Source organism: Acidovorax sp. NCPPB 3576 (assembly GCF_028473605.1).
In the GTDB taxonomy this organism is placed as follows: domain Bacteria; phylum Pseudomonadota; class Gammaproteobacteria; order Burkholderiales; family Burkholderiaceae_C; genus Paracidovorax.
Genome location: NZ_CP097267.1, coordinates 3,299,647 through 3,355,446 on the forward strand (window position 1 = coordinate 3,299,647; position 55,800 = coordinate 3,355,446).

Below are 55,800 nucleotides of genomic sequence, written 5' to 3' on the forward strand. Positions count from 1 at the left end.
GCCTGGAATACGGTTTTTGCACCGTTTTGTATACAAAACTACGCCGCCATGAAGATCGGTGCACCGCTGTGGCGACTGAAGGCACCACAGATGTTATTTGCCCAATGGTTACGTGATTTTTATGCAAATAAAGTAAGAGTACGTTGCAAAGGGGCCATTGCGGAGGAGGAACTTTTAAGATGCGCCGCGCGGTTATGTGCATAGAAATGGCTACCGTGCCTTGCATAGATAAAAGGGAGGATTCATGACGAAAGATGTCAACGATGCCGCGCTTGCCGCGGCCCGGCTGATGGCGAAGCCGATCAGCCTCGCTTCGGATTACCCGGCCGCCGGTTGCTTCAAGAATATCCAGTTGACCGATATTCCTGCTGCCATGGAAAAGAACGGATTCCGCGTGGGCGCGGCCCTGATGCGCAAATGGTTCACGGGAGCACCCTTCGCCATGCCGAGTGCCTGGAAAACAGGCCTAGGGGTAGACCACAGGTCTTTGGCCATGCAGCACCTCGACACTTCGATTGTCAGCATGCCGTGGGCCCTGCGATTCGGAAGGACGCAGGAAACTTATTTGGAACTGAAAAATGCCGTAGCTGGCAAAGGTTCAGAAAGAAGTTGGGCCTTTTCACAAAAGGAGCTCTTCACCAACCTCCTAAAGACGGGGAAGCTGGGAGCCCATGCCGCACCGTTCGGCATCAGTCATTCCGTCGTCGATGTGCATGAGACGGCACATGTCAATGCTCGCTCCGTATCGGCGAACGGCTTCGAAAAACTGACGGACCCGCTTGATGACATGTATTGCGCACTGGGCGCTTTCACATTGCATGTCGCAGCAGAGGGCGTTGTCACGCCATTGCAGAGAAACACCATCGCACCCACGCACCGAGTAGACATTCACAGCTTGGCTTTCTACATAAGAGACTGCTACGACTTCTCAGGCGACCAGATCCTTGGAAACTGGAATGCCAGTGAAGTGCGCAAGGTGCCTTCCTCAAATCTCTATATGGTGGAAAACGCCAGTTTCCGCGAATGGCGCTCACGCCATCAAAAGGGTGGTGACTTCATTGTTTTCTCCGATCTTTATCGTGAAAAACTGAGGACACCTTTGACTTGGTATTTCAAGGTGACTTGAGATGCGCATGCACTTGCCAACTCCCGCGTCCACCACGAAGCGCAGAACATTTTGGCGCAGATGGCAATGGTGGGTTGGACTGATGTTCTGGCTCGTCGCCTTGCTATCCCTTGCAATCTGGCTGGTGTTCAACACCCCTATTCTTTTCGTACTTGCCAACTCCAGTTATTTTGGAAAGGCCGAGTTCTCTCACTCCTCGTACTGTGAAAACACCAACCATCGCTTGGATGTCTACCTGTACAGAAACGGAGACGGCTACGTTCAACTGGTAGATGGCGCTGGCCGCGCGCACGGCCAGTCGCTTTTTTCAGAAGGGACTGAACTAGGACCAATTTGGTCAAACGATTGCAAGCAGGTGAGTGTCAACACAGACAAAGATTCTGTCTCGTTGAGCGTAGCGCCATGAGGGCGACTCAGCACCCCAATGTCATGGTCCTCGCAGCGGTCGATGCTCCACACGTTCTCGCAGGGAACACCTCGGTCATTCCTATCAGGCACCTGACTGCCTCATCGTCAATGTCGGCACCGATGAAGAACGCACAGATTTAAAAGTGCGCCCTTCACTGGCACATCCATCGGCCCATCATCGCTGAGCCCGCCTTCGATACACCTTTCCATGAAATCCCACACCTCTTCCCTCTCCACCCACCGCGCGGCCTTCCGCCAGCCCCGCTTTTGGCAGACCTGGCCGCGATGGGCGTTGCTGTTGCTGGCCGGCATGCCGCTCGCCCTGCTGGCCGGCTCCCTGCTCTCCTCCCGCGCATTCAACACCGCCGAACTCATGCACACCGATGTCTGTGGCGGCGGCGATTACAGCCTGGAGTTCTACGACTACAGCGACGGCGCCGGGTACGTGAAGCTGGTGGACCAGGCCGGGCGGTCGTACGGCCGGGCGGAGCATTCGGACGCCGACGCGCTTCGTCCGGTGTGGTCCGACGATTGCCTGTCGGTCACGGTCAGCACGGACCGGCGTCGCGTGCGGCTGGAGGTCAAGCCCTGAGCGGTCAATTGCCGGCGCGGCGACGGCCCCTGCACGCCGGGGCCGGCAACCCCTCCGCTCATCCTCCCGTGGTGCGTGCAGCAGCAGGCAGAAGGTTGAATGCCAGGCGCCAGTTCGCGCGCCCGCCGCTCAGCCGCTGGGCCAGGGCGGCACATTCGGGATCGTAGGCGGCGGCCAGGACCAGCAGCGGCAGCGCGTCGCGTGGCTCGTACAGGCTGCCGACCACGTGGCCCCGTTCGCCGTTGTCCGATCGCGCCTTGTCGAAGCGCACGTCGCTGCGCACGAACTCGGCGTGCGTCTTCTCGCCCTTCAGATACGGCATCAGCCACGCCACGCTGTGGGCGATGGAGGCGCCGTTCGCCGCCTTCCAATGGTAGAAATCCTCGCCCTGCTCTGCGAAGGCCAGCGCCAGGGTGACCAGCGGGCGCAGGTCGTACACGTGGTACGACAGCGCATCGCGCTCCTGGAAATCGACGCTTTCGCCACTGGCAAGCAGGTTGTCGTTGATCTGCGCGCGCAGGCCGTCCCGGGCATAGGCGATCATCCGCGCATCGCCGAGCGCGAAGCCGATGAGCCCGACGATCTTCAGGCGATGGCTGTGCCAGTTGTTGGTGGCGGTTTTCTTCTTCATCTCCCGCGACCCCATCTCGGCCTCGGCGATGCGGCGCATCCAGCCATCGATCGATTCGCGCGTGGCGGCGCCCAAGTCGCCCCGCACCATCCGGTAGCCGAAGATGGCGGGCTCCAGGCCGGTTTCGTCGATGGGCTGGCCGCTCGGGTGGTTGGCCTGCGACCAGCGCAGCAGGTACTCGCCCGCCTTGGCGGCATGGCGCGGGTCGCGGTCCAGCCGGTAGGTGATGGCCAGCGCCTGGATCTTGGCCATGTCCTGCAGGCCCGCCTCGGTCTGCGCCTTGAGCGCATCGCCCCGCAGCCGGCCGCCGGTGGTCAGCACGGCCACGGGCCGGGGCTCGCTCTTCATCGCGTCTTCGGCGATGCGGCGCTGGGCGGTGACGGCACTGCGCCATGCGGGGACGGACGCCGATGGCTCTCTCGCCTGCGCCCATTGCCGCTCGGTGGGCCAAAGCGTTTGCGCGTGCGATAGCGCGGCGCAAGACAGCATCGCGAAGGCCAAAGCCGCCGACACGGCCTTGCGGCCACCATGGACAAAGGGCATCGCGTGCCGAGCTCCCGACCGAAACATTGCCATTGATCTTTCCTGGCGGACAACGCCGCACCGCGTTGCACGCAACCGCAAGATGGCCAGACAGACCACCCTCCGATGAACCGAGTGAACAAGGCCACCGCCAGATGACGCAGCGGCGGCCAATCCAGGCCGATAGAAAGGCAAGCCGCCTCGGGCCTGCCGCGAGCTGGCCAAACGACCGGCTGCCCAGCCCATGATTGGGGGGCCGGCGGGCCACCCTTGCTTCCAACGGTTTCAGCCGGCGCCGGCCGTGCCCATCCGCACACCGTTGCATTGCAAGCACAGGTGTATTTCCCTCGCGACGATTGAAACACCTATATACATTCATACGGGCGAGGCATAGGCTCCCGCCCGTTCCCTTTGCGCCTGTCTGAGCGCACGGCCATCCATCGGGCCCACCACCATCTATCCAGGGAATCCTTCGTGAACCATTCGATACAGACCCGCCCCTCCCTGCTGCATGCAGCCCTTGTGGCCGCGTGCCTGGGCAGCGCTGCCATGGCACAGGCCGCCGATGTGCGGATCACCGTGCCGCCGGGAGGCGGCTTCGTGGTTCGAAGCGCCAACGGAACGCAGGAGGGCCTGCGCGTCCAGGATGGCGGCGGCGTCTTCCTGCCCACCCTTTCCGCACAGACACCCGTGGCCACGGTGCTGTGTTTTGAAACCACCACAGGGGCCCTCGGGCCCTGTGCCGCAGGCGTGGCCGCGGGCCCGACCGGCGCCACGGGGGCCACGGGCCCGACAGGGGCCACCGGGCCTGCGGGCACGGCCGGCGTGGCCGGCGCCACGGGAGCGACGGGTGCCGCTGGGCCCGCAGGCGCCGCCGGTGCAACGGGCGCGGCCGGGACGGCAGGGGCCACCGGCGCGGGGTACGCCAACGGCACGGCCGGAGGGCAGATCACCTTGACGTCATCGTCCTCCCCCTTCAGCCCGCAGTCGCCCGTCACGCTGACGGGCGACGCCAGCCTGAGCAACACCGGCGTGCTCACCATCGTCGACGGCGCCATCACCAACAACAAGATCGCCAACCTCACCATCGCCAATGCCAACATTGCCGTGAATGCCATCACCACGAGCAAGGTGGCCAATGGCACCGTCACCACCAGCAAGATGGCCGACCAGGCGATTTCCACGCTCAAGCTGCTGGACTCGGCGGTGACCAACGTCAAGCTGGCCGACGACGCGGTGAGCGTGTCCAAATTGCAGGGAGGCGCTGCCGCCGCGAGCGGGACCTACCTGCGCTCGGACGGCGTCTGGGTGCAGCCCGGGCAGCTCGTGCAGGGCGGCACCCTGTCATCGGGCGCCACCGTGCCCAGCACCCCGACCGGCGGCGTGTACTACGCGGCCCAGGGCGGCAGCACGTTGACCCTGCCCCCCGCGAACGTGGCGGGGCAGACGCTCACCATCCTCACCCTCGATCCACAGAACGGCGCATCGGTCATCCTGCAGTCCTCGGGCGCCGACACCATCGTGAATGCGAGCTTCAGCGGCAGCGGCATCGGCAGCACCTTGCAAGGCGCCTTCAAGTATTTCCTGCTGAGCGACGGCAACGGGCAGTGGTTCGCGAACTGAAAGGCGCCTGCGGCGAGCCGGCGGCCGTCAGGCCTTGGCGGCGGGTCCCCGCGGCCGCGCGGCCGACAGTCCGACTCCCAGCACCGCCAGCGCACCCGTCAGCCCCACGATGGCCGGCCACCCGCCGTGCTGCCAGAACCAGCCGCCCACCGATCCGACCACGCTCGAACCCATGTAGTAGAACCAGAGGTAGAGCGATGCCGCATGCCCCTTGGTCAGCCCGGCCAGCGGGCCGATGGATGAACTGGCGATCGAGTGCCCGATGAAGAAGCCGGTGGTCACCAGCGCGATGCCTGCGAACACGCCCCACAGCGACGGAGACAGGGTGAGCAGCGTGCCGCCCAGCATGAACGCGAAGCCTGCCACCAGCAGCCCTCGCCGCCCCAGGCGGTCCGCCAGCCGGCCCGCCACGGAAGAGGAAACGATGCCGAAGCCGAACACCAGGAACATCAGGCTGATCTGCGTCTGGCTCAGGCCGTAAGGTGCGCCGGACAGGCGGAACGTGGCGTAGTTGAACAGGGTGACGAAGATGCTCGTCAGCAGAAAGCCGATGGCGAACAGCCGCAGCAGCCCGCGGTGGCGCAGGTGCCCGCCCCATGCCCGCAGGTGGTAGCGGATCTGCAGCCCGGGCTGGGGCGTGAAATGGCGCGACCGCGGCAGCAGCACGAGAAAGCCGACGGCCGACAGCAGGCACAGCGCGCCCAGGCAGCCCAGCGCGGCGCGCCAGCTCACCCATTCGGTGAGCACGCCCATGCCCACGCGCCCCATCATTCCGCCGAACGCGGTGCCCGCCACGTACAGGCCCATGGTGTGCGCCAGATGGCGCGGATCGATCTCCTCGGCCAGGTACGCCATGGCCACGGCCGGCACGCCGCCCAGCACCAGCCCTTCCAGCGCGCGGGCCACCAGCAGGCCGTGCCAGCTGGGCACGATGGCCGCGGCGATGTTCAGCAGCGAAGCCAGCGCCATCGACGCGAACATCAGCCCCCGCCGCCCCAGCGCCTGCGAGAACGCCTCCGCCAGCACGATCGCCACAGCCAGCAGGCCGGTGGTCAGCGACAGCGGCAAGGCGCTTTGCGCCGGGCTGATGCCGAACGAGCGGGCAAAGGCCGGCAGCAGCGGCTGCACGCAGTAGATGAGCGAAAAGCTCGCGAACCCCGCCAGGAACAGTGCCGCAGCGGCCCGCCGGTAATCCGCGGAGCCGCGCGCGATCCAGCCCGAAGCGGACGTGCCCGGCGACGTGGATCGGGCCGCAGGCTGCTCTGCCAAGGGCATGGCGGAAGGCGGGGCGAGGTCTGGAGAGGCGGTCAACGAAGGCATGGGTCGAACGATGGCGGCAGGGCAAAAGGCGGCGAGGGAAAGGCGCTGCGTTGAAGGCAGCCAGCGCTGGAATCTAGGCGCTTCCCTTACATATGTCCAATATATGATTCATCTCATTGCCATACCTATTTCAGATACCTGATGGAACTGCGCCACATCCGCTACTTCATCGCCGTGGCCGAGGAAGGCAACTTCACCCGGGCCGCGGCGCGCCTGGGCATGGCGCAGCCGCCGCTGAGCCTGCAGATCAAGGACCTGGAAGCCGAGGTGGGCGTGCCGCTGTTCCACCGCGTGCCGCACGGCGCGCGGCTCACCGACGCAGGCAGCGCTTTCCTGGAAGGCGTGGGTGGCCTGCCGGCGCGCACCTTCGACGCCGTGAGGGCGGCGCAGCGGGCGGCGCGCGGCGAGTCGGGCGTGCTGCACCTGGGGTTCACCGGCTCGTCCGCGCTCAATCCCGTGGTGGTGCAGGCCATCCGCTCGTACCGCCGCGGGTTCGCACAGGTCGAACTGAAGATCGACGAGGGCAACTCCCTCACCCTGGTGGAGCGGCTGCGCGACGGGCGGCTGGACATCGCCATCCTGCGCCCGGATGGCCTGGACGCCACGGGCCTGCACTTTCACCGCTACCCGGACGAGCCGCTGATCGTGGCGCTGCCGGCCAGCCACGCCGCCTCGCGCAAAGGCCCGCGAATCGATCTGCTCAAGCTGCGCGGCGAGCCCTTCATCCTCACGCCCCGCCCGCTCGGACCCAGCCTGTTCGATGCCGCAGTGGCGGCTTGCCGCGCGGCAGGCTTCGAGCCGCAACTGGGACCCACCGCTCCGCAGATCGTGTCGATCCTTGCGCTGGTCGCGGCCGAGCTGGGCGTGGCGCTGGTGCCCGCCTCCATGCGGCATCTGGCCTTCAAGGGCGTGGCCTACCGTTCGCTGACCAGCCAGTCGGCCCTGGTGAGCCTGGCCATCGCCCACCGCGAAGGCGACCGCTCGCCCTTCGTTCAGAACTTCGTTGCGCTGGCCCGGCCCGCGGCCCGATAGGTCCGGGCTTTTTACAGGACGAGCGCCGCCCGGGTCACACCTTGCCGGCGACCCCTGCCGACTCGAAGCTCGCCATCTCGCGCAGCACGGCACAGGCCGACATCAGCAGCGGCCAAGCCAGCGCGGCGCCCGATCCTTCGCCCAGGCGCAGGCCCATGTCCAGCAGCGGCTCGGCCTGCAGTTCGCCCAGCAGCAGCGTGTGGCCGCGCTCGCCCGAGCGGTGGGCGAACACGCAGCGCTCCAGCACGGCGGGCGCCAGGCGGCTGGCCACCAGCACGGCCGCGCTGGTAATGAAGCCGTCCACCACGATCACCCGGCGCTCGCTGGCGGCCTGCAACACCGCGCCCACCAGGGTGGCCACCTCCAGCCCGCCCAGCGCGGCCAGCGCCTGCAGCGGCTCGGTGGCACCGGCATTGGCCTGCAGCGCCTGCTGCAGCACCGCGCGCTTGCGTGCCACGCCCTCCACATCCAGGCCGGTGCCCGCGCCCGTGCAATCGCCGATCGGCAGGCCGCACAGACGCGACAGCAGCAGCGAGGCGACCGACGTGTTGCCGATGCCCATCTCGCCCAGCAGCAGGGCATTGCCCGGCAAACTGCGCACGATGGCGCCGCCATGGGCGATGGCCTGGGCGCATTGGTCCGCGGTCATCGCCGGGCCCACCGATGCATCGGCCGTGCCGGCAGCCACGCGGCAGTGGCTGAGCAGGCGCGGCTGCCCCGGTGCGCTGTCCCGCGGGGCGATGGTGCGCGCCACGCCGCAGTCGGCCACGGTCAGGTCCAGCCCGTGCTGGCGCGCCAGCACGCTCACCGCCGCGCCGCCGGCCAGGAAGTTCTCCACCATCTGCCAGGTCACATCGCTTGGAAAGGCCGACACGCCGCGCGCCGCCAGGCCATGGTCGGCCGCGCACACGAGCATCTGCGGCTGGCGCAGCACGGGCGCCTCGGTGCCCAGGATGCGGCCGATGCGCAGCGCCAGCGACTCCAGCCGGCCCAGAGCGCCCAGCGGCTTGGTCTTGTGGTCCAGCAAGTGCTGCAGGCGGGCCGCCAGGGCGTCGTCGGCCAGGGGAGCGACGGAGGGCAGCGGCAGGTCAACGGCAAGGGACATGGGTCATTCACTCCACGAAAACGGTCGGAAAAACAAAACTCAGAAGGCCGCGCCGAACGATGCGGTCCGCATCCCGCGCGAGATCGCGCACCAGTTCATGCACGCCCACGATGCGCCTGCAGCCACTGCGGGCTGAACCAGGTGTCGATGCCGCCGGCCAGCCGGTCGAACACCGCATCGAGCGTGGGCGCGTCGGCCCCGAAGAGTGCGCGCAGGATGCCCGCGTCCTCGAACAGGCCGTGCAGATACACACCGAGCACGTTGCCATGCGCGTTCTGCCATGCCAGGCCCGGAATCAATTCGTGCGCCACGTCGCCCGCAGCCGCCATCGCCGGGTGCTGCGCGGTCTGGCCGTGGTGGATCTCGTAGCCCTGCACGGCCGCGCCGGCCAGCGCCTGCCAGGCGCCCTGCGCGGCGCCGAACGCGGTGCGGGTGTGGCGCACGGTCTTGGCAGGCTCGAAGGCCGTCACCAGCGGCAGCAGGCCCAGGCCCGGCGCGTTGCCGTCCACGCCGTGCGTGTCGATGAGGGCCTCGCCCAGCATCTGTAGGCCCCCGCAGATGCCCAGCACCCGCCCGCCCCGCGCCGCATGCGCGGCCACGGCGGCGTCCAGCCCCTGCGCGCGCAGCCAGGCCAGGTCGGCCGCGGTGGCCTTGGAGCCGGGCAGCACGATCCAGTCGGCCCCCGCCACATCGGCCGGGCTGCGCGCCCACAGCAGCCGCACGCCGGGCACCGCCTTCAAGGGCTGGAACTCGTCGAGGTTGCTGATGCGCGGGTAGGCCACCACGGCAATGGTGGTGTGCACCACGCCGCTGGCGCGCGCGGCATCGTCGAACACGCCGTCTTCCTCGGGCAGGCCGTGGTGCCACTGCATGGGGATGGTGGCCACGGTGGGTACGCCGGTCAGCTGCTGCAGCATCTCGGGCGCCGGGGCCAGCAACGCCGCATCGCCCCGGAACTTGTTGAGCACGAAGCCCTGGATCAGCGCCCGCTCGTCCTCGGGCACCAGGGCCCAGGTGCCGTACAGGTGGGCGAAGGCGCCGCCCCGGTCGATGTCGGTGACGAGCAGGCAGCTCGCGCCCGCATGCCGCGCCACGCGCAGGTTGACCACGTCGCTCGCTTGCAGGTTGATCTCGGCAGGAGACCCCGCGCCTTCGATCACCACCACGTCGTTCTCGGCGCGCAGCGCATCGAGCGCAGCGGCGATCTGCGGCCACACGCGCGCACTGCGGCCGCGCCAGGGCAATGCGGACAGCTCCTCGCTCACCTGCCCCATCAGCACCACCTGGCTGCGCGTATCGGCCTCGGGCTTGAGCAGCAGCGGGTTCATGCGCACATCGGGCTCGGCCCGCGCCGCCAGGGCCTGGAAATACTGCGCGCTGCCGATCTCGCCGTAACCCCCGTCCGGCCCGGCGACGACGCGCGCGTTGTTGCTCATGTTCTGCGCCTTGAACGGCGCCACCTTCAGGCCCTGGTTGCTGTACCAGCGGCACAGGGCCGTGGCCAGCCAGCTCTTGCCGGCGCCGCTGGTCGTGCCCAGCACCATCACGCAACGGGCCGCCATGTCAGTGGCGCGCCCCGGACAGGGCTCGAAGGATGCCGCCCGCACGCAGGGGGGCGGCGAGACGAGGCAAGGCCATCGGAGAACGGACAGCGAAGGCGAATGGGGCGGAATGCACGGCGCAGATCGAAAGGGAAGGAGCCGTATTGTCCCCTGCCCGGCACAGGTCTTGAACGCTTGCAGGACTTCATTCGCCCCAGGTCAACCCCATGCCGATCATCCCCGCCGAGCAGCGCCGGTCGCGCGCGCACGCGACGAGGGCGTGCTACCCCAGCGGACGCACCATGCGGCCCATGATGTGCTCCAGCGCCGCCCCGGCATCGGTGCAGCGCCCGGTGTGCACCGGCGAGGTCTGGATGATCCCGCTGCGCCGGGCGGTCAGCCAGTGAAAGCGCGATCGATAAGGCATCTGCGCGATCGGCCCGCAGCCGGTGTCGCCCGCGCAGATGGCGACGATGGCCGCCAGGTGCCGGCGCACCGTGTCCAGGTCGGCCGCGGGGTCCAGGGCCAGCAGGCGCGCTTCGTCCAGTGCGATGGCGGCTTGCAGAAAGCCCGTGCGCTGGCACGACAGGATGGCGCCGGCATTGATGAATTCCTCGCGCTCCACCCGCGGCACCACGCGCACGATGGCGTAGTCGTACACATCAGCCGCGTGCATCGATCGCTCCTTTCAGCCAGGCGCTGCGCCCTGCCAGCCGCGCGGCGAAATAATCCGCGTAGGCCTGCCGGTGGGTGCCGGGCGCCGTCAACGGGCCTTCGGCGTGGTCGGCACCGGCCATTTGCAAGAATTCATCGGGCACCTCGGACAGCACGCCTTGCAGCACCTGCGGCGTGAGGAGCGCGGCCAGCTCTGCATCCACCTCGGCCAGCGCCGTGGCGCGGTGCAGCAGCACATGGTCGGCAATCGGCGCAAAGGGTTTGGCGGGCAGCGCCACCGAGCCGTTCCAGGCGTGGTGGAAGGTCAGCGCCGCGCCATGGTCGATCAGCCAGGGGTTGCGGTGCCACACCAGCAGGTTGGTGTTGCGCGCCGTGCGGTCCACGTTGCCCACCAGCGTGTCGAACCAGACCAGGCGCGAGGCGAAATCGTCCGAGACGGCGTCCACCGCCGGGTCGAAGTTGGCCGCGCCCGAGAGGTAATCCAGCCCCACGTTGAGGCCGCCGCTGGCACGGACCAGGTCCTGGATCTCGGGGTCGGGCTCGGTCTGCGCCAGGGCCACGTCGAGTTGCGCCAGAACGATTTCGGGAACGGGCAAGCCGAGCGCGCGGGCGATGCCGCCAGCGATCATCTCGGCGAGCAGGGCCCGCACGCCCTGCCCCGCACCGCGGAACTTGAGCACATACAGGCCCAGGTCGTCGCCCTCGACGACGGCGGGCATGGAGCCGCCCTCACGCAGGGGCGTGACGTAGCGGCTGACGGTGATGGTGCGCATGGCGGGGCGGCCTCCTGGGAGCGATCGCGGTGAGGCAGGGATGGTAGCCGTGGCGCCGAACCTATCAAGCAGGCTGAACGTCCAGGCCCGAGGAAATGCGCTCTGGCCCAATGGCATTGCTTTCCTGCGCAAAAAGGAAGGAAGCGAGCAGGCCGCGAGGCGTGCCTTTGCCCGTCGGATTGAAGATGACCATATCGCCAAACACCAGAAAATGGTCTTTGGCGCGCGACACGCCGACATTCAGCATGCTGGGGCTTCGATCCATGAACCCGCCATCCGCATCCCTTGAATAGGTCGGAGAAAAAATGATCAGGATGCGTTCCGCCCCTTGCAAGGAGTGAACGGTGCCGACAGTCATCTCACCGTCTTCCTTGCCTGCGCGAATTCCGCGCGAAGCGCACGCCTCGGTAATGGCGGCGACCTGCCCGCCAAAAGGCGTGACGACGCCGACGATCTCATGGATTTTCTTGCTGTACTGGGTTTCCAGCCGCGCTTGATTCTGAACGATCCATTCGGCAATGGTTTCGGCTTCCACGCGGTTGTCACGGCTGCCGCCCCGGCGCTCGCACTGCCCGTCGATGTGCAGGTACCCCAGGGCCGGCAATCCCGGCGCCGCCCCCCGAGGGCCCCGCTTAGGAATCAGCTTGCCGTGGTAGCAAAGTGCGTTGCAGTAGCTCACGATTTCGTCATAACAGCGCCGGTGCTCGTAAAGATACATGCCTCGCGCCAGGTCCTTGTCGTAGTGGTACCGGCTGGCCCGTTGCGCGATCTCCATGACGCTGCCGGAGGCAGCCGTCTTTCCCAGCTCGGCAATCCGGTTGTAGTCGGCTTGCACATGGGTCGAATCCATGACTCCCGCTTCCACCAGGTTGCCAATGTCCATCTGCGGCTTCACGCTCCAGATGGGCTCGATTTGCAGGGTGTCCCCGATCACCAGCGCCCTCTTGGCCAATGCAAAGGAGGCACCTGCGACTTCGGGCAGAACCTGCCCCGCCTCGTCGACGATCAGAAGATCGATGTGGTCGTAGAGGTAATCCGGCACGAAGCTTCCACGCTCGTATCGGCTGACAGCCATCTCTTTCGGAAGCATGAAGAACGTGGAGACGACGCAAGGCGTGAGCATCATCCGCCGATGCCAACGCTTCCTGAGCGTGGCAGCGCCCTTCTTTTTGCTCTCGTCGGCCAAACCCGGAAGCACCTGCTCCATCTCCAGCAGCCATCGTGCCTCCCAATAGTGGGTAGCGTAGAGAAATGCCGGAAACCGGATGCGCGTATCTGCCGCTTGGTCGCAGGCCTGCAGCGTTCTTGCATCAGGGGAAAGCGCCATTCCCAGGCAGCCAGTGGCAGCAGCCCATGGAATGAGCGCTTCGCGGTGCGCCTTGAATGCGCTCTCCCCACGCTCGAGCCTCATTCGCAGTGGTGCCAGTTCCTTTTCGATGCCCTCCACCATGGTTTGAATGGCATGGGTGAATTGATCGATGCGAGTCCATTGCCTTTCGGGAAAGGCGCCAGGCCATCTCTCTTTCAGAAAGCCCTTGGCACGCAAAAGACGCTTTTGATGAACGGGCGGCAGCCAGGACAGCAGCACATAGGCCCAGGACTCCTGACCGAGAAAACCCTCCCATTGATCCAGCAGTGCTTTGCATGCGGTCAGATCGCCTTCTCTGGCAGAGGCCGCCACCTGCCGTGCCGCAAGGGCTTCGGCAGGCGATTCGCCAAGCTCCTCACGCAGTGCTTCGGCGGCCCGATGCACGGGGGGCCACGCGCCTTCGATGGCTTTCAACTTTCCGGCACCCTCCTCGATCAGCCGGTGCAGCCGATCGCAAATGCCTTGGACAGAAGGCTCGCGGAGGTCTGGAAATGCCGATTGAGCGGCCTGCAAAAACCCACTCTTGGCCTGGGCAAAGTATTCAGGCTCTTCGACGGCGCTGAAAAAGGCCCGGGTCTGGTACTTTCCAGTGGACTGTTTTTCCTTTTTCGCCGAGGGGAAATAGGCCCCGAAACTCTTGATGCCGGGCAACCATCGCCCCGCGAACGGCCCGACCCCTGAAGAGAAATCCTTGGCGAAAGCGTCGATGATGTTGGTGACCGCCTGGTTGTTCGTGGATGCGGCGGCGATCACCGGGGGATCACCTCCCTGAAGTGCCGCACGAACCCAGTGCGACGCGACCACCGAAAGCAGCATGGTGGTCTTGCCAGTCCCGGGTGGGCCATTGACGCCCAATATTTCACCGTGCCTGGATACGAGCTGGTGCGTCAACGCATCTCGCTGTGCGTCCGCCAGTGGATGGGTATCCGAGGAATGCCCCAGCCGCAGGGAAAATCCTGCATGCGGTGGAAGACAGGGCTCGGGAGGATGCGTCTCTTCCGAGGCGTATTGCTCGAACAGCGGAGAAGAGGGAGCCTGAGACCGGATGTTGTCGTAGAGGGCCAGAATATGCTGGCTGGCCCCCACCACCGCGCCGTCTTTGTCGATGGCCCAGCGGTCGTCCAGCTGGAAAGGCTCCGTGTTGCTTACCCAGCCGGCCGCGACCTCTTCGAACATCGCTTCGCAGTAGCCCAGATACTTCTGCCAACGTTCGAGATGCCATGCATCAGGATCATGTTCGCCGATGGCTTGCTTTTCGAATCCGGGCGCCTCGTGTCCAGCCAGCCAGGTGTCCAGATCCGAGACGGCGCCCACCGCGAACGCGCCCTTGTCCAAGGGTTCCAGGATATCGCGAGGGACGAACGTGTTCACGTTCGGATAGATGCGGCCCTCCCGATCCAGCACGGCCTGGCCGACGATAGGAATGACGATTTCGGGAATACCGCTGGACCGGGCCCTCCCATGCGCAAGGCGCGAACGGTAAAGATAGGGACGGATGGTGACCGCCACCGCATCGACATCTTCGGCACATTGCCGAAAAAACTCTTGAACCACCTCTGCATCGACCCGCCCGCTCTCCCACTCGGCCCTGGGCCTCAGCTTCGGATTGTCGATATCCGAGCCCTGGAGCGCACCTTTGCCCAAATCGGCATCGGCCAGGCAGTTGCGCCAGTATTCCGCGTAGGAAAGGCTTTTTTTCCGCATTGAGCTTCCATCCCTTTTTTCAGTTTTTGCATCTGCCCGTGCATGTCTCAGGCTTCGTTGGCGGTGCTGAGACGCCGCATCACAGTTCCGCGACCCGCAGCCACGGGCTTTCCGGGCAACCCGTTATTTTGCCCGCCCCTCCAGCATGAGAATGGAGCCGATCTCCCCCTTGCCGCAGACGGGCAGCAGCCTGGTCAGAGTTGCCAGGCACGCCGCAGTGCCTGCCCAGCAGCCGGTTCCAGCACCCCCAGCCGCACCTGCCCCGGCAATCCGAAGGACGCACAGTCTCGCAGCTTGATGCCGTCCTCGCGCAACGACGCCAGCGCGGCTGGAAGGTCGTTTACTGCCGGCCGCGCCACGAAGTAGTTGGCCTGGCTTCCGGGCACGACGGCCCAGCCCATGGCCTCGCACAGCGCCTGCTGCTGCGCCTTCCAGGCGCGCAGCGTTTCCAGGCTGTCGCGCAGCCACTGCTGGGTGGACGGCAGGCTCCATGCTGTGAGCAACGCCACGCCATGGGCGCCGATGGGCCAGGAAGGCGCCAGCGACTGCAGCGCGGCAAGGTCTTGCGGCGGCTGCGCCTGCGGCGCAATGGCGTAGGCCGCGCGCACGCCGGTCAGGCCCAGGGCCTTGTTGGGCGTCCACAACTGCCAGGCGTTGGCGGGCATGGGGGAGGCGGCGCCCTCCAGGCGCAGGGGGGCGTAGGCACAGTCGAGCACGCGCAGTGCGCCGTCTTGCGCTCCGGGCCGGCCCCAGGCGGCCAGCGCGGGGTCGGGCGTGCCGAGCGGGCTGGAGGGCTCGCAGGCCCAGCACAGGCCGGTGCCTGCGGGGGCCGCACCGGGCGCGGCGCGCTGCACTTCCAGCCCCCAGGCCTGCGCCGCGCTCGCGTAGTCCCCATAGCCATGCACCGGCACGGCCACGGCCCGCGCGCCCTGCCGGGCGGCGAAGGCGGTGATGCGGTGGATGAATTCGCTGGCGCTGCCCGCGATCACGATGCGCGCCGGCGCCACGCCGTGGAAGGCGCCCAGGCGCTCGCGCAGGGCGGTGTAGGCCGGGTCGGGGTAATGCCGGGCATCGGCTTCGCGCAGCGCCTGGACCGCCTCGGGGCACGGGCCGCAGGCGTTGCTATTGGTGGAAAAGTCGTGCAGCGGCACGCCCAGGGCGTCCGGGCCGCCGTGCAGGGGGGCGTGCGCGGTCACGTCCATCGCAGTGCCCAAAATGCTATTGAAAAGTGAGCAATCATGGCAATCAATCCGCCGGCGATGACCACTTTCGATGCCCAGCGCGCCGCCTGCGGCGTATCGCTGGCGGCGGCGCCCCGCCCTTCGCCGTTGAGCGTGTACACGCCGGGCTTGGCCAGGCGCACGCCCAGGGCCAGCGCCATGGCAGCCATGGGCCAGCCGCTGTTGGGCGAGGGCGTGCGGCGGGCCTGGGCCGCCAGCACGCGCCAGCGCGGGCCGCCGGCGATGGCCCACAGCAGCAGCGCCGTGAGCCGCGCCGGCAGCCACGACAGCGCATCGTCCGCGCGCGCCGCCCATTTTCCGGCCCACTGCCAGTAGCGCCCGCCGCGCATGCCGGGGTAGCCCCACATGGCATCGGCCGTGTTGGCGAAGCGGTAGAGCGCGGCGCCGGGCAGGCCCAGCAGCGCGAACCAGAACAGCGGCGCGACCACGGAGTCGTTGAGGTTCTCGGCCAGCGATTCGATGGCGCTCTCGCGCACCTGCACCGCATCGAGCGCCTGCACGTCGCGGCTCACCAAGCGCGCCAGGCGCGCGCGCCCGGCCTCCAGCGATTCGGCCAGGGCGGCTTCCACCGCAAGCACCTCGTCGCGCAGCATGCGCCAGGCCAGCAGCGGCTTGAGCAGCAACGCCATCAGCACCGCGGCCAGCCACGGCGGCGCGTGGCGAAGCACGGCCCACTGCAGCACAGCGGACACGATCAAAACCATAGCTGCCACCGCACACCACAGTAGCGCTGCAAGCCAAAAAGACTTCCAATCCCGGGGCGTGGGCGCGCGGGGCGCCACCCGGTCGCCGCCGGCCTGCAGCGCGTGGCCCATCCAGACCACGGGGTGCACGGCCACGGGCGGCTCGCCAAAGCACCGGTCGATGGCCAGCGCGAGCGGCAATGCCGCGGCGGGCGCCAGGGCCAGGGCCCAGGCGGCGTCCATCAACGGGGGCCCTTTCCGTCAACGGCCGGCATCGGGTCCACGGCAGCGCCTTCCACCAGCCAGGGCGCCGGCTGGCCCCAGCCGTTGTCGAACACCACGGTGCGAAGCGGCGCGCGGCGCGCCCAGCGCTCCTGCTGCAGCATGGGTTCTTCGTAGAAGCCGTGCACCGGGCCGATGGACAGCAGCGCCACCGCCTCGGCACCGGGGGGCAGGCCCAGCAGCGCGCCCACCGCGGCGGGGTCGAACATGGACACCCAGCCCATGCCCAGCCCCTCGGCGCGCGCGGCCAACCACAGGTTCTGCAGCGCGCAGGCGACCGAGGCCAGATCCATCTGCGGCAGCGTGCGGCGGCCGAACACGTGCGCCTCGCGCCCATCGGCCAGCGCCACGGCGATGCATTCGGCCGCATCGCGCAGGCCCTCGACCTTCAGGCGCAAAAATTCCGCGCCCCGCTCGCCCAGCGCCTGGGCCGTGCGCAGGCGCTCGGCCTCCACACAGGCGTGCAGGCGCCCGCGCAGCGCCCCATCGGCCACACGGATGAAGCGCCAGGGCTGCATGAACCCCACGCTGGGGCCATGGTGCGCGGCCTCCAGCAGCCGCGCCAACACCTCGGGCGCGACCTGCCCACCCGCGAAGTGGCGCATGTCGCGGCGTTCGCGGATGGCGCGGTACACGGCGGCGCGCTCCTGTGCGGAGAAGGCGGCGCCCTGCGCACTGTCGTTGGGCGGCGTGGGGGATGGCATCGCGGCGCGGGGGCGGTCGGCGGGGCTCAATCCTCGATGCCGCGCTGCGCCGGCACGCCGGCCTGGAACGCGTGCTTGACCATGCCCATCTCGGTCACCGTGTCGGCCAGCTCGATCACCTCGGGCGGGCAGCGGCGGCCGGTGAGTACCACGTGCACATGGCGCGGGCGGTCGCGCAGCACCTGCAGCACCTCCTCGAGCGGCAGCCAGCCGTAGATGAGCGGGTAGGTGATCTCGTCCAGCACCACCAGGAAGAACTCGCCGCCCAGCACGGCGGCGCGCGCGCGCTCCCAGCCGGCACGGGCCAACTCGGCCGACTGGTCGATGTCGCGGCTCTTCCAGGTGAAGCCGTCGCCCAGGCCCTCGATGGGGATGCCCAGCTGCTCGAACATGCGGTGCTCGCCGAAGCGCGCGGTGGGCACCTTCATGAACTGGAAGATCTTGACCGGCTTGCCGCGCCCGTGGGCGCGCAGGGCGAGGCCGAACGCGGCGGTGCTCTTGCCCTTGCCGTTGCCGGTGTTGACCAGCACGATGCCGCGGCGCTCGCCGTCGGGTTTTTCGGAGCGCCGTTCGGCGGGAGGGGTTTCGATCTGCATGCGCAATGTCTCGGAAGTCGTTCGGAAAAAAGGGGGCGAAGTCGGTGGCCGGGATGGCGTCCGGGTCCTAGTCGATGCGGGGCAGCGACACCCACAGGCCCGCCACCTGCTGCACCTGGATGCGCTGGTCGAACACGGCCTGCAGCGCGGCGTGGGTGGCCGGGTCGGCGCAGGCGCCGTGGTGCACGATGCGGCCCCGGTCCATGATGGCCATGTCGTCGGCCTGCAGCGCGAGCGACACCTCGTGCAGCACGCTCACCACCGTGCCGCCGCGCGCCGCCAGCGCGCGCATGGCGTGCAGCCAGTCGGCCTGGTGCGGGGGGTCGAGGTTGGCCAGGGGTTCGTCCATCAGCAGCACCTCGGCCTGCACGGCGAGCGCGCGCGCCAGCAGCACCCGCTGGCGCTCGCCGCCCGACAGCTGCCCGAGCGGCCGGTGGCGCCAGTCCCAGGCCTGCGTGGTGCGCAGGGCCTGCTCCACCGCCGCATGGTCGGCGGCGCTGGCCGGCGCCATCCATCGCTGGTGCGGCAAGCGCCCGAGCATGGCAACGTCGTAGGCCGTGAGGTCGTCCGCCGAGGCTTCGTTCTGCCCCAGCCAGGCCAGCCGGCAGGCGCGCTCGCGGGCCGGCATGGCGGCCAGGGGCCGGCCCAGCAGCTCGACCCGGCCCGACACCGCCGCGCCGCGCAGCAGGCCCGCCAGCACCTTGAGCAAGGTGGACTTGCCGGCGCCGTTGGGGCCCACCACGCTGGTCCAGCGGCCGGCGGGCACGGCCAGGTCCACGCCGTTCAATACCGGGGCATTTCCGATGTGTGCCGCGATGTTGATTGCCTCGATTGCTATGTTTTTCATAGCGAATGGCCCTGCATGGAGCGCCGGTGCATGAGCCACAGCAGGTAGGTGCCGCCCAGCGCCGCGGTGAGCACGCCCACGGGCAGCTCCTGCGGCGCCAAAATCCAGCGCGCCAGGATGTCGGCCGCCAGCAGCAGCGTCGCGCCCATCAGGCTGGACAGCACGATGTGCCGCTGGTGCGTGACCTTGACAATGGAGCGCACCAGGTGCGGCGCGGCCAGCCCCACGAACGCGATCAGGCCGGTCTGCGCCACGGCCGTGCCGGTGGCCAGCGCCATGGCCGCCACCAGCCCCGCGCGCATGGGCGCCAGCGGCAGGCCCAGGCTGGCGGCCGTGGCCTCGCCCAGCGTCAGGCCGTCGAGCGCGCGCGACAGGGTCCACGCGGCGATGCCGCACAGCGCCCACGCCCCGGCCATGAGCGCGCAGGCCACCCAGCCGACGAAGCTGGTGCTGCCCAGCGTGAAGGCCTGCATGGCCTGCAGGATGTCCGGCGAGGCCAGCTCCACCAGGTCGCGCAGTGCGCCCAGCACCACGCCCACGATCACCCCGGCCAGCAGCAGCCGCAGCGTGTGCTGCACCCCGCGCGCCAGCACCAGGGTCAGGGCCACCGCGCCAGCCGCGCCGAGAAACGCCATGCCGGTGACGCCCAGCCGCGCCAGCCACTGCGCGGCCATGGGCGACACGCCGAACACCACCATCGCCAGCGCGCCGCCCAGCGCCGCGCCCGAGGCCGAGCCCAGCAGGTACGGATCGGCCAGCGGATTGCGGAAAAGGCCCTGCGCCACCGCGCCCGCCAGCCCCAGCAGCGCGCCGGCCAGCCAGGCGCCCAGCGTGCGCGGCAGGCGGATCTCCCACACGATCTGCCAGGCCACCGGGTCCTGCCCCATGCGCAGCAGGCTGTCGAATCCGGTGCTGCCCACGCAGGCGCCGACGACCAGCAGCAGCGCGCTGGCGGCCAGCAGGCAGGCGCCCAGCCACGCGGCGCGGCGCGGGCCGGGGCCGGGCCGCACGGGGTGCGAGGCCGGCACGGGCTGCGATGGCCGTGGCGATGGCATGGCGCGTGCGCCGTCCCGGGGCACGCTCATGGCGCCTTGTCCGCCAGGCAGCGCGCCATGATGCGCGCGGCCTCGGCCATGCGCGGGCCGGGGCGCACCACCACGTCGGCCTCGCCGGGGCCGAACAGGCACACGCGCTGCTCGCGCACGGCTTTCAGGCTGTTCCAGCCCGGGTACATCGCCATGGACTGCATGCTGCGGTTGCCCACCATCATCACGTCGGGCCGCGCCCGCACGACGAACTCGGGGTTCAGCCGCGGGAACGGGCCCAATTCGGGCGGCACCACGTTGCGCGCGCCCAGGCGCGCCAGCGTCTCGCCGATGAACGAGGCCGTGCCCGCCGCATACGGCCCCCGGCTCACCTCGAAATACACGCGGGCCCCGCGCGCGCGCGCCGGCAGCGACTGCGTGGCGGCCTGCACGCCGGCGTCGATCACGCGCCACAGCCGGTCGGCGCCCTGCTCCTGCGGCACGCCGAGCAGCTGGCCCAGCGTGGCGAGCACGCGGCGCACGTCGGCATGGGTCTTGGGCTCCAGCGCCACCACCTTCAGGCCCAGCGCCTCCAGCCGGTCGCTGGCGCGCGAGCTGGTGGCCAGCAGCACCACGTCGGGCTGCAGGGCGACGATGGCCTCGATGTTCGGATCGATGCCGCCGCCCACCTGGGGCAGGCGCTGCACGGCTTCGGGCCAGTTGGAATAGCGGTCCACGCCCACCAGGCGCTGGCATTGCTGCAGCTCGCACACGCTCTCCGTCAGCGAGGGCAGCAGGCTCACGATGCGCTGCGGCGGCTGGGCGAACGCCACGGTGCGCCCGCGCGCATCGGTCACCTCGAAGGCCTGCGCGGCCGTGGCGCCGGCCATCCAGGCAAGGGCTGCGAGCGCGAGCCCCACGGGCCAGCGGCGGGCGGCACGGCGGCGCAGGCGCTGCAAGAAATGCGTCATGGCGTGTCCTTCAGCAGCAGCGGCAGGCCCGCCGCGACCAGGGTGACGCGCTGGCAGGCCTCGGCCACGCGCTGATTCAGCCCCCCCAGCGCATCGACGAAGGCGCGCACCTCGCGGCCCATGGGGATCACGCCCAGGCCGATCTCGTTGCCCACGAGCACCACCGGGCCGGGGGCCTGGCGGATTGCTCCCAAAAACATAGCACACTGCCCTAGCCAATCATGCGCTGGAGGCCGATTTGGCTCCAACTCATCCAAGGCCGGCGCCGAGGCCGGCATGAGCCAGTTGGTGAGCCAGAGCGTGAGGCAGTCCACCACGATCAGCGTGTCGGCGCTGCCGTGGCGGGCGATGGCGCCGCCCAAGTCGAGCGGCTCTTCCAGCGTGCGCAGTCCGGGCACGCGCTCGGCGCGGTCGCGCTGGTGGCGCGCGATGCGTTCGCGCATCTCGTCGTCCCAGGGCTGCCCGGTGGCGATCAGCAGCGCGCGGTGCGTGGGCGAATCGGCCAGCCACTGGCGCGCCAGCAGTTCGGCGCGGCGCGACTTGCCGCTTTTCTGGCCGCCCAGGATCAGCTCGCTCGCGGCGATGGGGCCGGGGCCGCTCATGCCGCCTCCCGTGGCGCATCCGGGCTGGCGCCCAGCAGGGCCGCCACCGCGCGCGGGCTCGACGGAAACCAGGCGTGGAAGTAGCTCGCGTGGATGCTGCCGTGGCGGTACAGCGCCTCGCCCGGGCCGGGCGGCCCCGCGTGCGCGGGCCGCGCGGTGCGCGCCCGCACCGGGGCCGGGCTGTCGCAGGTGGAGTAGTGGAAGGTGTGGCCGCGCAGCACGTGGCCGTCCACGTCCAGCTGCTGCGGCCCCAGGGCCGCCAGCCGCTTTTGCATGGCCACGCGGCCCGGCAGCAGCCCCCACAGGGGCCGGTGCTGGCCGTCGGCCAGGGTGATCGATTCGAACAGCGCCATCATGCCGCCGCATTCTGCCCACACCGCGCGGCCGGCCCGCACGTGCGCCCGCAGGCTGGCCTGCATGCCGGTGTGGCCCGCGAGGCGTTCGGTATGCAGCTCGGGGTAGCCGCCGGGCAGCCAGACCGCATCGCACGGCGGCAGCGCCGCATCGGCCAGCGGAGAAAACCGCACCACCCGCGCGCCCAGCGCCTCCAGGGTGTCCAGGTTGGCGCGGTAGATGAAGCAGAACGCCGCATCGTCCGCCACCGCCACCGTGCGGCCCTGCAGCAGCGGCGGCACGGGCTCGGGCCGCTCGGGCGGGGCAAAGCGCACGGCCCAGCGCTGCAGTTCGTGCGGCGGCAGGCGGCCGAGCGGCGTGGCCGCCAGCGCATCGGCCGCGGCGTCCAGCCGCGCCAGGCCATCGGCCAGCTCGTGCGCGGCCACCAGGCCCAGGTGGCGCTCGGGCAGCAGGCCGGCCCGCGATCGCGCGGGGGCAGCGGGGGCCGCCGTGGCAGCGTCCTGCGCCTGCGCCTGCAGCTGCACGCGCGGCAGCGCGCCCAGCCAGTCTGCCGGGTCGTTCAGCCCCGCGCGCAGCAGGTCGGCATGGCGCTCGGTGGCGACGCGGTTGGCCAGCACGCCGGCCCACGGCAGGCCCGCGCGGTAGTGCCGCAGGCCGTGCACCACGGCCCCCAGCGTGGCGCCCATGGCCGAGGCATCCACCACCGCCAGCACGGGCAGCCCGAAGCGCTGCGCCAGGTCGGCCAGGCTGGGCGCGCCGTCGAACAGGCCCATCACGCCTTCGATGAGGATCAGGTCGGCCTCGCGCGCGGCGGCATGCAGGCGTTGCGCGATGTCGGCCTCGCCGGTCATCCACAGGTCGATCTGGTGCACCGGGGCGCCGCTGGCCAGTTGGTGCCAGCAGGGGTCGAGGAAATCGGGCCCGCACTTGAAGACCCGCACCCGCCGCCCCTGTCGGGCGTGCAGCCGCGCGAGCGCCGCCGTCACGGTGGTCTTGCCCTGGCCGGACGCGGGTGCGGCGATGGCAATGGCAGGGCAGCAAACGCTGCCCGCCATGCCAGCCGCTTCTTCTTCTCGCGCTGCTTCTCCCCTCGCCCTCATGGGTTCTTCATCGCCAGCCGCGCCGCGGTCATTGCGGCGCCCACTTCAGGCCCGCATAGAACGTGCGCCCCGCCGTGGCGTAGGTGCGGGCCAGCTGGTAATCCTTGTCGGCCAGGTTGTCCACGCGCGCCAGCAGCGTCACATCGCGTGCGATGCGCGTGCTGGCATACAGGTTGACGAGCGTGTAGCCGCCCAGCACCGTGGTGTTGGCCGCAGTGTCGAAGCGCCGGCCCGAGGCCTGCACTTCGGTGCCCAGCGTCCAGCCGGCGACCTGCGTGTCGGCCCCCAGCGTGCCGTGGCGCTTGGAGCGGCGCGCCAGCAGCCGGCCGGTGTCTTCGTCGCGCGGGTTCTGGAAATCCACCGAGCCGCGCAATTGCACGCCAGCCACCTTGTACGAGCCCGAAAGAGTCACGCCGTCGTACTTGGCGCGCGCGGTGCTGGCATAGCAGCCGAAGGGGGATGGGCATCCGCCCGGCCCGCCGAACACGATGAGGTTCTTCACGCGGTTGCGGTACGCCACGGCCGAGAAGGTGCCCGCCCCCTCGGCCCAGCGAAGGCCCAGCTCGGCGTTACGCCCTTCTTCCGGCTTGAGCGATGCCAGCCCGTATTCGCTGAAGCGCTGGTACAGCGTCGGCGCGCGGAACGAGGTGCCCACGGACGCGGTGGCGCGCCACTGCGGCGTGATGGCATAGCCATACGCGGCGCTGCCGGTGTTCTGGCCGCCGAACTCGCTGTCGGAGTCGTGGCGCACGTTGAACTGCAGCGTGTGGCCGCCGGCATTGAAGCCGTAGCCCAAGGCCAGCGCGTCCTGCGAACGCTTGCTGTCGATGGGCGCGTTCTCCAGGCGGTCTTCGCGGCGTTCCAGCGCGGCGGTCACCCGATGCGGGCCCTGGCTCCATTCGTTCTGGAACAGGTAGCCGCGCAGGCGCGTGTCGGTCAGGTACACGGAAGGCTTCGTCTCGTAGCGGTCGCGCGAGTCGGTGACCGACACGCGGGTGGTGTATTGCGGGGTCCACTTCGCGGCCCAGTTCAGGCCGAGGGCGTGCATCTTGTGCAGATTGCGGTCATCGTTGCCAAGCGGCGTGGCGTCGTAGCCGGAGTTCATCTCGCTGGCCACCAGCGTGCCTTCCAGGCGGTGGACCGCATCGATCTGCAGGCCCACCCGGGCGTTGCCGGAGGTACGGCGGTAGCCGTCCTTGTCGGGGTTCTGCGTGGCAACGGTGCGCGCGTTGAAGCCCTCGCTCGTCTCGCGCGCCAGGCCCAGGGCATAGTCCACCGCGCCCGTGGCGCCGCTCACGCCGGCCTCGGCCTTGTAGGTGCCCTGGCTGCCCACGCCAACGCCCACATAAGGGGCAGTGCCGGCCTCGCCCCGGCGCGTGAAGATCTGCACCACGCCGCCGATGGCGTCCGAGCCATACACCGCGCCGGCCGGGCCGCGCAGCACCTCGATGCGGTCGATGACCGCCAGCGGAATCGCCTCCCACGGCGCGCCGCCGGTGGATTGGGAATCCATGCGCACACCGTCGATGTACACGGCGGTGAAGCGCGTTTCGGCGCCGCGCAGGTACAGGCTGGTGGCGCTGCCGGGGCCGCCATTGCGCACCATCTCGACACCGGGCAACCGCGCCAGCACGTCGGCCAGGCCGGTCGCGCCGCTGTTCTCGATGGCCTCGCGGTCCAGCACGGACACGTCGGCCACCAGATCGGCCAGGGGCTGCGGCGTGCGCGTGGCGGCCACCACGGTTTCGCTCAAGGAGGGCACGCGCTGGTTTTGCGCCAGGAGAACGGGGGCGTCCTGCGCCTGGGCTTGCGCAGCGGCAGGCACGGCGGCGAACGCCAAGGCCACGGACGCAGCCAAGGCAGCGGGCCGCAGGGATGAAGGTGCGGCGGCAAGGGCAGCGGCGCGCGCACGGAACAAAGGCTTTTTCATGGAAACAGACAGAACTGGCAAACATCCCCGCGCCGGCTTCCCCGCCGGCATTGGGCGAAACAGCCGCACCTTCGGGACCATGAGGGTCCGACCAGGCGCGGCCACGTTGTTGGCCGGTATCCGGGCTGGCGGAACGCCCTCCAGCGCCTTCCCAGGCGCTTGTTCAAGGCGCCCAGTGGCTCATGGCTGGAGAGTGAATCGGGCAAAAAAACCGACTCGTCCGCTGACCGTTGCGGGGGCAGCGCAGGCACGGCGCGCTCTGGCGAACGCAAACCTCCCTGCTTCCCGTTGAACTGCGGCATGCGAACCACGCCGCGAGCACCAACCTGCGGATTTTACGGGTGTTGCAGGCTGTAAACGCCGCCCGATGGGGTGGCGGTGGCGCCAACCCTACAATCGCGGCTGTATGGATCCATCCTCTCCCATCGACCAGATCGCCGAACGCGTGGAGCGGCTGCTGTTGCGCCATGCGGAACTGCAACGCGCCAATGCCTTGCTGACCGCCCAGGTGGTCCATCTCACCCAGGAGCGAGACTCGCTCAAATCCCGGCTCAACACCGCCCGCGCCCGTGTGGACGCGCTGCTGGAGAGCCTGCCCGCGACGCCCCCCTCGAAGGACGCCGAATGAAGCAGATCGAAGTCCAGATCATGCAGCAGAGCTACCTGCTGGGCTGCCCCGAGGGCCACGAATCGCGCCTGCTGCAGGCCGTGGAGCGCGTGGACACCGCCATGACTCGCATCCGCGATGCCGGCAAGGTGCGGGCCCGCGAGCGTATCGCCGTGCTGGCGGCGCTCAACCTGGCCTTCGAGATCGCCGACCGCGAAGAGGCCGACCTGGCCTCCGCCGCTCAGGCCCAGGCCACGGCCCCGACGGAGCCCGCGCCGCTGGCCCGTGCCGAAGGCCCGCAATTCACCGATGGCCCGGCGCCATCGCATGCCTCCCTGGCGGGCGACCCGTCCGGCCAGATGCAGTTGCTTCTGCGCCGCCTGGACGATGCGCTCGGCGACGACGGACGCCTGCTTTAGCCTTCATTAAAAACGGTTACGCAACGGCCGCTCGCGCGCCGTGGATGCAGCGCCTACAATGGGGACGTCTGCGGTGCTGCCGGGCTTTATATTTCCTTGAACCAATGCTCATTGAGCACGGGCTTGGTACATTGCCCGGTGAGCGTGATCATCTCGCGTCAGATGAACCCAACGCCTGGCTGCCCTCGCCCACCTGAACCCCCGGTTCAGGATGCCGGTCCGGTGGCATTCGCAGACACCTGTTTCTTCGCGGCGCGGGCTCATGCCGGCGCCGGCAGTTCCCACGAATAGCTCTGGCGGCTTGCCAGAAGGCTCCTGAAAGCCTCGGCAGGCATGGCCGGCGCGCACAAATACCCCTGGAAATAACGGCAGTCCATCTGCTCCAGCGCCTTGCGCTGCTGCTGCGTTTCCACGCCCTCCGCCACCACCTCGATGTGCAGCGCACGCCCCATGTGCACGATGGCATTGATGATCGCGCGGTCGCCCTCGTCGTCGGGCAGGCCACGCACGAACGACTGGTCGATCTTGAGCTTGTGGATCGCCAGTTTCTTCAGATAGGCCAGGCTGGAATAACCCGTGCCGAAGTCGTCGATGGCCAGGCCGACGCCCAGTTCGGCCAGGGCCACCAGGCGCTGCTCCATCTCCTGCGCATCCTGCAGCAAGATGGTTTCGGTCAGTTCCAGTTCGAGCAGCTTGGCCGGCAGGCCATGCTTGAGCAAAAGCCGCGTGAGCCGCTCCACGAAGTCGGGCTGGCGAAACTCCAGCGCCGACACGTTCACCGCCATGACGAGCGGCGAGCCCGACCGCAACCAGCGCGCGGCCTCCTGCACGGCCTGCTCCATGACCCACGAACCCAGCGTGATGATGTAGCCGGACTCTTCCGCCAGCGGAATGAACACGCCCGGCGAGATGGGCCCCAGTTCCGGATCGGTCCAGCGCAGCAGTGCTTCGGCCCCCACCACGCCGCCGGTCGCCATGGCGACCTGCGGCTGGTAGTGCACCACCATGCGCTGCTGGCCCAGGGCCTGCCGCATGGCGTGCTCGAGCTTCATGCGCGACAGCAGATCGGCATTCATCTGCGGCTGGTAGAAGCCGTAGCTTCCACGGCCGCGCTCCTTCACGCGGTACATGGCGGTGTCGGCCTGCTTGATGAGGTCGTCCAGCGTCTCGCCGTCCTGCGGGTACAGCGCCACGCCGATGCTGCACTGGATGGAAAACCCCATGCCGTCGAGCATGAAGGGCCGCAGCATGTCCTCGAGCATGCGTCGGGCCACGCCTTCGGCGATGGCGGCATCGCCCCCGTGCAGGTACACCACGAACTCGTCGCCGCCCAGGCGGCACAGCATGTCGCTCTGGCGCAGGCAGCCCTGCAGGCGCTTGGCCACGATCTGCAGCACGCGGTCGCCGAACAGATGGCCCAGGGAGTCGTTGATGATCTTGAAGCGGTCCAGGTCAACGAACAGGATGGCGAAACCACCTGCATCCAACCGCGATGCCTGGATCGAATCGATGGCCTCGCCCACGCGGCGCGACAGGCGCAGGCGGTTGGGCAGCCCGGTGAGCACGTCGCTGTAGGCCAGCTCTTCGATGCGCGTGCGAGCCGCATGCTGCTGCGTGAGGTCGCGCATGAAGCCGATGCTCTGCAGCGCATTGCCCTCCTCGCTGCGCAGCACCACCCACGACAGGTGCACCGCGCACGCGGGCTTAGCGGTGCCGCTCGCGCCGCTCTCGGGCAGGCAAAGCTCGCCCTCCCAGAAACCGTCGCGTTCCCACGCCGCCAGCACATGCTCCATCCAGCCCGCGTGCGCGTCTTCGGCGCCGAAGATCGATGCCGCAGGCACGCCCTGCAAGGCCACGGCGGGCGCGCCGATCAGCCGCTCGCAACTGGGGTTCATCCGCACGATCTGGTGGCGGTCGTCGGCGATGAAGATGGCATCCAGGCTGGAGTCGAAAACGCGCGCAGCCAGCCGCAGGCTGGCCTGCGCCTCGGCGTTGAGCGTCACGTCGCGAAACGAGAACACCCGGCCCACGGGCCGGCCCTGGCTGAGCTGCGGCACCGAGCGGCGCTCGATGATGGTGCCGTTGCGCAGGTGAAGGATGTCGGAGGTCTCGCGTCCGGGCTCCAGCGCGATGGAGGACAGCCGCGCCCGGTAGGCATCGGCATCGGCCACCTGCTGCTGCATGTGGGCGACCACGGCGGCGTCGTTGCGCTGCACGAGCAGGTCCTCGGGCATGCCCCACAGCTGTGCCAGCCGCTGGTTGAAGGCCCGCATGCGTCCGCCCATGTCGTACACCAGCATGCCGTCGGCGGCAGAGTCGAGCGTGGCGCGCAGTTCGGAAAGCAATATCTCCAATTCGCGCTCGTTCGAGGCCTGCTCGCGCCGGTCGATCATGGTCACCAGCAACAGGGCCTCGCCCGCTGGCGAATCCACCCGTGACACGCGCCGGTCCACCGGAATGAACTGTCCATCGCCGCCCAGCAGGCCGGAGTGCGAGTGGATGCCGCGCATCAGCGCATCGCGGTCCTGCGCCCAGAAATACAGGTCTTCCGGCGTGCAGGCCAGCAGCTCGACCGCGTTGGCGCCTTCCATGGCTTCGGGCGAACGCCCGAGCAGCGCGGCCGCCCCCTGGTTGGCGAAGCGCACGGTGAGCCCCTCGGGCTCCACCAGCCAGACCGCCTCCAGCAGCCCATCGAACACGGCACGCCACACGCTGCCCTGGGGGCCGCGGATCACGACTGCGCCCCGGTCGGCGCGGCTTCTACGGCCCGTTCGAAGTAGTAGCAGATGCGCTTGCGGGGCGACAGGTAGTCGAGCGCATCGCGCGGCAACTGCGCCGGGCGAAGGCTGCGGCGGATGCCCAGCGCCGGCTGGTCTTCCAGGTCGATCACCAGGGCATCGTCCTTGGAGACACCGGACTCGTGCACGATCACCCTGGGCCGCAGCGGGCGGGCCGAGTTCACGGCCGTCACGATGGCGTAGCGGTCATCGACCAACTGCACGATCGATCCCGGCGGATACACGCCCATCATGCGGATGAAAGCCCGCAGCACCACGGCATCGAACCGCTGCTTGTGCTGCGCGAAGATCACCGACAGCGCCTCGTGCGGGGTGAGCGCATTGGCGCCCCGCAGCGGGTTGCACAGCCGGTCGTAGTAGTTGACCAGCGCCAGCACCTGCCCGCCGCGGGATATGTCAGCCCCTTTGAGCTGGAGCGGGAATCCGGTGCCATCGGCCATTTCATGGTGCTGCGCGATGGCCTCGACGACGGCGGTACCCAGGCCCATGCGCTCTGCCAGCACGACGGATTCGCCGACATGCGCCTCGTACAGGGCCTGGTCGGCCGGGCCCAGTGCGGAATGTGGCTGGGCCACATGGGGCGGCAGCGTGATCTTGCCCAGGTCGTGCAGCAGCGCCGCTGCGCCCAGGGGCTGCAGGTCGTCGCCCAGCATGCCCAGCGCCTTGCCCAGCAGCAGCGACAGCACCATCACGTTGACCGAATGCAGGGCCGCGCGCGTGCCCACCCGCTCGGAGAGCAGGCGGATGGCGGAATCGCCCTGGTCGAGCAGCTCATCCACGCAGGTGGAAACCAGCGCGTTGGACGAGGAACGCGCCTCGGACGGGTCTTGTTCGGCGCTGGTGGCCAGGCGTTCGTACACCCGGGTGGCACGCGCAAAGCGCTCGTCGCAGGCGGCCAGCGAGCGGCTCTGCGCCTTGATGCGCTCGCGGAACTCCGCCATCGATGCCTGCGCGATGGAAGGCCCTTCCACCACGGACTCCCGCGCTGCCTCAGTGACCGGATCGGGTGCGGAGGGATGGCCGGGCGGCAGCAGGCCCTGCACCGACGGATCGCTTTTGGAAGGTATCCAGCGCACCTGGGACAGCCCCAAGGCGGCCAGCGTGCTGATCTGCTCCGGCGACGCGATGCGGAAGCTGCTGACTGGAAAGGGATGGTTCATCCAGCCCAGATCGAGCTGGATGAACATGCCTACGCGCAGCCGGCCGACATCGATGAGGAGGGGATTGGTCACTTTCGGGGGGCACCGGAAGGCGCCACGGGGACGCCGGGGTATTGGTAACCATTATCACCAGTTAATACACCCTCGAATCAAATGTCAAAAACTTCACAAACCCCGATCACGATAGCCGTGATTAACCCCGCGTTCAGGGCTGGTGGCTACAGGCACCAGGGCTCGGCCTGCCGGTGGAAAACGTCCATCCACAGTCCCCAGGCGGCAATGCCGAACAGCAGCAGGCCGGACACCCGCACGCCCCACCCTCCCCTGGCGCCCCCGGCCGCACCGCCGCTGCGCAGCCGTTGCCAGATCCACTGGCCGGCCACCAGCCAGGCCGCGCCCCCCGCGCCGAAGCAGACCATGGCCAGCGCCCCGCGCCAGGGGTTTCCGGTCAAGGCCGCGAGCAGCAGCGCGGAATACAAGAGGCCGCAGGGCATCAAGGCCCATGCAAAACCCGTGGAAAACAGGCCGCCGGGCGATCGAACCCAGGGGGCGACGCGCCGCCACAGCAACCGGCCCGCGTGGTCCACCCAGGCCGGTTGCCGCGCCTGAAAGACCAGCAGCACGGCCCAGGCGAGCACGGCGACATGCAGCAGCGTCCATGCAGGGCGCAGCGCAGTTGCCTGCTGGGTCAGCCAGGCCAGGCGGTCCATCGCCCAGGCCGCCAGGGCGCCCGCGAGGGCGTACCCGGCCAGCCGCCCCAGATGGAAGGCGAAGGGCCGCGTCCAGAGGCGGCCCGCCGGCAAAGCCACGCCGCGGCCCGCCCATCGCACCGGCTGCGCCCCTGCGTTTTCCGCCGTGGCGTGGTCCGGGCCGCCAGCGCGCACCAGCGCCCCGCAGGGCGCCGCGCACATCGCCAGGCAATGCGGGCCGCCCGCCAGCCCCATGGCCAACGCGGTCCAGACCAGGGTATCGGGCATGCCTTCCCCGTCCCTTCAGATGATGCGGGAGAACCGCGCGCGATTGCGGTCGGCCTGCAGGTAGCGGTCAAAAAGCATGGCCACGCCGCGCACGAAGAACCAGCCCATGGCGGTGACCTCGATGCCTTCCTGGCCGAGCACGACCAGGCCCTGCGCCTGCAGATCCTCCAGCGCCTGCAGCTCGGCAGCGAAGTACTGCCGGAAATCGATCAGCCACGCCTGCTCCACCGGCTCGAACAGCACCTCGCCCTGGCACATCAGCGCCATGATCACGGAGCGGCGCACCAGGTCGTCGCGCGTGAGCGCCAGGCCGCGCACGACCGGCAGGCGCCCCTGGTTGATGAAGTCGTAGTACTCGTCCAGCGTCTTGGCGTTCTGGCTGTAGGTCGCGCCCACGCGGCCGATGGCCGACACGCCCAGGCCGAGCAGGTCGCAGTCGGGCTGGGTGCTGTAGCCCTGGAAGTTGCGGTGCAGCCGGCCCTGGCGCTTGGCCACGGCCAGCGCGTCGCCCGGCAGCGCGAAGTGGTCCATGCCCACATAGACGTAGCCGGCGTCCTGGAACGCCCGCAGCGATTGCGACAGCATGGCCACCTTCGACGCCGCCAGCGGCAGATCGGCCGGCACGATGCGGCGCTGGGGCTTGAAGCGCTCGGGCAGGTGGGCATAGGCATACAGCGCGATGCGGTCGGGCCGCAACCGGCCGACCTGCTCGAGCGTGCGCTCGAAAGACTCGGGCGTCTGCCGCGGCAGGCCGTAGATCAGGTCCACGTTGATCGATTCGAACCCCAGCGCCCGCGCGCTGGCCACCAGGTCGAAGACCTGGCCTGCCGGCTGGATGCGGTGCACGGCTTTCTGCACTTCGGGGTCGAAGTCCTGCACGCCGAAGCTCAGGCGGTTGAAGCCCAGCTCGGCCAGCAGCGCCAGCCGGTCCGCATTGACCGTGCGCGGATCGATCTCGATCGAATACTCGCCGCCAGGCGCGAGCGTGAAGCTGCGCTGGAGCATGGCCATCAGCGACCGCAGGCCGTCGTCCGACAGGAACGTCGGGCTGCCCCCGCCCAGGTGCAGCTGGCTCACCACCTGCCCCACGCCGCACTGGGCCGTGTGCAGGTCGATCTCGCGGCTGAGGTAGCGCAGGTACACCTCGGCCCGCTCGGGATGCCGGGTGATGATCTTGTTGCAGGCGCAGTAGTAGCAAAGCGATTCGCAGAACGGGATGTGCACATACAGCGACAGGGGCAGCGCCTTCGCGGCGGACCCCAGGCGGCGCTGCTGCAGAGCGAGAACGTATTCGTCCTGCCCGAAGGCCTCCACGAACCGGTCGGCCGTCGGGTAGGAGGTGTAGCGGGGGCCGGGCACGTCGAAGCGGCGCAGGAGTTCAGGGGTGACAGCGATCATGGGATTTCCTTGTGCCTGCCCAATGTGCCGCAGCCCTTACGGGAAACCCTTGACATGGGTCAAGGGTTCTGCAGGCGCACACTGCCACAATTGATCCATGACAGGTGCCCTGCGTTCGCCCGGGGTCTCCCACCCTGCCGGCAGCCGCCCTCTCCTCAACGCAAAGGCCTTGTCCATGAATCCGCAAACCATCAAAGTGGCCTGCTCGAACTGCAACCTTCGCGAGTTGTGCATGCCGCTGGGTCTGAACGACCAGCAATTGCAACGGATCGACGACATCGTGGCCGTGCGCCGCAAGGTCAAGCGGGGAGCCACCCTGTTCCACAATGGCGAGCCCTTCAGTTCGCTCTTCGCCATCCGCACCGGCTTCTTCAAGACCTGCGTGGCCACCGAGGACGGCCGCGACCAGGTCACGGGCTTTCAGATGGCCGGCGAGATCATCGGCCTGGACGGCATCGTCAGCGACCACCACACCTGCGACGCCATCGCGCTGGAAGATGCCGAGGTCTGCGTCATGCCCTTCGACCGCATCGAAGAGCTGTCGCGCGAGGTCACGGCGCTGCAGCACCACGTGCACAAGATCATGAGCCGCGAGATCGTGCGCGAGCACGGCGTGATGCTGCTCTTGGGCAGCATGCGGGCGGAAGAGCGCCTGGCGGCCTTCCTGCTCAACCTGGTGCAGCGCCTGCATGCGCGGGGCTTCTCGCAGTCCGAACTCGTGCTGCGCATGACGCGCGAGGAAATCGGCAGCTACCTCGGGCTCAAGCTCGAGACGGTGAGCCGCACTTTCTCGAAGTTCGTCGAGGACGGCATCGTCGAGGTCAAGCAGCGCCACGTGCGCATCCTGGAAACCGACGCGCTCAAGCGCATCGTGAACTCGCAGAACTGCCACTGAGCGGCCCGGCACAGGCACCGACGCTCGCACCTCATGCGCCCGGGTGGTGGCGCGCGCAGTCGGCGGGCCGGTCGGTCACCGGCACGGGGCAGCGGTTCAGCTCGAACGGCGACATGGCCAGCAGCGTGGTGAGCGCGCTCGACGCCATCGTCACCAGCCAGAAAGCAAAAAAAGCGATGGTGTAGACGCCCTCGCGCGAGAGCGCCAGCGGCTGTCCGAACCAGTGCATGTCCTGCGGGTCCACCAGGGCAAAGACCAGCATTTCCAGCACGCCCGCCATCAGGAAGGCGGGCCATGCAATCCACATGAGGCGTTGGGTCCACATTGCGCTTGTCTCCTCGTTTCGGGGGGGGGTGCGGACCAGCCGCTTTTCAGCGCGGCTGGTCCTGCGCGGGGGTGGCCGCATGGTTGCGCGCCTTCATGGCCGGGGCCAGGCTGTTCGACTGGCCGCCCAGCGTCTTGTTGATCTCGATGCCCTGGCGGTAATAGTCCTCGGCCACCACCGGGTCGGGGCGCACGATCGCCACCCACAGCGTGGTAAAGCCCGCCACGACCACGATGGCCGGCCCGGCAATGACCATCCAGACGAAGCCGAACTTCCACCAGGGAGCGGACGAAGGAACGGAAACCGGTGCGGTGGCGACGGTAGGGGACGGCATGGTGTTCACTCCTGACAGGAAAGAAGGAAAGGCGGCCGGGCCGAAGGCCTGGCGCCTGGAATCGAAACGGTGGGGCCGGCGGCTCTCATCGCGGCACCAGGAACACCGACTTCTCGGCGACATGGCCGCCCGAGCCCAGCGCCTGCACGTCGAACTGCACGGCATGCGATCCGGGCGGCGCGGAGCCGTAGGGAATCTGCAGGCGCACGGCCACCCAGCGGGATTCGGCCGCGCCGATCTCCACCTCGGCATCGGACGCCACGCGCAGCCCCTGCAGTCCGCTCGCGCCGATGCGGTAGCGCTGGCCGGACTCGGTGGCGTTCATGATCTGCAGGCGGTAGATGTTCTCCAGCTGCCCGCCGGCCACGATGCGCGAGAGCGCGGCGCGGTCGCGCACCACGTCCACCTTGAGCGGCGTTCGCATGACCAGGCTGGCCAGCAGCCCCACGCACAGCGCCACCAGCACCGCGCTGTAGATCAGCACGCGGGGGCGCAGCACGCGGCGCAGCATCTGCGCGCGCCCCCAGCCCGCCGCCACGCCGTTCTGGGTGGAAAAGCGGATCAGCCCCGGCGGGTAGTGCATCTTGTCCATCACCGTGTTGCAGGCGTCCACGCACAGCCCGCAGCCGATGCACTCGTACTGCAGGCCGTTGCGGATGTCGATGCCCACCGGGCACACCTGCACGCACAGCGTGCAATCGATGCAGTCGCCCAATCCCTTGGCCTTGTAATCCACCGTCTTGGTGCGCGGCCCGCGCGGCTCGCCGCGCGCGTCGTCGTAGGTGACGATGAGCGTGTCGCGGTCGAACATGGCGCTCTGAAAGCGTGCGTAGGGGCACATGTACTTGCACACCTGCTCGCGCATGAAGCCGGCATTGCCGTAGGTGGCGAAGCCGTAGAACAGCACCCAGAAGATCTGCCAGCCGCCCTGCATCGCCAGCAGCTCGCCCGACAGCTGGCGGATGGGCACGAAGTAGCCCACGAAGGTGAAGCCCGTCCACAGCGCCACCGCGATCCAGAGGAACTGCTTGAGCGCCTTCTTGCGCACCTTCTCGAAGGTCCAGCCCCCGGCGTCCAGGCGCAGGCGCGCGCTGCGGTCGCCCTCCACCCGGTGCTCGATCCACATGAAGATCTCGGTGTACACCGTCTGCGGGCAGGCGAAGCCGCACCACAGGCGCCCCGCCACCGCGGTGAACAGGAACAGCGACATGGCGCTGACGATCAGCAGGCCCGTGAGGTAGATGAAATCCTGCGGGTACAGCACCAGCCCGAACAGGTAAAAGCGCCGCGCCCCCAGGTCGAACAGCACCATCTGCCGCTCGCCCCACTGCAGCCAGGGCATCACATAGAACACGAGCTGCGTGAGGGCCACCATGGCCCAGCGCCAGCGGGCGAAAGCGCCGTGGATGGAGCGCGGGTAGATCTTCTTTTGCGCCTCGTACAGCGACACCATCTCGGCGGCCGCATCGGCGGCGCCAGGCGCGACCGGGGTGATGGGAATGACCTTGCGGGCAGGCCCGCTGGGTGGCTTCATGGCAGTTCTCGAAAGGGTCGGCCGGCAAAGGAACGCTCAAGCGGCGGCACCGCCGGCCAGGGTGCACCGCCAGGGGCGGAGATCGCGTTCCTCGGGGTCATCGGCTCGTTCAGCGCACCGCGTTCGCGCGGTTGGACAGGCCCCACACGTAGGCGGTGAGCACGCCGATCTGCGCCTCGGTCAGCTTGTCGGCCTGGGCGGGCATCACGTTGACCTTGCCGTGGTTGACCATGGCGGTGATGGCCGCCTCGCCCCAGCCGTGCAGCCAGATGTCGTCGGTCAGGTTGGGCGCGCCCAGGGCCGTGTTGCCCTTGCCGTCCATGCCGTGGCAAGCCGCGCAGGCAGTGAACTTGGACTTGCCCAGCGAAGCGCGCAGCGAATCGTGCGGGCTGCCCGACAGGCTCAGCACATAGTGCGCGAGGTTGCGGATGTCCTCGGGCGAGCCCACGGCCGCGGCCATGGGCGGCATGGTGCCCATGCGGCCCTTCTCCAGCGTCTCGCGGATGTTCTCCGGCGCGCCGCCGTGCAGCCAGTCGTTGTCGGCCAGGCTGGGAAAGCCCTTGCTGCCGCGTGCGTCCGAGCCGTGGCACTGCGCGCAGTTGTTCATGAACAGGCGCTCGCCGATGGCCATGGCCTCGGGGTTGGCGGCCATCTCCTCGGTCTTCATCGCGGCGAAGCGCGCGTACAGCGGCGCAAGCTCGGTGCGGGCCTTGGCCATCTCGGCCTCGTACTCGCCGGCCTGCGTCCAGCCGAACTGGCCGGCGAAGCGGCCCAGGCCCGGATAGACGGCCAGGTAGCCGAAGCCGAAGACGATGGTGAGCACGAACAGCCACATCCACCAGCGCGGCATGGGGTTGTCCATCTCCCGCAGGTCCTCGTCCCAGACGTGGCCCGTGGTGTTGTCGCTGCTGGGGGCGACCTTCTTGCGCGCCGTGATCCAGAGCAGCAGCAGGCAGCCCAGAATGCCGACCACGGTCAGCCCCGCTACGTACAGCGACCAGAAATTGTGGGTGAAGTCACTCATGTCGTTCTCATTGTTTTTTGCGGATCAGTCTTGCTCGAAGGGCAGGCGCGCGGCCTCCTCGAACCGGGCCCGGTTGCGGCGCGAGAACGCCCAGACCAGGATGCCGAGGAAGCACGCCAGCGATGCCAGCGTGGCGACGATGCGCACAGTGGTGATGTCCATGACCAGCTCCTTGGGGTTCGTTACTTGAGGGCGCGGCCCATGACCTGCAGGTAGGCCACGAGCACGTCCATCTCGGTCTTGCCCTTGACCTCCTCGGACGCGGCGGCGATCTGCTCGTCGGTGTAGGGCACGCCCACCGTGCGCAGCGCCTTCATGCGCGGCGCAGCCACGGCGGGATCGACGGGCGTCTTCTCCAGCCAGCTGTAGGCGGGCATGTTGGATTCGGGCACGACGTCGCGCGGGTTGTTCAGGTGGATGCGGTGCCACTCGTCGCTGTACTTGCCGCCCACGCGGTGCAGGTCGGGGCCGGTGCGCTTGCTGCCCCACTGGAAGGGGTGGTCGTACACGAACTCGCCGGCCACCGAATAGTGGCCGTAGCGCAGCGTCTCGGCGCGGAAGGGGCGGATCATCTGCGAGTGGCAGTTGTAGCAACCCTCGCGCAGGTAGATGTCGCGGCCCAGCAGCTGCACCGCGGTGTAGGGCTGCACGCCCGTCACGGGCTCGGTGGTGGACTTCTGGAAGAACAGCGGCACGATCTCGGCCAGGCCGCCGATGGCGACCACCAGCACGATCAGCACGATCATCAGGAAGTTGTTGGTCTCGATCTTCTCGTGCGAGAAGCCGGCCGATTTGGGGTTGTGTTCGGACATGGAATGCGCTCCTCGGGGCTCAGGCATGGGCTGTGTTCACGGCAGGGATCGACACCTTGACCGAGCGGCCCGAGATGGCGGTGGCCCACACGTTCCAGGCCATCACCAGCATGCCGCCCAGGTACAGCAGGCCGCCGGCGAAGCGGACCACGTAGAACGGATAGGTGGCCTTCACGCTTTCAACGAAGGTATAGGTGAGCGTGCCGTCGGGATTGATCGCGCGCCACATCAGGCCCTGCATGACGCCGGCGATCCACATCGCGGCGATGTACATCACGATGCCGATGGTGGACATCCAGAAGTGCAGCTCGATGGCGGGCACCGAGTGCATCTTTTCCCGGCCGAACAGGCGCGGAATCAGGTAGTACAGCGAACCCATGGTGATCAGGCCCACCCAGCCCAGGGCGCCGGCATGCACGTGGCCCACGGTCCAGTCGGTGTAGTGGCTGAGCGCGTTGACGGTCTTGATGGACATCATCGGGCCCTCGAACGTGGCCATGCCGTAGAACGACAGCGACACGATCAGGAAACGCAGGATGGGGTCGTCGCGCAGCTTGTGCCAGGCGCCCGACAGCGTCATCACGCCGTTGATCATCCCGCCCCAGCTGGGCGCCAGCAGGATCAGCGAGAACACCATGCCCACCGATTGCGTCCAGTCCGGCAGCGCGGTGTAGTGCAGGTGGTGGGGGCCCGCCCACATGTAGGTGAAGATCAGCGCCCAGAAGTGCACGATCGACAGGCGGTAGCTGTACACCGGGCGGCCGGCCTGCTTGGGGATGAAGTAATACATCATCCCGAGGAAGCCCGCGGTGAGGAAGAAGCCCACGGCATTGTGGCCATACCACCACTGCACCATCGCGTCCTGCACGCCGGCATAGGCCGAGTAGCTCTTCATCCAGCCCGCAGGCACTTCGGCGCTGTTGACCAGGTGCAGCAGCGCCACCGCCAGGATGAACGCGCCGAAGAACCAGTTGGCCACGTAGATGTGGCGCACCTTGCGGCGGCCGATGGTGCCGAAGAACACGATGGCATACGACACCCACACCAGCGTGATCAGGATGTCGATGGGCCACTCCAGTTCGGCGTATTCCTTGCCGGTGGTGTAGCCCAGCGGCAGGCTGATGGCCGCCGCCACGATGACGAGCTGCCAGCCCCAGAACGTGAACGAAGCCAGTGGCCCCGCGAACAGGCGCACCTGGCAGGTGCGCTGCGCCACGTAGTAGCTGGTCGCGAACAGCGCGCAGCCGCCGAAGGCGAAGATCACCGCGTTGGTGTGCAGCGGCCGCAGGCGGCCGTAGCTGAGCCAGGGAATGCCGAAGTTGAGTTCCGGCCAGGCCAGCTGGGCGGCGATGAAGACGCCGACCAGCATGCCCACCCCCCCCCACACCACGGCCATGATCGAAAACTGCCGGACGACGGTGTCGTCGTAATGCGCGGCAGCGGTTTTTGGAGATTCCATCGTGCACCTCTTTGATTGCACGGAAAGTTTCTTCCGGATACCCGTTGGGGGCATTGACGCATGTCAATCGTTGCGATGAATCCGGCCGGGGTGTTGCGCCGAAAGCTCAGGCGCGGTGAAGGACGCGCGGGGCGTGCAGCGCAGCACCACGCGATGCACCGCCGGCCTCGCCATGCAGCAGGCGCAGGCGGCCGCCATCGCAATCGGAATCGCGTGCGCTCAGTCGTCGCGCAGGATGCGTTCGCCCTCTTGCTCCACGTCCTCGAACTGGCCGCGGTGCACGGCCCAAGCGAGGCCCATCAGCACCAGCAGCACCAGCACCACGGACAGCGGAATGAGCAGGTACAGGATGTCCATCAGACGCCTTCCGCGACGGCCGCGACGCCTGGGGCCACGGGGGCCAGGGGCGCTGCCTGGGCGCCGGCCACCACGCCACCCGCCCCCTTCGCCAGCCGCGCCGCATTCGCGACCACCAGCAGCGAGCTGAGCGCCATGCCCAGCCCGGCCAGCCACGCCGGCATGAGGCCCGCCACGGCCAGCGGCACGCACAGCGCGTTGTAGAGCGCGGCCCACCACAGGTTCTGCCGCACCACGCGCAGGGTGCGGCGCGCCAGCAGCAGCGTCTGCACCACCTGCTCCAGGTCGCCGCCCATCACCACGAAATCGGCGCGCGACTGCGCCAGCGGCACGGCGCGGCCGAAGGCGAACGACACATGCGCGCCCGCCAGCACCGGCCCGTCGTTGAGCCCGTCGCCCACCATGGCCACGCGGTGGCCCCGCGCCTGCTCGGCCTGCAGCAGCGCGAGCTTGTCCTGCGGCGTGCAGTCGCCCTGCGCCCGCTCGATGCCCACCTGCGCGGCGATGCGCCGCACCGCGCCGGGCCGGTCGCCGGAGAGCAACTGCACGGCCACGCCCGCATCGCGCAGGCGGCGCACCGCGCGCGGCGCTTCGGGGCGCAGGTCTTCGCGCCAGTCGAACCGGGCCAGCTCCACCCGCGTGCCGTCGCTGTGCTGCTCGGACAGCACCACCTGCTGCCCCGCGGCGCTGTCCTCGGCCCCATCACCGGCCGGGCCGCCGGCGCCCGCATGGCGCACCGAGCCCAGGCGCACGGTGCGCTCGCCCAGGGCCAGGCGGCCGCGCCCGTCGGGCACATCTTGCGGCCCGGCACCGCCTTGCTGCAGGAGCGCCACCAGGCCTTCGCCCGCCAGTTCCTGCACCTCCAGCACCCGCCACTGCGTGGCGCCATCCAGTCCCTGCTGCGATGCCGCAGCCACCAGCGCCCGCGACACCGGGTGCATGGAATGGCGGGCCACGGCTGCGGCCAGCGCCAGGGCATCGGCCCGGTCCACGCCCGGTGCCGGGTGCACGCCGCGCACGGCCATGCCGTCGCGCGTGAGGGTGCCGGTCTTGTCGAACACCACGGTGTCCACGCCCGCCAGGGCCTCCAGGGCCTGCAGGTGGCGCACCAGCACGCCCTGGCGCGCCAGCGTGCCCGCCGCGGTCAGCATGGCCACGGGTGTGGCGAGCGACAGCGCGCAGGGGCAGGTCACGATGAGCACCGCCACCGCCACCATGAGCGCATGGCCCGGGTCGGTGGGCCACCACCACGCGGCGGCCAGCGCGGCGGCCGCCAGCACCGCGATGAGAAACGGCCGCGCGATGCGGTCCGCCAGTTGCGCCAGGCGGGGCTTTTGCAGCGAGGCGCTTTCCATCAGCGCCACGATCTGGGCGAAGCGCGTGTCGGCGCCCACGCGCTCCACCCGCATCTGCACGGCCGACTGCAGGTTGTAGCTGCCGGCAGTCACCGCGCTGCCCTCGGGCCGCGCCACGGGCGTGGACTCCCCCGTGAGCAGGGCCTCGTCCGCGAGCGTGTCGCCCCGCGTGATGCGCCCATCGGCCGGGAAGGCCTCGCCCGGCAGCACGCGCACCGTGTCGCCCACGGCCAGGCGCCGCACGGCCACGCGCACGAAGGCGCCATCGGGCCCCAGGCGCTCCACGCTATCGGGCAGGCGGTTCATCACCGCCTCCAGCGCGCCGGCCGTGCGGTCGCGCAGCCGCAGCTCCAGCCAGCGGCCGGTGAGCAAAAAGAACACGAACATGGTCAGCGAGTCGTAGAACACCTCGCGCCCGAAGATTCCGCTGGGATCGAAGGTGCCCGCCGTGCTCACCCCGAAGGTGATGGCCATGCCCAGCGCCACGGGCAGGTCCATGCTCACCCGGCGCAGCCGCACGTCGCGCAGCGCGTTCGCAAAGAACGGCCCGCAGGCGAAGATGACCACCGGCAGGGTGATGACCCACGAGGCCCAGCGCAGCAGTTGCTCCATCTCGGCCGTGAGGTCGCCCGGCTGCGCCACGTAGGCGGGCCACGCGTACATCATCACCTGCATCATGCAAAAGCCGGACACCAGCCAGCGCCACAGCGCGCGGCGGTGCTCGCGCTGGCGCTCGGCGCGCGCGAAGGCGTCCATGGCCGGCAGGGCCCGGTAGCCCGCGCGCCGCACGGCGGCGATCCATTGCGAAGGCCGCACCTGCGCCGCATTCCACACGACGCGCGCGCGCCGGGTGGCCGCGCTCACATCGGCCTGCGCCACGCCCGGCACGGCGCGCAGGGCCTCCTCGATGGTGAGGGCGCAGGCGGCGCAGTGCATGCCTTCCAGCACCACATGCGATTCCCAGGTCTGCGCGGCGGCATCGGCGCCAGCGTCAGCACCCGCAGGCAGGCGGGCACGGCCGAACGACGGCCACTCCTGCGGGTCGTCGAGCAGCGAGGCGCCCTCGGCGCACACAGCGTCCGGGGCCCGCGTTCCCGCGGCCAGATCGGGGCGGTCGGGAGTCGGCTCGAAGCGGTGGGACAGCATGGACCCGAGGCTATGCGCCCTGCCCCGTCCGCACATTGACCTGGATCAAGCCTGCCCATGCCCGGGCTTCGTAAGCTGGCGTCCTCCGTCCACTTCGGGAGTCTTCCATGTACCAACGCATCCTGATCGCCACCGATGGCTCCGAGCTCTCCGGCAAGGCCGTGGACCACGGCCTCGCGCTGGCGGCGCTGAGCGGCGCCGCCGTGGTCGTGCTCAAGGTGGTGCCGCGCTATCCGCGCAGCTACTTCGAAGGCGGCTCCGTCGTGGACAAGGGCGATGCCAAGCGCATCGAGGCGCAGTGGACAGCAGCCGCCAAGGCGCTGGTGGACGGCATCAAGACGCTGGGCAGCGCCCAGGGCGTGGCGGTGAAGGCGGTGGTCACCAAGTCAGACCTCGTCGCCGAGGCGGTGATCGCCGCGGCCCGCAAGCACCAGTGCGACCTGATCGTGATGGCCTCGCATGGGCGCAAGGGCCTGCAGCGGCTGCTGCTGGGCAGCGAAACGCAGCACGTTCTGACCCACTCGCACATCCCCGTGCTGGTGCTACGCTGACCGGGGGCGATCCGCACGACAGGATGATTGCGCATCGAATCGCCCTCCAGCGCAATCAGTACCAGGGCATATTGCTATAAAAAACGGAGCATCCGCCTGCAGCGCGCGCCTCCGTCTCCGCCATCAGTGGTTGCCCAGGTACAGCTGCGCCATGCGCTCGTCGGCCAGCAGTCCGCCGGCCGGGCCCTGCAGCACGCAGCGCCCCTGGTCGAGGATGTAGCCCTGCTGGCTGATCTGCAGCGCCTGGCGCGCGCGCTGCTCCACCATCAGCACCGCCACGCCGGCGGCGGGCAGCGTGCGCACCATGTCGAACACCTTGCCGACCAGCGAGGGCGCCAGCGCCGCCGTGGGCTCGTCCAGCACCATGATGCGCGGCGAGGGCATCAACGCGCGGGCGAAGGCCAGTTGCTGGCGTTCGCCGCCCGAGAGGTTGCTGGCCGGCTGCGGCAGGCGCTCGACCAGGGCGGGAAAATCCGCCAGCACCGCATCCATGCGGCGCTTGACGTGCGGCACGCCGCGCACCACCAGCAGGTTCTCGCGCACGGTGAGCGAGGGGAACACGTTGGCCACCTGGGGCACGTAGGCCAGGCCGGCGTCGAACCGGTCTTCGGCCGACAGCCGCGTGATGTCGCGCCCGCCCAGGTGGATGCTGCCCGCCACGCGCGGCAGCAGGCCCAGCAGCGCCTTCACCAGCGTGGACTTGCCCGCGCCGTTGGTGCCGGCGATGGTGACGATCTCGCCCGGCGCGACGGCCAGGTCGATGCCGTGGATGATGTCCACGTCCGAATAGCCGCCGCGCAGCTGCCCGATCTGCAGCAGGTTGCCGCTGCCGCTGCCGTTGTGCGATGCGCTGGTCATACCACCCCTCCCATGTAGGCCTCTTGCACGCGCGGGTCGTCCAGCACGGTGTGCGGATCGCCCTCGGCGAGGATGCGGCCGCGGTCCATCACGATCATGCGGTGGGACAGCGCCTTGAGCGCCTGCAGGTGGTGCTCGATCACGATGAAGGCGATGCCGCGCCCGTGCAGCTCGCGCACGCGGTCGCAGATCTCTTCGATGAGCACCGGGTTCACGCCGGCGAAAGGCTCGTCCAGCAGGATGCAGCGCGGGTCCAGCATGAGCACGCGGCCCAGCTCCACCAGCTTCTTTTGCCCGCCCGACAGGCCGCCCGCCCGCACGTCGCGCACGCGCGCCAGGTTCAGGAACTGGAGGATGCCGTCGGCCTTGGCGGCCAGCTGCGCTTCGTGCTCGCGCAGGCTGCGCGTCTGGAAGAACGCGTTCACCAGCCGCTCGCCCTGCGGATTGGCGGCAGCGGCCAGCAGGTTCTCGTGCACGGTGAGGCTCTTGAATTCGCGCGGGATCTGGAACGTGCGCACCAGGCCCATGCGCGCGCGGCGGTGCGGCGGCACGCGGGTGATGTCCTGGCCCGTGAACGTGATGCGCCCCGCATCGGCCGGCTGCTGGCCGGCGATGGCGGCGAACAAGGTGCTCTTGCCCGCGCCGTTGGTGCCGGCAATGCCCAGGATCTCCTGCTCGGCCAGCTGCAGCGACACATCGTCCACCGCCCTGAAGCCGCCGAACAGCCGGGTCACGGCTTCCACTTTGAGCAGCGTCATTTCGAGGGGCCTCCGAAAAGCCCGTTGGGCCGGTACAGCGTGACGAGGATCAGCGCCAGGCCCACGGCGGCCAGGCGCAGGCTGGCCATGCCCACTTCGGACACGCCCGGCACCCAGTCCTTGGCGAAGCGCGAGCCCTCCAGGAACACCATGAGCAGCAGCGAGCCGAAGACCGCGCCGCGCACCGTGCCGGCGCCGCCCATCACCAGGCCCATCCACACGTAGAACGTGATGAGCGGAATGAACTGCTCGGGCGTGATGAAGGTGATGAAGTGCGCGTAGAACGCGCCCGCCACGCCGGCCAGCGCCGCGCCCAGCATGAACACCTGCACCTTGAACCACGCCGGGTCCTTGCCCAGGGCCGACAGCGCGGCCTCGTCGTCGCCGATGGCTTTCAGCAGCCGCCCGAAGGGGCTGCGCGTGAGCCGCACCGTGCCCCAGGACACCAGTGCGACCAGCGCGAGCAAGGTGGCGAACGTGGCCACGTCCGACACCGGCCCCCAGGCCGCGAACAGCTTGGGCAGGCCCGGCAGGCCCTGCACGCCCTTGGTGAGCCAGCTTTCCTGCTGGATGGAGATGCGCACGGCCTCCGAGAAGCCGAGCGTGACGATGGCCAGGTAGTCGTCGCGCAGCCGCAGCGACAGCAGGCCAATGGGCAGCGCCAGCAGGCCCGACAGCACGCCCGCGGCCACGAAGCACAGCGCCAGCGGCACGCCCTGCAGCGACAGCAGGCCCGAGGTATAGGCGCCCACGGCGAAGAACGCCACCACGCCGAAGTTCACCAGCCGCGTGAGTCCGAACTGCAGGTTCAGGCCCAGCGCGAGCAGGCAGTAGATGAGGGCGATGACGCCGATGGCGCAAAGGTAGGCAATCATGGATTCGGCTCCTTCGGCATCAGCGCACCCGCTGCACGCGGCCCATGATGCCGGCCGGGCGCAGCAGCAGCACCAGTGCCAGCACCACGAACGACAGCACCAGCTTGTACGACGGCCCCAGCAGCGGCACGGCCAGCTCCTGCGCCACGCACAGCAGCAGCGCGCCCAGCACCGCGCCCACCGGGCTGCCGATGCCGCCCAGCACCATGGCGGCGAAGGCGGGAATCAAGCTTTCCCAGCCCATCTCGGGGCTGACGATGGCCTTCATGCCCAGCAGCACGCCGCCGATGGCCGACAGTGCCCCCACCAGCACCCACAGGCTGAGCATGAGCCCGCCCGCGCGGATGCCGCTGGCGCGCGCCAGATCGGCGCTGTCGGCCACGGCGCGCAGCTGGCGCCCGAAGCTCGTTTTGTAGATGAGCACGAACACCACCAGCAGGCACAGCACGGCGATGCCCGCGATGGCCACGTCGGTCGGCAGCAGGCGCACGCCGCCGAAGTTCCAGGCCCGCACCAGCGGCAGGTCGAACGTGCGCTGGTCGTGCCCGGCGAAGAACGAAATCAGACTGCGCAGCAGAAAGCCCAGGCCGATGGCCGCCAGCATGGACGACACCATGGGCCGCCCGGCCAGCTTGCGAAAGATCAGCGTGTACGAGCCCGCGGACACCACGGCGGTCGCGGCCATGCTCGCCAGCGCCGCGGCCCACAGCGGCCAGCCGCCCAGCATCTGCACCGCCACGGCGGCATAGGCGCCGGTGGTCAGGAAGTCGCCCGTGGCCGCGTTGGGAAAGCGGTTGACGCCCATCACCAGGGTCATGGCCAGTGCGGGCAGCGCCACCACCAGGCCTTCGATCAATCCATTGATCAACAGGTTTGCGAAAGCGATCCAGGTCATTGCGTCATCTCGTTCTTACCCTGCCTTGTCAGAAAGCCCGGGCCATCCACATGGCCGCCCGGGCACAGCCGCTCACACCGTGATGGACACCACGTCGCGGCGCACCAGCTGGCCCTTTTCGATGATGAACACGCCGAAGTCGGGCGTGGCGTCGCCGAACTTATCGAAGTCCAGCTTGCTGGACGCGCCTTCGTAGTTCACCTTGGCCTTCTTGCCCAGTTGGGCCTTGCCTTCGGCGAACGAGTACACGGCGGTGCCAGGCGCGTTGGACACCTCGCGCAGCTTGGCGTTGACCTGCTCCACCGTGGCCTTGGGGCCGGCCGCTTCCATGGCCAGGGCCAGCGAGATCACCATGTCGTAGGCCATGGCGGCGTAGATGTTGGTGGAGGCCGCCTTGCCCGTGGCCTTGGTGAAGGCCGCGTCGAACTGCGCGTACGACGTGCTCTTTTCGTTGGAGACCGTCTCCACCGAAATGATGCCTTCGCACACTTCGGCGCCCAGCGCCTTCACCAGGTCGGGGTTGGCCGCCCAGCCGGGGATGACCCACTTATTGTCGGCGCCGGACTGGAACCATTCGCGCAGGATGATGGTGGTGTCGGGCAGGTACGAGCCCATCACGATCACATCGGGCTTGGCCGCCAGGATCTTCTGCAGCTCGCTGCGGTAGCTGGGGCGGCTGGGCTCGTACGTGACGTGCGCCGCCACCTTGCCGCCGCGCTTTTCCCAGACCTTGGTGAAGCCTTCCACGTTGCCCAGGCCCGAGGCGTTGTTGAACGCCATGGTGGCCGGGCGCTTGAAGCCGCGCTTGGCGCAGATCTCGGCGAACGCCGCGCCGAAGCGGTCGTTGGTGGCCTGAAAGCGCCACACCAGGTCCTTGGTGTCGAGCGTGGAGATGGCGGGCGCTCCCGACACGTTCATCTGGATGATGCCGGCCGCATCGGTCAGCGGCATCACCGCCAGCGTCACGCCCGAGGCCCAGGTGCCCAGCACGGCCTGCACCTTGTTCACTTCGATCAGCTTCTTGGCGGCCAGCACGGCCGCATCCGGCTTGGTCTGGTCGTCTTCGGTGAAGAGTTCGAGCTTGCGTCCGCCCGCGCCACCCGCAGCATTGACCTCGTCCACCGCCAGGCGGATGGCCTGCTGCATGCCCGGGCCGTACGGGCTGCCCGCGCCGGTGATGGGCGTGAGCGAGCCGATGCGGAAGACCTCGCCCTGCTGGCTGAAACCGATGGAGGGAAGGCACTGCAGGGCGGCAGCGGCGCCGCCGAGCTTGACGAAATTTCTACGTTGCATGGTGTTCTCCGGTCAGGTCAGGGGGTTGGTGTCAGAGGTTGTTTTTCACGAAGGCGCCGTCCTTGACGATGGCGCGGATGCGCTCGCCCTGGTTCAGCAGGCAGGCGATGTCGGCGAGCGGGTTGCCGTCCACCAGCAACAGGTCGGCGATGGCGCCCGGCGTCACTTCGCCCAGCTGGCCCTGCTGCCCGAGGATCTCGGCGCCCACCAGCGTGGCCTGCTGCAGCACCGGGCCGTTGCCCAGCACGTCGGCGCGCAGGCGCAGTTCGTCGGCCTGCAGGTAATGCGTTTCGGCCAGCAGGTCGCTGCCCAGGCCCATCTTCACGCCGGCCTTGGCGAGGATCTCGATGGCCTGCCTGCCCTGGCCGCGCACCGAGTCGATCTTGGCGATGGACACCGCCGGCAGGCCGTAGCGCTCGCCCTCGTTGGCCAGGCCCTCGTAGGTGACGAGCGTGGGCACCATGAAGGCGCCCAGCTCGGCCATCAGCTCGGCCGTGGGGGCATCCACCAGGTTACCGTGCTCGATGGTGCGCACGCCGCAGCGCACGGCACGGGCGATGGCGCGGGGCGTGTAGGCATGGGCCATCACGTAGGTGTTGGCATTGGAGGCCTCCTCCACGATGGCGCGCAGCTCGGCTTCGGAATAGCCCAGGTTGTTGATCGGGTCGTTGGGCGAGGCCACGCCGCCCGAGGCCATGACCTTGATCTGCGTGGCGCCCTTCAGGATCTCTTCGCGCACCGCGAGGCGGCAGGCGTCCACGCCATCGACCACGCGGCCGATGTTGCCCAGCTTGTAGGCGCACGAACACACGTCCAGGTCGTCGTTGCGCTGGCGGAAGTCCGCATGCCCGCCCGTCTGCGACAGCGCCTTGCCCGAGGGGAAGATGCGCGGGCCCTGCACCAGCCCCGTGCGCACCGCTTCGGCCAGCGACCAGTCGCCGCCGCCCGCATCGCGCACCGAGGTGAAGCCGCGCTCCAGCATGCCCTTCATGATGGGCAGCGAGCGCAGCATGGTGAACACGTTCGGCATCCTGGCCACCGCACCCAGGTTGAACGACGAGGCCACCACGTGCACGTGGCAGTCGATCAGGCCGGGCATGAGCGTCATGCCGCGCGCATCGACCACCGTCGCGCCCTCGGGCGCCTCAAGGCCCTCGCCCATGGCGGCGATGCGGCCGTCCTGCACCAGCACCGAAACACCCGTGCGCAGCGCCAGGGCATGCACATCCAGCACGCGGCTGTTTTCAATCAACAAAGCGGTCATGAAAAGGAAGGTTCAAAAAAAGGGCTTCGAAATTACTCATGGGCTGCGGGCATCGATGGCCGGGGTCCCGCAATGTCCCGAAGGTGGTGCATGCTGGCACCTTCATTCGGGGAACACCGCCAAAACGCCGTCATCACGCCGTCACAGGTTGCATTTATCAGGCCAATGACCGCCGGCCGCAACGCCTAAAATCTCACCCGCCCATGACTACAGCTCATATCACTGCATGCGCCGCCTCTGCCCCACCCTCTCCGAATTGAATGCTTTCCACTCTGCGGCAAAGCACCACGCCTTCACCATGGCGGCCAAGGAGCTGTGCGTCACGCAAAGCGCCATCAGCCGCCACATCGCCTCGCTGGAGGACTACCTGGGCCAGAAGCTCTTCATCCGCCGTTCGTCGGGGCTGGAGCTGACCGATGCGGGCGCCACCTACCTCAACGCCACGCGCCCGGCCATCGCCGCGCTCGAATCGGCGACGGCCCAGCTCATGTCCTATGGCGGCGACGGCGGCGCGCTGAACCTCTCGGTGCCGCCCACGTTCGCGGCGCAGTGGCTGTTTCCGCGCCTGGGGCACTTCAAGCGCACGCTGCCGCAGGTGTCGCTGAACTTCGTGCGCTACCAGCACGCGCACGATTTCGCGGTGCCGCACGAGTTCGACGCCGCCATCCAGTACGGCTACGGCAACTGGCCCAGCGCCAACGCCCGCTACCTGATCGGGCAGGAAACCAGCATCGTGTGCAGCCCGCAACTGCGCGACACCCTGCCGCTGCGCACCAAGGCCGACCTGCAGCGCGCCACGCTGCTGCAGCACATCGAGGTGCCGCTGGCCTGGCACGACTGGATGGCCGCGAATGCGTGCGACACGGGCGGCAGCCGCTTCGGGCCGGGGTTCAACCTGTACTCGCTCATCATCCGCGCGGCGGTGTCGGGCTTCGGCGTGGGCATCGTGCCCACCTGCCTGGTGGAGGACGAACTGCAGGCCGGCACGCTGGTCGAGCCGCTGGGCCAGCGCTTCCAGAGCCCGCTGGGCTACTACCTGTGCGCGCCCACGGCACGCACCAACCTGTCGGTGTACCGGCTGGTGAGCGGCTGGCTGGAGCACTGCTGCAGCCACGCGGCGGGCACGGACCCGGGCGAAGGCACCTCGCCCGCGCCAGGGTGCATCTTCTGCGGGGCGGACCCGGCGGCGGCGCCGCAGTAAGGCCGAGGCGCCGCGCACGGCCTGCCTCAGGGCTGCCGGGGTCAGGGGCTGGAGGCGCCGCCGGGATCGGCCAACGACCGCACCGCATTGCGCCCGCCCTGCTTGGCGGCGTACAGCGCCGCATCGGCCTGGGCCAGCAGGGCCTGCGCGCTGTCGGGGGCACCGGGCGTCCAGTCGCAGCAGGCCAGGCCGCCGCTGACCGTCAGATAGCCGAAGGGGCTCTCGGGGTGCGGCATTTCCAGCGCCCGCACGGCCGCGCGCGCGGCGGAGGCCACCAGGGCCGCGCCGGATGCATCGGTTTCGGGCAGCACGATCACGAACTCCTCGCCGCCGTAGCGCGCCACCAGGTCGCCCGGCCGGCGCACCGAGGATTCCAGGGCCTTCGCCACCTGGCGCAGGCACTCGTCGCCGCTGGGGTGGCCGAAGAGGTCGTTGTATTTCTTGAAGAAGTCCACATCGAACATGACCACCGACACCGGCGTGCGGCTGCGCCGGCACCGGGCCATCGCGTCGGCGATGTGCCGGTCGTAGGCGCGGCGGTTGTACAGGCCCGTCAGGCCGTCGTGTTCTGCCAGGTGTTCCAGTTGGTCGTTGGCCAGCATCAGGGCATCGCGCGCCGCGGTCAGGTCGCGCTCGACATCGCGGCGGAGCCGGGCCGCCCGGATGACGCCGCCCCCGGCCAGCGCGATCACGGCCGTCAGCAGCAGGATGCCGAAAGCCTGCACCGAGGCCGCGCGGCGCCATTGGGCCAGCACTTCGTCTTCCGCCAGTGCCACGGCGATCAGCAACGGGTTGTTTCGGCCATGCTCGAAGCTGATCAGGCGGCGAACGCCGTCGATGGGCGATGGCGCGGTCGTCGTGCCGGCCCGGCTTTCCGCCAGGACGCGATAGAGGGCGGAATCGGCCAGGCTGCGCCCCAGGTCTTCGGTGAAGAAGGGGCGCCGGACCAGGATGGTGCCGTCGCCCAGCAGCAAGGCGATGGCCCCTTTCTCCCCGATCTTCAGCCCGTTGAGCAGGCCCAGCACATAGTCCACGCGGATCGTGCCCAGGGCCACGCCGGCGAACTGGCCATCGGCGTCGTCGATCCGCCGCGACACGGGGATCACCCACACGCCCGAGGAGCGGCTGACGATCGGCTTGCCGATGGCAACGCGCGTGCTCGGGCTGTCGCGGTGGTGGATGAAATAGGCACGGTCGGCATTGTTGGCCTGGGGGTTTTGCACCGGCTGCGAATTGACGAGCCAGCTGCCGTCCCGCCCGAAGATGAACATGCCGTGCAGGTGCTCGGCCTGGGCCACATGCGTCACCAGCACAGGCTGCAGGCGCTCCAGCGCCTCGGGCGACATGTCCGAGCGCTCCAGTTCGTACACCACGCTGGCAAGCACCCGGCCCACCTCGGCGAACATGGCATCGCTTTGCTGCGAGACCGCATGCGTGAGGTTGCGTGCCGAATCGGAGGCCTGCTGCCATTCGGCATCCCGCGCGCGCCAGGCCAGCCACACGTTGGAGGCGACCAGCAGCAACGCCACCAGCACGACGAACAGCACCGTCGAGGTGACGGAGCGGTCCTTGCCGGCGGGCGCCGGGGGGGTGGGAGGCGCCGGGGGGCGGGGCAAAACGACAGGCATTCAGCACGGTTCCGTAAGGGCCAGGGCGCTTTCAGGTTAGCACCGGCCCACGCATCGGTGAAGCGGCTTTCCCCTCGATGGCGCCGACCGGGCGCGCTGCGGGGCCGGCAGCGGCGCGACCGTCAAGCGAACAGGCCCTTGTGCTGCTCGCGCAGCAGGTTCTTCTGCACCTTGCCCATGGCGTTGCGCGGCAGCTCGGGCGCGATGAAGCAGCGCTTGGGAATCTTGAAGTTCGCCAGTTGCGATTTGAGCTGCCCCACGATGGCATCGCCATCCAGCCGCGCGCCGGGCTTGGGGGTCACCACGGCCACGCCGACCTCGCCGAAGTCGGGGTGCGGCACGCCGATGAGGGCGCTTTCGGCCACGCCGGGCATGTCGTTGATGTAGCCCTCGATCTCGGCCGGATAGACGTTGTAGCCGCCGCTGATGATGAGGTCCTTGCTGCGGCCCACGATGCCCACGTAGCCGCGCTCGTCCACGCGGCCCACGTCGCCGGTCTTGAACCAGCGGTGGCCGTCGGCATCGGTGCTGAACTCTTCCTGTGTCTTCTCGGGCATGCGCCAATAGCCCTTGAACACGTTGGGGCCGCGCACCTGGATGTTGCCGATCTCGCCCACGGGCAGCGGCACGCCCGCGTCGTCCACCACGCGCAGGTCCACGCCCGGCAGCGCAAAGCCCACGGTGCCGCCCCGGCGCTCGTCCTGGCCGCCGTGGCGCGGGTCCGCCGTGTAGGGGTTGGAGGTGAGCATGATGGTCTCGCTCATGCCGTAGCGCTCCAGGATGGTGTGGCCGGTGCGCTCCTGCCATTCCCGGAAGGTCTCGATCAGCAGCGGCGCCGAGCCCGCGATGAACAGGCGCATGTTCCGCACCGCCTCGCGGGTGAGGCCCGGCTCGGCCAGCAGGCGCACGTACAGCGTGGGCACGCCCATGAACACGGTGGCGCGCGGCATCGCGGCGATCACGGCGCGCGGGTCGAACTTGGCGAGCCAGATCATCTTGCTGCCGTTGAGCAGCGCCGCGTGGATGGCCACGAACAGGCCGTGCACGTGAAAGATGGGCAGCGCATGGATGAGCACGTCGCCACGCCCATCGGGGCCGCCGGTCTTCGTCCAGCCCCAGTAGTCCTTGAGTACCTGCGCGTTGGACAGCAGGTTGCCGTGCGTGAGCATGGCCCCCTTGCTGCGGCCGGTGGTGCCGCTGGTGTACAGGATGGCGGCCAGGTCGTCGGCCGCGCGTGGCGCGGGCAGGTGCGTGTCGCCCTGGTGTGCGGCGCGGTCCAGCAGGCTGCCGGTGCGGTCGTCGCCCAGCGTGAACACGTGCTGCGTGCCGGCCGTGAACGCGATCTTGGACACCCAGCCGAAGTTGCCCGGCGTGCACACCACCACGGCGGGCTCGGCGTTGCCCACGAAGTATTCGATCTCGCCGCTCTGGTAGGCGGTGTTCAACGGCAGAAAGACGTGGCCCGCGCGCAGCGTGGCCAGGTACAGCAGCAGCGCTTCGACCGATTTCTCGACCTGCACCGCGATGCGACTGCCGTCCGGCAGGCCGAGCGACGCCAGCAGGTTGGCGATGCGCGCGCTGGCCCGGTCCAGGTCGCTCCAGGTGTAGTGCAGGGGCGTGCCGTCGGCGGCGGTGGTTTCGACGGCGACCGCATCCAGGTCGTCCGGAAAGGCCGCGCGCAGGGCGGTGTACAGGTTGTGTTGGCTCATACGAGAAAAGGAAAGGATCGGTCGGGAATCAGAAAACGGGAGGGCGCTTGGCCAGGAAGGCCGTGATGCCTTCGCGGTGCTCGGGGCTGTCCGCGTAGGCATAGGGATCGGATTCGGCCAGGACTCCTGAATCGAATGCTACATTTTTTATAGCATCATGCCCTAGTGGAATATGCGCTGCAGGCCCTTTCAATGCCCGAAGCGTTTGCTTGTTCATGCGCGCGGCGGCGGGGGCGAGCGCGGCGATGCGGCGAGCGCTGGCCAGGGCCTCGGCGGCCAGTGCCTCGTCGGCCACCACGCGGTTCAGGAAACCCTGCGCCGCCATGGCCTCGGCCCCGAAGGTGGCGGCCTCCAGCAGCATCTGGCGCGCGATCAGCTCGCCCACCGCACCGGCCACGAGCTGCGCCTCGCGCGGGGCCATCGGAAAGCCCAGCCGCGCGATCGGCGCGCCGAAACGCGCCCCCGCGCCGGCGATGCGCACATCGCAGCAACTGGCGATCTCCACGCCCGCACCCATGCAGGCGCCGCGAATGCCCGCCACGATGGGCACGTCGCACGCCAGCATGGCCGCCAGGCCGCCCCACACGTCGGTTTCGTGGAAGTCGCGCAGCGCCTCGCGGTCGAAGCGGAAAGCCGGGTATTCGGAGATATCGCCGCCTGCGCAGAAGGCATCGCCCTCGCCTTGGATGAGCACACAGCGCGCACTGGGGTCGCCCTGCAGTTGCTCGAACACGCTGCGCAGTTGCCGCCACATGGCGCGCGACATGGCGTTGAGCCGCCCCGGGTGGTGCAGCACCACGCGCACCACCCCGGCAACGCCGTCCGCCGCATCGACCCGTTCCACCCCGATGTCACCCGCCATGTGCGCCTTCTCCCGCTTTTCCGCCCGCCCGGGGCCGCCGGTCAGTCGAGCTTGGCGCCCGAATCCTTGACCACCTTCGCCCAACGGCGAACCTCGGAGTGGACCATAGCGGCGAACTGCGGCTGCGTCAGCCCGCCATAGTCGGCGCCGTTCTTGGCCCACACGGCTTTCAGCTCTTCGGCGGTGCCCAGGCGCTGCGTCTCCTCGACGATGCGCGCCTGCAGCTCGGGCGGCGTGCCCTTGGGTGCCCACAGGCCGTACCAGGTGGTCACGGTGTAGTCGGGCAGGCCCACCTCGGCCGCGCAGGGCACGTCGGGGAAGGCCGGGTTGCGCCGGGCGCCGGCCACCATCAGCGCCTTGATCCGCCCGCCCTTGATGTGCGCGGCGGACGAGCCCAGCCCGTCGAACATCATGTCCACGTTGCCGCCGATCAGGTCCTGCAGCGCCGGGCCCGCGCCGCGGTAGGGAATGTGCGTGATGAAGGTGTTGGTCTGCAGCTTGAACAGCTCGCCCGCCAGGTGGTGCGAGGTGCCCGCGCCGGCCGAGGCGTAGTTGAGCTTGGCCGGGTTGCGCCGCAGAAAGTCCAGGAACTGCGGCATGGTGTTGGCCTGCACCGTGCGCGGGTTGACCACCACCACCTGCGGCACGTTGGCCAGCAGCGCGAGCGGGATGAAGTCCTTCTCGATGTCGTAGTCGAGCTTGGGGTACATCGCGGGCGCGATCACGTGGTGCGTGCCGCCCATGAACAGCGTATAGCCGTCGGGCTGCGCCTTGGCCGCGAAGCTGGCCCCGACGGTGCCGCCCGCGCCGCCGCGGTTGTCGATGATCAGCATCTTGCCGGTGGACTTGGCGAACTGCGCCGCGAACGGCCGCGCGAAGGCGTCCGTGCCGCCGCCGGCCGGGAACGGCACGACGAGGTTGACCGGCCGGTTCGGCCAGGGGTCGGCCGCCAACACCCGGCCGGTGGCCAGCGCCAGGCCGGCCGCGGCCGCGCCACGCAGCACGCCGCGGCGCTGCAAAGGGGAATGGTTCATGGTGTCTGTCTCCTGTCGTTATGTGTCTTTAGTCATGCATGCAAGGAAGGCGCTCATGGCGCCAGTGCCACCAGACCCGCGGGGCGAAAGGCTCGGGCGCTTCGGGATAAGCACGCGCCGGCCTCTTTTTGTCCCCGCTCACACCGCCTCAGTCCCGGCACAGGCTCTCGATGTCTCCCGACATCGGCACGCGGCCCTGCGCCAGCAGGCCGCGGTGTTTGTCGATCCGTTTCAGATCGTAGAGATAGTTGACCATCAGGCCGAACGATTGCTTGAGGCCCTTGGACGACGGGTCTCCCGCCCAGTTCAGGCGCTCCACGCGCGCGCCGTTGCCCAGGTGAAAGCGCGCCACCGGGTCCACCGGCTTGCCCTCGTGCAGCTCGCGCCCCAGGTAGCGGGCGGCACACTGCAGCAGCAACTGGCGCACGGGCGATTTGGCCGGCAGCTCCAGCGCCTGGTCGGCCGCGGCCAGCACGTGGGCGGCCTGCGGCGGCTCGAACCCCACGGCCTTGCCCAGCTCGGCGCGGCGCTTGTCATCGAGCGCATCGAGCGCGGCGGCGCAGTGCTTGGACAGCCACGACCGGAACCCCGGAATCGGCGACAGCGTGGCGAAGGTGCGCAGGCGCGGAAACTCCGCGTTCAGCGTCTCCACCACGTGCTTGATGAGCGAGTCGCCGAAGCTCACCCCGCGCAGCCCCGTCTGCGTGTTGCTGATCGAATAGAAGATCGCCGTGGTCGCCTTCGACAGATCGGACGGCGCCGCGCCCTCGTCCAGCAGCGGCGTGATGCTGCTGGACAGGTCGGCCACCAGCGCCACCTCCACGAAGATCAGCGGCTCGTTGGGCAGGCGCGGGTGGAAGAAGCCGTAGCAGCGCCGGTCGCTGTCCAGCCGGTTCTTCAGGTCCGCCCAACTGCGGATGTCGTGCACCGCCTCGTACTTGATGAGCTTTTCGATCAGCGAGGCGGGCGAATCCCACGACAGGCGCTTCAGCTCCAGGAACGCCACGTCGAACCAGGTGGAAAACAGCTGCTCCAGCTCGGCATCGAGCGCCAGCAGCCGCTTGTCGCCCTTGAGCTGCGGCAGCAGTTCGGCCCGCAGGTCGAGCAGAAAGCGCATGCCGTTCGGAAACACCGCAAAGCGCTGCAGCAGCCGCGTGCGCGGCGACACCAGCGCGCGGCGCAGGTGGATCTCGGCATGCGCCTCTTCCGCCGTGCCGGCCGCCGCCTCGTAGCGCTGGCGCGCCGACTTGAAGCGCGTGGCATCGGGCGCGAACTGCTCGCACAGCAGCAGCCACATGTCGCGCCGCTCCTCAGGCTCGGCCGCGTGGTACCAGGCGGCAACGGCCTCGGCGCGTCGCCCGCCCTCGACCTCGCTCACCTGCGGCGCGCCCACCTCCTGCAGGTCGGCCAGCAGGCGCCGCAGCGCGCGCGGCGACAGCGCCTCCTGGCCGCGGCGCAGCGTGGCCTGCAGGCGTTCGTGCGTGGAGCGCGGCACCGGCGCCTTGGCCGGGCCGCT

The 55,800-nt window shown here is 69.0% G+C and carries 51 protein-coding genes and 1 riboswitch (1 of these 52 only partly in view); of the genes, 10 read left to right on the forward strand and 41 right to left on the reverse strand.

All coding sequences use genetic code 11. The annotated features are described in order from the left end of the window. Window positions 1–244: 244 nt before the first annotated feature. The 3 genes from M5C98_RS15215 (at window position 245) to M5C98_RS15225 (ending at window position 2,126) form a co-directional block, all read left to right on the forward strand. Window positions 245–1,126 carry a DUF6402 family protein gene (locus M5C98_RS15215; protein ID WP_272548279.1) on the forward strand — a complete coding sequence of 294 codons (882 nt, stop codon included), beginning with the start codon at window positions 245–247 and terminating at the stop codon, window positions 1,124–1,126. Between the two features lie 82 nt (window positions 1,127–1,208). After that, on the forward strand, window positions 1,209–1,532 hold the full coding sequence (locus M5C98_RS15220; protein WP_272548280.1) for a hypothetical protein: 324 nt from the start codon (window positions 1,209–1,211) through the stop codon (window positions 1,530–1,532). A 210-nt stretch (window positions 1,533–1,742) separates the two neighbouring features. Further along, window positions 1,743–2,126 (forward strand): hypothetical protein, encoded by a 384-nt coding sequence (locus tag M5C98_RS15225; protein WP_272548281.1) that lies wholly within the window; start codon window positions 1,743–1,745, stop codon window positions 2,124–2,126. 58 nt (window positions 2,127–2,184) lie between these two features. On the opposite strand, the gene M5C98_RS15230 is transcribed toward M5C98_RS15225, so the two are convergent. Continuing rightward, window positions 2,185–3,300, reverse strand: a complete 1,116-nt coding sequence (locus tag M5C98_RS15230; protein ID WP_272548282.1) for an alginate lyase family protein — start codon at window positions 3,298–3,300, stop codon at window positions 2,185–2,187. A gap of 453 nt (window positions 3,301–3,753) precedes the next feature. On the opposite strand from M5C98_RS15230, the gene M5C98_RS15235 reads away from it, so the two are divergent. Further along, window positions 3,754–4,902: a hypothetical protein gene (locus M5C98_RS15235; RefSeq protein ID WP_272548283.1), complete on the forward strand. Its 1,149-nt coding sequence runs from the start codon at window positions 3,754–3,756 to the stop codon at window positions 4,900–4,902. 27 nt (window positions 4,903–4,929) lie between these two features. On the opposite strand, the gene M5C98_RS15240 is transcribed toward M5C98_RS15235, so the two are convergent. Then, on the reverse strand, window positions 4,930–6,177 hold the full coding sequence (locus M5C98_RS15240; protein WP_442867288.1) for an MFS transporter: 1,248 nt from the start codon (window positions 6,175–6,177) through the stop codon (window positions 4,930–4,932). Window positions 6,178–6,363: 186 nt separating this feature from the next. Between M5C98_RS15240 and M5C98_RS15245 the strand changes: the two genes are divergently transcribed. Then, window positions 6,364–7,254 carry a LysR family transcriptional regulator gene (locus M5C98_RS15245; RefSeq protein WP_272548285.1) on the forward strand — a complete coding sequence of 297 codons (891 nt, stop codon included), beginning with the start codon at window positions 6,364–6,366 and terminating at the stop codon, window positions 7,252–7,254. Between the two features lie 34 nt (window positions 7,255–7,288). Here the strand turns inward: M5C98_RS15245 and cobT are convergent, their stop codons facing one another. The 15 genes from cobT to M5C98_RS15320 all read right to left on the reverse strand — a co-directional run bounded on the left by cobT (window position 7,289) and on the right by M5C98_RS15320 (window position 24,756). After that, on the reverse strand, window positions 7,289–8,359 hold the full coding sequence (gene cobT / locus M5C98_RS15250; protein WP_272548286.1) for a nicotinate-nucleotide--dimethylbenzimidazole phosphoribosyltransferase: 1,071 nt from the start codon (window positions 8,357–8,359) through the stop codon (window positions 7,289–7,291). 95 nt (window positions 8,360–8,454) lie between these two features. Continuing rightward, window positions 8,455–9,921, reverse strand: coding sequence for a cobyric acid synthase (locus tag M5C98_RS15255; protein WP_272548287.1), 1,467 nt, complete (start codon window positions 9,919–9,921; stop codon window positions 8,455–8,457). 262 nt (window positions 9,922–10,183) lie between these two features. After that, window positions 10,184–10,576, reverse strand: a complete 393-nt coding sequence (locus M5C98_RS15260) for a DUF3037 domain-containing protein (RefSeq protein WP_272548288.1) — start codon at window positions 10,574–10,576, stop codon at window positions 10,184–10,186. Continuing rightward, window positions 10,563–11,348 carry a HipA family kinase gene (locus tag M5C98_RS15265; RefSeq protein ID WP_272548289.1) on the reverse strand — a complete coding sequence of 262 codons (786 nt, stop codon included), beginning with the start codon at window positions 11,346–11,348 and terminating at the stop codon, window positions 10,563–10,565. Before M5C98_RS15265 ends, M5C98_RS15260 begins: the two co-directional genes overlap by 14 nt. Window positions 11,349–11,412: 64 nt before the next feature. Next, on the reverse strand, window positions 11,413–14,421 hold the full coding sequence (locus M5C98_RS15270) for a DEAD/DEAH box helicase (protein WP_272548290.1): 3,009 nt from the start codon (window positions 14,419–14,421) through the stop codon (window positions 11,413–11,415). A gap of 194 nt (window positions 14,422–14,615) precedes the next feature. After that, window positions 14,616–15,623, reverse strand: a complete 1,008-nt coding sequence (locus M5C98_RS15275) for an aminotransferase class I/II-fold pyridoxal phosphate-dependent enzyme (RefSeq protein ID WP_272548291.1) — start codon at window positions 15,621–15,623, stop codon at window positions 14,616–14,618. Further along, complete coding sequence (cbiB, locus tag M5C98_RS15280; protein WP_272548292.1) at window positions 15,614–16,588, reverse strand: adenosylcobinamide-phosphate synthase CbiB; 975 nt, start codon at window positions 16,586–16,588, stop codon at window positions 15,614–15,616. The genes M5C98_RS15275 and cbiB overlap by 10 nt, the downstream gene beginning before the upstream one ends. Further along, complete coding sequence (bluB, locus tag M5C98_RS15285) at window positions 16,588–17,331, reverse strand: 5,6-dimethylbenzimidazole synthase (protein WP_272548293.1); 744 nt, start codon at window positions 17,329–17,331, stop codon at window positions 16,588–16,590. Before bluB ends, cbiB begins: the two co-directional genes overlap by 1 nt. Before the next feature lie 26 nt (window positions 17,332–17,357). Then, entirely contained in the window at window positions 17,358–17,927 is a 570-nt protein-coding gene (cobO, locus tag M5C98_RS15290; RefSeq protein ID WP_272548294.1) for a cob(I)yrinic acid a,c-diamide adenosyltransferase, read from the reverse strand. 67 nt (window positions 17,928–17,994) lie between these two features. After that, a complete protein-coding gene (locus M5C98_RS15295) occupies window positions 17,995–18,774 on the reverse strand; it encodes an ABC transporter ATP-binding protein (RefSeq protein WP_272548295.1) in 780 nt (259 codons plus the stop codon). Further along, complete coding sequence (locus tag M5C98_RS15300) at window positions 18,771–19,829, reverse strand: FecCD family ABC transporter permease (protein WP_272553300.1); 1,059 nt, start codon at window positions 19,827–19,829, stop codon at window positions 18,771–18,773. Before M5C98_RS15300 ends, M5C98_RS15295 begins: the two co-directional genes overlap by 4 nt. Before the next feature lie 26 nt (window positions 19,830–19,855). Beyond that, window positions 19,856–20,770, reverse strand: a complete 915-nt coding sequence (locus tag M5C98_RS15305; RefSeq protein WP_442867186.1) for an ABC transporter substrate-binding protein — start codon at window positions 20,768–20,770, stop codon at window positions 19,856–19,858. Next, window positions 20,767–21,372, reverse strand: a complete 606-nt coding sequence (locus M5C98_RS15310; RefSeq protein ID WP_272548296.1) for a bifunctional adenosylcobinamide kinase/adenosylcobinamide-phosphate guanylyltransferase — start codon at window positions 21,370–21,372, stop codon at window positions 20,767–20,769. The genes M5C98_RS15305 and M5C98_RS15310 overlap by 4 nt, the downstream gene beginning before the upstream one ends. Next, a complete protein-coding gene (locus M5C98_RS15315; protein WP_272548297.1) occupies window positions 21,369–22,781 on the reverse strand; it encodes a cobyrinate a,c-diamide synthase in 1,413 nt (470 codons plus the stop codon). Before M5C98_RS15315 ends, M5C98_RS15310 begins: the two co-directional genes overlap by 4 nt. Before the next feature lie 73 nt (window positions 22,782–22,854). Next, window positions 22,855–24,756 (reverse strand): TonB-dependent receptor domain-containing protein, encoded by a 1,902-nt coding sequence (locus M5C98_RS15320; RefSeq protein ID WP_272548298.1) that lies wholly within the window; start codon window positions 24,754–24,756, stop codon window positions 22,855–22,857. A 94-nt stretch (window positions 24,757–24,850) separates the two neighbouring features. Continuing rightward, a riboswitch (cobalamin riboswitch) is annotated at window positions 24,851–25,096 on the reverse strand. Window positions 25,097–25,162: 66 nt separating this feature from the next. On the opposite strand from M5C98_RS15320, the gene M5C98_RS15325 reads away from it, so the two are divergent. After that, window positions 25,163–25,384 carry a DUF904 domain-containing protein gene (locus tag M5C98_RS15325; RefSeq protein WP_272548299.1) on the forward strand — a complete coding sequence of 74 codons (222 nt, stop codon included), beginning with the start codon at window positions 25,163–25,165 and terminating at the stop codon, window positions 25,382–25,384. After that, the gene (locus M5C98_RS15330; RefSeq protein WP_272548300.1) at window positions 25,381–25,782 is read left to right on the forward strand and encodes a cell division protein ZapA; all 402 of its coding nucleotides are present in this window, start codon (window positions 25,381–25,383) and stop codon (window positions 25,780–25,782) included. The genes M5C98_RS15325 and M5C98_RS15330 overlap by 4 nt, the downstream gene beginning before the upstream one ends. Before the next feature lie 260 nt (window positions 25,783–26,042). On the opposite strand, the gene M5C98_RS15335 is transcribed toward M5C98_RS15330, so the two are convergent. The 4 genes from M5C98_RS15335 to hemN all read right to left on the reverse strand — a co-directional run bounded on the left by M5C98_RS15335 (window position 26,043) and on the right by hemN (window position 32,115). Further along, a complete protein-coding gene (locus tag M5C98_RS15335) occupies window positions 26,043–28,517 on the reverse strand; it encodes a sensor domain-containing protein (protein WP_272548301.1) in 2,475 nt (824 codons plus the stop codon). Beyond that, window positions 28,514–29,812, reverse strand: coding sequence for an HD-GYP domain-containing protein (locus M5C98_RS15340; RefSeq protein WP_272548302.1), 1,299 nt, complete (start codon window positions 29,810–29,812; stop codon window positions 28,514–28,516). The genes M5C98_RS15335 and M5C98_RS15340 overlap by 4 nt, the downstream gene beginning before the upstream one ends. 146 nt (window positions 29,813–29,958) lie before the next feature. Beyond that, entirely contained in the window at window positions 29,959–30,717 is a 759-nt protein-coding gene (locus M5C98_RS15345) for a sulfite exporter TauE/SafE family protein (RefSeq protein ID WP_272548303.1), read from the reverse strand. A gap of 15 nt (window positions 30,718–30,732) precedes the next feature. Further along, entirely contained in the window at window positions 30,733–32,115 is a 1,383-nt protein-coding gene (gene hemN, locus M5C98_RS15350; protein ID WP_272548304.1) for an oxygen-independent coproporphyrinogen III oxidase, read from the reverse strand. A gap of 175 nt (window positions 32,116–32,290) precedes the next feature. Here hemN and fnr point away from each other — a divergent pair, with 175 nt between their 5' ends. Beyond that, on the forward strand, window positions 32,291–33,010 hold the full coding sequence (gene fnr / locus M5C98_RS15355) for a fumarate/nitrate reduction transcriptional regulator Fnr (RefSeq protein WP_272548305.1): 720 nt from the start codon (window positions 32,291–32,293) through the stop codon (window positions 33,008–33,010). A gap of 31 nt (window positions 33,011–33,041) precedes the next feature. On the opposite strand, the gene M5C98_RS15360 is transcribed toward fnr, so the two are convergent. The 9 genes from M5C98_RS15360 to M5C98_RS15400 form a co-directional block, all read right to left on the reverse strand. After that, on the reverse strand, window positions 33,042–33,335 hold the full coding sequence (locus tag M5C98_RS15360) for a hypothetical protein (protein ID WP_272548306.1): 294 nt from the start codon (window positions 33,333–33,335) through the stop codon (window positions 33,042–33,044). Between the two features lie 46 nt (window positions 33,336–33,381). Then, window positions 33,382–33,669: a FixH family protein gene (locus tag M5C98_RS15365; protein WP_272548307.1), complete on the reverse strand. Its 288-nt coding sequence runs from the start codon at window positions 33,667–33,669 to the stop codon at window positions 33,382–33,384. A gap of 85 nt (window positions 33,670–33,754) precedes the next feature. Continuing rightward, window positions 33,755–35,203, reverse strand: a complete 1,449-nt coding sequence (gene ccoG, locus M5C98_RS15370; protein WP_272548308.1) for a cytochrome c oxidase accessory protein CcoG — start codon at window positions 35,201–35,203, stop codon at window positions 33,755–33,757. A 109-nt stretch (window positions 35,204–35,312) separates the two neighbouring features. Then, window positions 35,313–36,227, reverse strand: a complete 915-nt coding sequence (gene ccoP, locus M5C98_RS15375) for a cytochrome-c oxidase, cbb3-type subunit III (RefSeq protein ID WP_272548309.1) — start codon at window positions 36,225–36,227, stop codon at window positions 35,313–35,315. A 24-nt stretch (window positions 36,228–36,251) separates the two neighbouring features. Beyond that, window positions 36,252–36,389 (reverse strand): cbb3-type cytochrome oxidase subunit 3, encoded by a 138-nt coding sequence (locus M5C98_RS15380; RefSeq protein ID WP_272548310.1) that lies wholly within the window; start codon window positions 36,387–36,389, stop codon window positions 36,252–36,254. Between the two features lie 20 nt (window positions 36,390–36,409). After that, on the reverse strand, window positions 36,410–37,039 hold the full coding sequence (gene ccoO, locus M5C98_RS15385; RefSeq protein WP_272548311.1) for a cytochrome-c oxidase, cbb3-type subunit II: 630 nt from the start codon (window positions 37,037–37,039) through the stop codon (window positions 36,410–36,412). A gap of 19 nt (window positions 37,040–37,058) precedes the next feature. Next, on the reverse strand, window positions 37,059–38,498 hold the full coding sequence (gene ccoN / locus M5C98_RS15390) for a cytochrome-c oxidase, cbb3-type subunit I (RefSeq protein ID WP_272548312.1): 1,440 nt from the start codon (window positions 38,496–38,498) through the stop codon (window positions 37,059–37,061). A gap of 219 nt (window positions 38,499–38,717) precedes the next feature. Beyond that, window positions 38,718–38,855 (reverse strand): cbb3-type cytochrome oxidase assembly protein CcoS, encoded by a 138-nt coding sequence (gene ccoS / locus M5C98_RS15395; protein ID WP_272548313.1) that lies wholly within the window; start codon window positions 38,853–38,855, stop codon window positions 38,718–38,720. Beyond that, window positions 38,855–41,356, reverse strand: coding sequence for a heavy metal translocating P-type ATPase (locus M5C98_RS15400; RefSeq protein WP_272548314.1), 2,502 nt, complete (start codon window positions 41,354–41,356; stop codon window positions 38,855–38,857). Before M5C98_RS15400 ends, ccoS begins: the two co-directional genes overlap by 1 nt. 107 nt (window positions 41,357–41,463) lie before the next feature. Here M5C98_RS15400 and M5C98_RS15405 point away from each other — a divergent pair, with 107 nt between their 5' ends. Beyond that, window positions 41,464–41,907: a universal stress protein gene (locus tag M5C98_RS15405; RefSeq protein WP_272548315.1), complete on the forward strand. Its 444-nt coding sequence runs from the start codon at window positions 41,464–41,466 to the stop codon at window positions 41,905–41,907. 123 nt (window positions 41,908–42,030) lie between these two features. Here M5C98_RS15405 and M5C98_RS15410 read toward each other — a convergent pair whose 3' ends face one another. From M5C98_RS15410 to M5C98_RS15435, 6 genes are all read right to left on the reverse strand, one after another. Next, a complete protein-coding gene (locus tag M5C98_RS15410) occupies window positions 42,031–42,765 on the reverse strand; it encodes an ABC transporter ATP-binding protein (RefSeq protein ID WP_272548316.1) in 735 nt (244 codons plus the stop codon). Further along, entirely contained in the window at window positions 42,762–43,523 is a 762-nt protein-coding gene (locus M5C98_RS15415) for an ABC transporter ATP-binding protein (protein ID WP_272548317.1), read from the reverse strand. The genes M5C98_RS15410 and M5C98_RS15415 overlap by 4 nt, the downstream gene beginning before the upstream one ends. Beyond that, window positions 43,520–44,398 carry a branched-chain amino acid ABC transporter permease gene (locus tag M5C98_RS15420; protein ID WP_272548318.1) on the reverse strand — a complete coding sequence of 293 codons (879 nt, stop codon included), beginning with the start codon at window positions 44,396–44,398 and terminating at the stop codon, window positions 43,520–43,522. Before M5C98_RS15420 ends, M5C98_RS15415 begins: the two co-directional genes overlap by 4 nt. A gap of 19 nt (window positions 44,399–44,417) precedes the next feature. Next, window positions 44,418–45,293 (reverse strand): branched-chain amino acid ABC transporter permease, encoded by an 876-nt coding sequence (locus M5C98_RS15425; RefSeq protein WP_272548319.1) that lies wholly within the window; start codon window positions 45,291–45,293, stop codon window positions 44,418–44,420. 72 nt (window positions 45,294–45,365) lie between these two features. Then, window positions 45,366–46,586, reverse strand: a complete 1,221-nt coding sequence (locus tag M5C98_RS15430; protein ID WP_272548320.1) for an ABC transporter substrate-binding protein — start codon at window positions 46,584–46,586, stop codon at window positions 45,366–45,368. 31 nt (window positions 46,587–46,617) lie between these two features. Continuing rightward, complete coding sequence (locus tag M5C98_RS15435; protein ID WP_272548321.1) at window positions 46,618–47,850, reverse strand: metal-dependent hydrolase family protein; 1,233 nt, start codon at window positions 47,848–47,850, stop codon at window positions 46,618–46,620. Between the two features lie 256 nt (window positions 47,851–48,106). On the opposite strand from M5C98_RS15435, the gene M5C98_RS15440 reads away from it, so the two are divergent. Then, window positions 48,107–49,051: a LysR substrate-binding domain-containing protein gene (locus tag M5C98_RS15440; RefSeq protein WP_272548322.1), complete on the forward strand. Its 945-nt coding sequence runs from the start codon at window positions 48,107–48,109 to the stop codon at window positions 49,049–49,051. 41 nt (window positions 49,052–49,092) lie between these two features. On the opposite strand, the gene M5C98_RS15445 is transcribed toward M5C98_RS15440, so the two are convergent. The 5 genes from M5C98_RS15445 to M5C98_RS15465 form a co-directional block, all read right to left on the reverse strand. After that, entirely contained in the window at window positions 49,093–50,679 is a 1,587-nt protein-coding gene (locus M5C98_RS15445; RefSeq protein ID WP_272548323.1) for a sensor domain-containing diguanylate cyclase, read from the reverse strand. Window positions 50,680–50,801: 122 nt separating this feature from the next. Next, window positions 50,802–52,388 (reverse strand): malonate--CoA ligase, encoded by a 1,587-nt coding sequence (locus M5C98_RS15450; protein WP_272548324.1) that lies wholly within the window; start codon window positions 52,386–52,388, stop codon window positions 50,802–50,804. 28 nt (window positions 52,389–52,416) lie between these two features. Beyond that, on the reverse strand, window positions 52,417–53,250 hold the full coding sequence (locus M5C98_RS15455) for an enoyl-CoA hydratase/isomerase family protein (RefSeq protein WP_272548325.1): 834 nt from the start codon (window positions 53,248–53,250) through the stop codon (window positions 52,417–52,419). A gap of 41 nt (window positions 53,251–53,291) precedes the next feature. Beyond that, window positions 53,292–54,284 carry a Bug family tripartite tricarboxylate transporter substrate binding protein gene (locus M5C98_RS15460; RefSeq protein WP_272548326.1) on the reverse strand — a complete coding sequence of 331 codons (993 nt, stop codon included), beginning with the start codon at window positions 54,282–54,284 and terminating at the stop codon, window positions 53,292–53,294. A gap of 148 nt (window positions 54,285–54,432) precedes the next feature. Then, window positions 54,433–55,800, reverse strand: the 3' portion of a protein-coding gene (locus tag M5C98_RS15465; RefSeq protein WP_272548327.1) for a malonyl-CoA decarboxylase. The gene runs 87 nt beyond the window's last position; 1,368 of the gene's 1,455 nt are visible here — the last part of the coding sequence; its start codon lies off the right edge, out of view; the stop codon is at window positions 54,433–54,435.

What these genes read in the sequence shown, in the direction of transcription:
- M5C98_RS15450 (WP_272548324.1), bottom strand. Translation starts at nt 52,388, where the DNA reads ATGAGCCAACACAACCTGTACACCGCCCTGCGCGCGGCCTTTCCGGAC.
- M5C98_RS15455 (WP_272548325.1), bottom strand. Translation starts at nt 53,250, where the DNA reads ATGGCGGGTGACATCGGGGTGGAACGGGTCGATGCGGCGGACGGCGTT.
- M5C98_RS15295 (WP_272548295.1), bottom strand. Translation starts at nt 18,774, where the DNA reads ATGAAAAACATAGCAATCGAGGCAATCAACATCGCGGCACACATCGGA.
- M5C98_RS15215 (WP_272548279.1), top strand. Translation starts at nt 245, where the DNA reads ATGACGAAAGATGTCAACGATGCCGCGCTTGCCGCGGCCCGGCTGATG.
- M5C98_RS15360 (WP_272548306.1), bottom strand. Translation starts at nt 33,335, where the DNA reads ATGTGGACCCAACGCCTCATGTGGATTGCATGGCCCGCCTTCCTGATG.
- ccoN (WP_272548312.1), bottom strand. Translation starts at nt 38,498, where the DNA reads ATGGAATCTCCAAAAACCGCTGCCGCGCATTACGACGACACCGTCGTC.
- M5C98_RS15435 (WP_272548321.1), bottom strand. Translation starts at nt 47,850, where the DNA reads ATGACCGCTTTGTTGATTGAAAACAGCCGCGTGCTGGATGTGCATGCC.
- M5C98_RS15445 (WP_272548323.1), bottom strand. Translation starts at nt 50,679, where the DNA reads ATGCCTGTCGTTTTGCCCCGCCCCCCGGCGCCTCCCACCCCCCCGGCG.
- M5C98_RS15325 (WP_272548299.1), top strand. Translation starts at nt 25,163, where the DNA reads ATGGATCCATCCTCTCCCATCGACCAGATCGCCGAACGCGTGGAGCGG.
- M5C98_RS15380 (WP_272548310.1), bottom strand. Translation starts at nt 36,389, where the DNA reads ATGGACATCACCACTGTGCGCATCGTCGCCACGCTGGCATCGCTGGCG.
- M5C98_RS15425 (WP_272548319.1), bottom strand. Translation starts at nt 45,293, where the DNA reads ATGACCTGGATCGCTTTCGCAAACCTGTTGATCAATGGATTGATCGAA.
- M5C98_RS15320 (WP_272548298.1), bottom strand. Translation starts at nt 24,756, where the DNA reads ATGAAAAAGCCTTTGTTCCGTGCGCGCGCCGCTGCCCTTGCCGCCGCA.
- cobO (WP_272548294.1), bottom strand. Translation starts at nt 17,927, where the DNA reads ATGCAGATCGAAACCCCTCCCGCCGAACGGCGCTCCGAAAAACCCGAC.
- M5C98_RS15365 (WP_272548307.1), bottom strand. Translation starts at nt 33,669, where the DNA reads ATGCCGTCCCCTACCGTCGCCACCGCACCGGTTTCCGTTCCTTCGTCC.
- M5C98_RS15420 (WP_272548318.1), bottom strand. Translation starts at nt 44,398, where the DNA reads ATGATTGCCTACCTTTGCGCCATCGGCGTCATCGCCCTCATCTACTGC.
- M5C98_RS15245 (WP_272548285.1), top strand. Translation starts at nt 6,364, where the DNA reads ATGGAACTGCGCCACATCCGCTACTTCATCGCCGTGGCCGAGGAAGGC.
- M5C98_RS15345 (WP_272548303.1), bottom strand. Translation starts at nt 30,717, where the DNA reads ATGCCCGATACCCTGGTCTGGACCGCGTTGGCCATGGGGCTGGCGGGC.
- M5C98_RS15330 (WP_272548300.1), top strand. Translation starts at nt 25,381, where the DNA reads ATGAAGCAGATCGAAGTCCAGATCATGCAGCAGAGCTACCTGCTGGGC.
- hemN (WP_272548304.1), bottom strand. Translation starts at nt 32,115, where the DNA reads ATGATCGCTGTCACCCCTGAACTCCTGCGCCGCTTCGACGTGCCCGGC.
- M5C98_RS15310 (WP_272548296.1), bottom strand. Translation starts at nt 21,372, where the DNA reads ATGAGCGGCCCCGGCCCCATCGCCGCGAGCGAGCTGATCCTGGGCGGC.
- ccoO (WP_272548311.1), bottom strand. Translation starts at nt 37,039, where the DNA reads ATGTCCGAACACAACCCCAAATCGGCCGGCTTCTCGCACGAGAAGATC.
- cobT (WP_272548286.1), bottom strand. Translation starts at nt 8,359, where the DNA reads ATGTCCCTTGCCGTTGACCTGCCGCTGCCCTCCGTCGCTCCCCTGGCC.
- M5C98_RS15410 (WP_272548316.1), bottom strand. Translation starts at nt 42,765, where the DNA reads ATGACCAGCGCATCGCACAACGGCAGCGGCAGCGGCAACCTGCTGCAG.
- M5C98_RS15315 (WP_272548297.1), bottom strand. Translation starts at nt 22,781, where the DNA reads ATGGCGGGCAGCGTTTGCTGCCCTGCCATTGCCATCGCCGCACCCGCG.
- M5C98_RS15300 (WP_272553300.1), bottom strand. Translation starts at nt 19,829, where the DNA reads ATGCCATCGCCACGGCCATCGCAGCCCGTGCCGGCCTCGCACCCCGTG.
- M5C98_RS15405 (WP_272548315.1), top strand. Translation starts at nt 41,464, where the DNA reads ATGTACCAACGCATCCTGATCGCCACCGATGGCTCCGAGCTCTCCGGC.
- bluB (WP_272548293.1), bottom strand. Translation starts at nt 17,331, where the DNA reads ATGCCATCCCCCACGCCGCCCAACGACAGTGCGCAGGGCGCCGCCTTC.
- M5C98_RS15220 (WP_272548280.1), top strand. Translation starts at nt 1,209, where the DNA reads ATGTTCTGGCTCGTCGCCTTGCTATCCCTTGCAATCTGGCTGGTGTTC.
- M5C98_RS15255 (WP_272548287.1), bottom strand. Translation starts at nt 9,921, where the DNA reads ATGGCGGCCCGTTGCGTGATGGTGCTGGGCACGACCAGCGGCGCCGGC.
- ccoG (WP_272548308.1), bottom strand. Translation starts at nt 35,203, where the DNA reads ATGAAGCCACCCAGCGGGCCTGCCCGCAAGGTCATTCCCATCACCCCG.
- M5C98_RS15225 (WP_272548281.1), top strand. Translation starts at nt 1,743, where the DNA reads ATGAAATCCCACACCTCTTCCCTCTCCACCCACCGCGCGGCCTTCCGC.
- M5C98_RS15430 (WP_272548320.1), bottom strand. Translation starts at nt 46,586, where the DNA reads ATGCAACGTAGAAATTTCGTCAAGCTCGGCGGCGCCGCTGCCGCCCTG.
- ccoS (WP_272548313.1), bottom strand. Translation starts at nt 38,855, where the DNA reads ATGGACATCCTGTACCTGCTCATTCCGCTGTCCGTGGTGCTGGTGCTG.
- M5C98_RS15270 (WP_272548290.1), bottom strand. Translation starts at nt 14,421, where the DNA reads ATGCGGAAAAAAAGCCTTTCCTACGCGGAATACTGGCGCAACTGCCTG.
- M5C98_RS15415 (WP_272548317.1), bottom strand. Translation starts at nt 43,523, where the DNA reads ATGACGCTGCTCAAAGTGGAAGCCGTGACCCGGCTGTTCGGCGGCTTC.
- M5C98_RS15460 (WP_272548326.1), bottom strand. Translation starts at nt 54,284, where the DNA reads ATGAACCATTCCCCTTTGCAGCGCCGCGGCGTGCTGCGTGGCGCGGCC.
- M5C98_RS15275 (WP_272548291.1), bottom strand. Translation starts at nt 15,623, where the DNA reads ATGGACGTGACCGCGCACGCCCCCCTGCACGGCGGCCCGGACGCCCTG.
- M5C98_RS15230 (WP_272548282.1), bottom strand. Translation starts at nt 3,300, where the DNA reads ATGCCCTTTGTCCATGGTGGCCGCAAGGCCGTGTCGGCGGCTTTGGCC.
- ccoP (WP_272548309.1), bottom strand. Translation starts at nt 36,227, where the DNA reads ATGAGTGACTTCACCCACAATTTCTGGTCGCTGTACGTAGCGGGGCTG.
- M5C98_RS15400 (WP_272548314.1), bottom strand. Translation starts at nt 41,356, where the DNA reads ATGCTGTCCCACCGCTTCGAGCCGACTCCCGACCGCCCCGATCTGGCC.
- M5C98_RS15305 (WP_442867186.1), bottom strand. Translation starts at nt 20,770, where the DNA reads ATGACGCATTTCTTGCAGCGCCTGCGCCGCCGTGCCGCCCGCCGCTGG.
- fnr (WP_272548305.1), top strand. Translation starts at nt 32,291, where the DNA reads ATGAATCCGCAAACCATCAAAGTGGCCTGCTCGAACTGCAACCTTCGC.
- M5C98_RS15265 (WP_272548289.1), bottom strand. Translation starts at nt 11,348, where the DNA reads ATGCGCACCATCACCGTCAGCCGCTACGTCACGCCCCTGCGTGAGGGC.
- cbiB (WP_272548292.1), bottom strand. Translation starts at nt 16,588, where the DNA reads ATGGACGCCGCCTGGGCCCTGGCCCTGGCGCCCGCCGCGGCATTGCCG.
- M5C98_RS15240 (WP_442867288.1), bottom strand. Translation starts at nt 6,177, where the DNA reads ATGCCCTTGGCAGAGCAGCCTGCGGCCCGATCCACGTCGCCGGGCACG.
- M5C98_RS15260 (WP_272548288.1), bottom strand. Translation starts at nt 10,576, where the DNA reads ATGCACGCGGCTGATGTGTACGACTACGCCATCGTGCGCGTGGTGCCG.